A 56,202-nucleotide genomic window follows, 5' to 3' on the forward strand; every position below is an offset into this window, starting at 1 on the left:
CTGCGGCGGGCGCAGCTGATGCTCGACGCCGAGGAGACACGGCTGGAGATGGACGACTCCTCGTACTGAGACCGGCGACGGCTCGGGCTCGCGCCGGTGCCCGCGCGGCGGCTCCTAGACTGGAGCCATGCCGCGCAGCAATCGACCCCGCGGACGCGGGCGCGAGGACGACGACGAGCAGCGCGACCTCTCGCAGATGCTCGCCGGCTGGCGCCGCACCGAGACGCGCCGCGGCCGGGAGTGGACCGTCCAGCCCGTCTCCTCGTCGCGCGCCGTGAAGAACTACCTCTGCCCGGGCTGCGGTCAGACGATCGACATCGGCCTCGCGCACGTCGTCGTGTGGCGCGGCGACGGAGCACTCGGCGACGCCGCGGATCTCGCCGGCCGTCGCCACTGGCACACCCACTGCTGGCGGATCGAAGGAGCACGATGACGCACGAGATCCGCGGAGGCGTCGTCCTCCCCGCCCGGCGCGAGGACGTCGAGCTGCGCACCTCCGACGGGCTGACCCTCGTCGGCGAGCTGGCTCTGCCGCTCGACCGCGAGCCGGTCGCCACGCTGGTGACCCTGCACCCGCTGCCGACCCACGGCGGCTTCATGGACTCGCACATCCTGCGGAAGGCCGCTGCCCGGCTGCCCGCCCTGGCCGGCCTCGCCGTGCTGCGCTTCAACACCCGCGGCACGAGCTCGCCGCGGGGGACGAGCGAGGGCGCCTTCGACGGCGGTGCCGCCGAGCGGGCCGACGTCGCCGCGGCGATGGCGCTGGTGGCCGAGCGCGGGCTGCCGCACCCCTGGCTGGTCGGCTGGTCCTTCGGCACCGAGCTGGCGCTGAAGTGGGGGAGGGAGCACCCGGTCGACGGGGCGATCCTGCTCTCGCCGCCGCTGCACCGGGCCACGGACGACGAGGTCGCGGCCTGGGGCGAGGACGGCCGCCCGCTGGTCGCGCTGATCCCCGAGTTCGACGACTACCTGCGGCCGGAGGCGGCCGCCGAGCGGTTCGCGGCGGTCCCGCAGCTCGAGCTGGTCGCCGTCGAAGGCGGCAAGCACCTCTGGGTCGGCGAGGCGCAGACGCGCCGCGTGCTCGACGAGATCGTCCGGGTGGTGGCGCCGGAGTCGTCGCCGCTGCCGACGCAGTGGACGGGCGAGCTCGGCTGAGCCCGCCCGCGCCGGTCAGCGGCGCTTCGAGCCGCCGTCGTCCTTCGCGTCGTCGTCGTCCGAGTCGCCGGAGTCGTCCGACAGGCCGTCGATGTGCCCGATCAGGCCGCGCAGTCCGGTGACGTAGCCGGCGATCGCGTCGCGCTCGGTGCGGATCTCGTCGAGGCGGGACTCGGCCGTGTTCTGCAGCTCGCGGGTCCGGCGCTCGGCGTCGGCGATCATCTCGCGGGCGCGGTCGCGGGCGGAGTCGAGCAGCGCGTCCGACTCGTCCTGCGCCTCGCGGCGCAGACGCGTGACGTCGTCGAGGGCGTCGCTGCGGAGCGCGTCGGCCTCGAGCCGCTTGTCGTTCGCGCGGCGGATCGCGTCGGCGAGCTGGAGGTTCGACTCGTCGAGGTAGCGCTGCGTCTGCGCGACCGCCTCCTGGTGGCGGAGCAGGTAGTCGCGGTCCGCCTCCTCGCGGCGGGCGGCGAGCTCGACGACGAGGTCGATCCGGGCCTGCTCGACCTCGCGCGAGAGCGCGGCGGCCTCGTCGGACGCAGCGGAGCGCAGCGCGGCGAGCTCGGCGTCGAGGAGGGCGACGGCCTCCGCCCGGTCGCGGGCGAGCTCGGTGCGCAGATCGGCGAGCTCGCGGGCTCCCTCGGCGCGGCCGGTGGCGAGCTCCGCGGCCAGGTCGGCGCGGCCGGAGAGGATCTCGGCCTCGAGGTCGGCGCGGGCGGCCAGCACCTCGGCCTCGACGGCGGCGCGCGCCTCGGCGACCTCGGCGGTCACCGCGGCGCGCAGGCGGTCGACCTCGGAGGCGACCTCGGCGCGCAGCAGCTCGTTGCTCTGCGCCAGGCGGGCGGCCTCGGCGCGGGCGACCTCGACCTCGCGGGCGGCGACGGCGCGCATCTCCGCGGCCTCGCGGCCCGCCTCCGAGCGGATGGCGGCGGCCTCGCGCTTGGCGGTCGCGCGGGTCTCGGCGGCCTCGGTGGCGACGGTGCCGCGGATGGCGGCGGCCTCGCGGACGGCGTCCTGCGTCATCACATCGCGGTCGTCGGCGGCCTTGCCGAGCGTCGCGGCGGCCTGGGCCTCCGACTCCTCGCGGGTGCGGTCGGCGCGGCGGCGGGCCTCCGTGACGAGGCGCTCGGCCTCGTCGCGGGCGTCCTTCAGCAGTCCGTCGCGGTCGTCGCGGGTGGAGCGGCGCAGCGCGGAGGCGTCGTTCTCGGCCTGCGCGATGATGCGCTCCGACTGCTCCTCCGCCACGCGCAGGGTGTGCTCGAGCTTCGCGCCGAGGCCCGCGTAGGTGGGCGCGCCGACCTGCTGCAGCTCCTTCTCCAGCCCGTCGATGCGGGAGGCGAGGCGCTTGGACTCGCGACCGCTCTCGGCGGCCTGGGTGTTGGCGTGGATGAGCTCGCGGCGCAGACCCTGGATCGCCTTATCGACCTCGTCCCGGTCGTAACCACGGAACACCTGGGTGAATTCGGCCTCGTCGCTTGCCACGTCGTCTCCTCCGGAACACGGCCGCGGTGGGGTCGCGGCACTCCAGGGAGTTTAGTCAGCGGGTGCCTCCGGGCCCGGGCCGACACCCGCACCGCGCGCTCGGCGATCGGGGCTCTCGGCCGATCCCTGGGTTCGGCGGAAGCCATCCGCTAACCTGGACTGTCTTTGTCTGTTGCCGTCGCGCCCCGGTCCGGCCGTCACCGGAGCCGTCCCGGGCCGTCACCCCCGATCCGGCAACGCAGGAGGAGTTCTTTCGTGCGGTTCGTCTTCGCCATCATCGCCACCGTCATCGCCGCGGCGCTCATCGCGCTCGGCATCGGCCAGCGGACGGTGTGGGCTCCACCGGAGTCGCTCACCGCGCAGACCGCGCTCGAGTCCGACGCACCGTACGCCGTCATCGACGGCAGCACGCTCGGTGCCAACCCGGGTCGGCAGACGATCACCGTCGAGGGCGAGGGCGACCTCGTGATGGCGTACGCGCCGACGACCGACGTGATGGGCTGGGTCGGCGGCTCCGACTACGACCGCATCGACTACGCGACGAGCGAGGACGGCGCCGACTCCCTGCGCGCCGAGCAGGAGACCGGGACGGCGCCGGCCCTCGCGTCCGACGTCGCCGACGCGGACGCCGCCGTCGTCGATCCCCGCGGCTCCGACCTCTGGCTCGAGCAGTTCGAGGGCTCCGGCAGCATCACCGTCGCGCTCGACCTGCCCGAGGACGTCTCGCTCCTCGTCGCGACCGACGGGACCGCGCCGGCCGCGAGCGACATCCGCGTGAGCTGGCCGGTCGACACGGCCACGCCGTGGGCCGGGCCGCTGCTGGCCGGCGGCGCCCTCTTCCTCCTGATCGGCCTCGTCCTCTACATCTGGGCGTTCCTGCACCTGCGCCGCCAGCACGGCCCCCGGCGCAAGGGCCCGCAGGGCAAGGTCCCGCGCGGCGCCCGCCTGCCCCGGGCCCGCGCCGGCATCCAGTCCTCGATCGCCTCGGACCGGCCGTCGCGCCGACGCCGGCTCCTCGTGCTCCCGATCGCACTGGGCGTGACCCTGCTGCTCGCCGGCTGCAGCTCCGACTACTGGCCCGATCTCGCTGCGGGCGCGTCCGAGACGCCGACCGCCTCGGCCACCGCGACCGCGGGTGCCGAGCCCGTCGCGGCCGAGCCCACTCCGGTGGTGACCACGCAGCAGGCCGAGGCGATCGTGGCCTCGGTGTCCGAGGTCGCCGCCGCGGCCGACGCGGCCCGCGACGCGAACATCCTCGCCGAGCGCTTCCAGGGCGAGGCGCTCACCGAGCGCACCACCAATTACGAGGTCCTCACCAAGGGCGGCACGATCGACGCGCCCCAGGCGATCCCGGCGTCCCCGGTGAGCCTCGTGCTGCCGCAGGACACCGACAGCTGGCCGCGGCTGGTCACGGCCGTCGTGCAGAACACCGCCGACGCGACCCAGGCGCCGATCGCGCTGATGATGAGCCAGGCCAGCCCGCGCGTCGACTACAAGGTCGACTACGCGATCTCGCTCGAGGCCAACGCGCGGATCCCCGACGTCGCCCCGGTCACCGTCGGCACCTCGATCGTCGCCCCCGACTCGAAGCTGATGACCCTGGCGCCGGAGAACGTCGGCACGGCGTACGCCGACATCCTCGCGAACGGCGACGCCAGCCAGTACGCCGGCACCTTCTCGGGCGACGGCGACACCCTGCGCGGCCAGGTGGGCGTCGACAAGAAGAACGCGGATCGCGCGGCCCTGCCGGACACCGCGTCGATCGAGTTCACCAACGCGGCCGGCACCTCGCCCACCATCGCCCTCGCGACGAACGACTCGGGCGCGCTGGTCGCCGCGAGCATCGCCGAGACCGCGACGGTCCGCCCGACCGCCGAGGGCTCGACCGTCTCGACGTCCGGCGCCTCGCAGACCCTGCTCGGCATCGACAAGTCGACCACGGGCATCGCGACCACCTACGGTTATCAGTTGCTGTTCTACGTACCGCCCGTCGGATCGGAGGAGAAGATCGTCATGCTCGGATGGAGCCAAGGACTCGTCTCGGTGGTGCAGCTGCCGTGAGCACCCCCCTGCCCCCGCTGCCCGGAAACCTCCGCGGCGCCGTCGACCTGTCCACCCTCGTCAACCGGCGCACCCCGCCGTCAGCGCCCGCCGCAGCGGCCGGCGGTGCGGACGCACCCCAGGGGCCGCCCGTCACCAACCCGCTGCTGCTGTCGGCCGGCGACGCCGAGTTCGACCAGGTCGTCCAGCTGTCCTCGCGCGTCCCCGTGATCGTGGACCTGCGCGGCTCGTGGTCCGACCAGAGCCTGAGCATGACCGCTCTGCTCGAGAAGGTCGTCATCTCCTACGCGGGCGCGCTCGTGCTGGTCGGAGTCGACGTCGAGTCGAGCCCGCAGCTCGCGCAGGCCTTCCAGGTGCAGTCGGTCCCGACGATCGCCGCCGTCATCGCCGGCCGCCCGGTGCCGATGTTCAACGGCCTGATCACCGAGGAGCAGCTGCGCGACCTGCTCGAGCAGGTGCTGCAGCTCGCCGCGCAGCAGGGCGTCACCGGCACCGTCCCGGTCGACCCGGCCGCCGGTGCCGAGCCGGGCGCCGAGCCCGCGCCGGAGCCGCTGCCCCCGCACCACCAGGAGGCGTACGACGCGATCGACCGCGGCGACTACTCCGCCGCGATCACCGAGTACGAGACCGCCATCGCGCAGAACCCGCGCGACGACCTCGCCGTCGCCGGACTCGCCCAGGTCAGGCTGCTCCAGCGCCTGCAGGGGCGCACCCTCGACGACATCCGCTCGACCGCGGCCGCCGAGCCCGCGAACCTCGACGCGCAGCTCGCCGTCGCCGACCTCGACGTCTCCGGCGGACACGTGGAGGACGCCTTCGACCGCCTCCTCTCGATGTACCCGCGCCTCGAAGCCGACGGCAAGGCGAGCGTCCGCGCCCGCCTGCTCGAGCTCTTCGAGATCGTCGGCACGACCGACCCGCGCGTGAACAAGGCGCGGGCGCGCCTGACGGGGCTGCTGTACTGAAGTGCGGGAGGAGCGCGAGCGCTCCTCCCGCCGCGGTCGGCCGGTCGCAGGGTCGCGGACCGCAGAGCGTCCTGCGTCCGACTCGCGAGGAACGCCGGCACGCGGGTCTCGGTGATCGCCTTCGGGGACTCGGGTGGTTCGGAGGCGGTGGGCTCGGGAGTCGCTGTCCCTCGGCGCAACTGCTGGCATGCCGACTCGGGCCCGCTGCGACGTCGCGCCCCCTTGCTGGACGAGTGGCCCCGGAGAGGCGCATCGAGACCACCTCCTCTGTCCGGGCGAGGGCGATCGACTCGGCGAGACCCGGGGCTGAACGGGCCGCCGTGCGAGCTGCTCCACCCGCGAGGGGCTCCGCGTCGGAGGTCGCGTCCTGAGCTCTCTCGCTGGGCGGGTGCCCCGGAGGGGCGCTTCGAGATGCGCCTTCGATCGGGGTGGAGGCCGTCCTCTGCGGGGAACGGAGGGTCTAGACGGCCGCACCGCGGGTCTGTCCCGGCGCGGGGGACTCCGCGGCGAGCAGGGCGGAGAGGCGGGTCGCGTCGGGGGAGCCGGGGGCGGCGGAGTAGAGGACGAGGCGCAGGGTGGAGGCGGCGGGGCGGAGGACGTCGCCGTCGAGGGTCATCGTGCCGGCCGACGGGTGCTCGAGCCGCTTGGTGGCACCCCGGTACTCGACGGGACGGGCGGTCCGCCAGCGCTGCGCGAAATCGGTGCTGCGCGACAGGAGGTCCTGCACGAGCTCCTCGAGCTCGGCGTCCTCGCGATGCTCGACCGAGGCGACGCGCAGATCGCCGACGAGGGCGTCCCGGTACTGCTCGCGCTGCTCCGCATCCACCCACACCGGCGACGTGTCGCGGGTGAACTCGAACCAGACCTGATTGCTTCCGCGTCCGGGCAGCTCCATCGGATCGCCCATCAGCGCGGACCACGCGGAGTTCCACTCGAGCAGCCACCAGTCGGCGGCGTACACGGCGACGGGCAGCTGCGGCAGGCGGTCGACCAGCCGCTGGACCCTCGGCGGGACCGAGCGATCGACCGCTGACGCCGGCGCGGCCAGGCCGGCGGCGCGGTACAGGACGGCCGACTCGGAAGAGCCGAGCCGCAGGGCGCGCACGAGGGCGGCGACCACCGTGGGCGAGGGGCTCGAGGACCGGCCCTGCTCGAGCTGCACGAGGTAGTCGACGGAGATGCCCGCGAGGGCCGCCAGCTCCTCGCGGCGCAGACCCGGCGACCGGCGCGAGCGCTCGGCCGGCGCGCGGGCGCCGGGTGCGCTGCGGTCCCGCCACTCGCGCAGCAGCGCGGAGAAGCCCGCCGAGCGGTCCCGCTCCTGCTGCTCGATCGTCATGCTCCCAGTCAACCGCACGGGCGGAGTCCGCGAGGGTGGTGCCGGCGGTCCCAGGGTCGAGCGTCGCCTTCCTCGCTGCGTCGCGACGGAGGAGCGTGGACGGCATGACAGACATCACCCTCATCACCGGAGCGAACAAGGGCATCGGCCGCGAGACGGCCCGCCGACTGATCGACGCCGGCCACACCGTCCTCCTCGCCGCCCGCGATCCGGAGCGGGGCCGTGCCGCCGCCGGCGAGCTCGGCGGCGTCTTCGTCCCGCTCGACGTCACTGACCAGGTCAGCGTCGACGCCGCCGCGGATCTCGTCCGCTCCCAGTACGGGCGCCTCGACGTCCTGATCGACAACGCGGGAGTCACCGGCGCGTTCGCCCCGCTGGAGGAGGCCTCGCTCGGTGACGTCGAGGCGGTCTTCGCGACGAACGTGCTCGGCGTGATCCGGGTCACCAACGCCTTCGTGCCACTGCTGCGCCGGTCGGAGAACGCCCGCATCGTCACCGTCTCCTCCGGCGTCGGCTCGTTCCAGGACACGATCGAGCACGACTACTCCGACTGGCGGGTGGTGCCGCCGGTCTACGCGGTGTCGAAGACGGCTCTGACCATGCTGACGCTGAAGTACGCGGACGCGCTCCCCACGATGCGGGTGAACGCCGCCGACCCGGGCTACACCCGCACCGATCTCAACGGAGGAGCCGGCCAGCACGACGTCACGGCGGGGACCGACGCGATCGTCCGGCTGGCCACCCTGGCCGCGGACGGACCGACGGGCACCGTGAGCAACCGGGACGGCGTGCTGCGCTGGTAGCGCGACGAGCATCCGCGGGCCGGCAGCGGCGCCCGGCAGGTCGCCCTCAGCTGCAGGGGCACCCCTCGGAGCGGGGAGCGACGATGCTGCGCTGGTGGCCGAGCACCTCGCGGGCCACGGTCGGCAGGCCGAGACCGGACGCGTCCGCCTCGGCGCGCAGCGTGACGAAGGCGAGGTCGGCGGAGATCCGCAGGCTCGCGCTCAGGAAGCCGACGGCCTGGAGGACGGCCGCCTCCTCGTCCGTGACGTCGGGCAGGGACTCCACCCAGGCGACGAACACGCCGTCGACGGAATCCTCAGGCACCGAGTCCGCCGTTCTCGAGGGCTCCGGACGGCTCGTCGGGTGCGATCCGCCGACCGGCGGGTCGGCGGCGCCGGAGGGCGATCCCGTGAGGAGGGACGGTGCCGCTCGCCCAGCGGCGGCTCGTGGGGGTCGGGGGAGGTGGCTGCATCCCCTCCAGTGTCACCGAAGCGGTGACAGAAAGGGAAAGGGCTTGCCGGAAGCGGGTGCGCCGGGCCGGGGCGACGTGCCGGCGCGGCGTGCCGTGCAGCGGCGGGACGTCCCGGGGCTCGGCTGGAGGTGCGATCCGGCGAGCGGGGTCGATACGACGGTCCACGAGCACCCCCTCCGGCGCATCGATCCTCGTCGGAGCGGGCCGGTCGTGGAGGTGGCCCATGCTGGTCGTCCTGTCTGCCGGGGTCTGGGGCGTGGTCGGAGTGTCGTCTCGTCGCAGACACGGTAACTTTCTTGTCGGGATCCCCTTCCTGCTCGGGTGTCCGCTGAGCGCACACCTGAGCGCACACCTCGCGCACGGCGAGGCCGCTCCGGGCGGAGGACATCGCGGATCGGGACGGGCGGGGGGCGGCGGTGGCGGAGCAGCGCACGAGAGCGCGGCATGACGACTGATCCGGCGTCCGGCACGGCGCTCGAGGATCGGGGGAGCATCCGCATCGAGGCGGTCGGCGCCGACCTGGAGCGCGCCTCCGAGGTCCTCGGCGGCTTCTATGCGGGGACGGGCTGGACGGTGCAGTCCACGGAGCAGCCGTTCTCGTTCCGCTACGCGGCACTGGGGGACCCGGTGATGACGCTGCGCACCTCGCAGATGCGCGGGTCGACCACCGGCGAGGACCCGGCCGGCGGCGACTACGTCGTGCAGTGGCTGGTCGAGGGCAGGGCGACGGTCGACGTCCACCGCGACGCGATGCCGATGACCCGCGGGGTCCCGCTGCTGAATCCCGCCCACCGCCCGTTCGTCTTCTCCTACGCCGACTACGACCAGAAGCTCGTGCACCTGAGCCGACAGCACGTCGACCGCAGCGCACGGGAGCTCGGCTACCGCCGCACCGGCGGTCTCCGCTTCGACCACCTGCACCGCCACGGTGCGGCGGCGTCGGCCCAGTGGCACGCCGTGATCGGCGAGATCTCGACGGCCGTCCGCACCGGCCGCGTCACGCCGCTGCTCTGGGACCGGCTGACTCGTCGCTCGGCCACCGCGTTCCTCGAGCTGTACCCGCCCGAGGGGGCCGCTCTGCCGGAGGTGCTGCTCGCGCCCCGCAACGGGAGCGTCCGATCCGCGGTCGAGTTCGTGCACGAGAACGCTCATCTGCCGATCGGACCGATCGAGATCGCCGCGGCCGCGCACCTCAGCGTCCGCGGGCTACAGGTCGCGTTCCAGCGCCTGCTCGGCACGACGCCGCTGCAGTACGTCCGGGACGTCCGCCTCGACCGGGTGCACGCGGACCTGCGCCTCGGCGACCCGGCGCGCTCGAGCGTCGCCCTCACGGCGCGCCGCTGGGGCTTCGGGCATCTCGGCCGCTTCTCGGCCGCGTACGCCTCGCGCTTCGGCGAGTACCCGAGCAGCACGCTCGGCCGCTGAAGCGGCGCGCGGGGGACGGCGGCGCCGAGCAGCGCATCACTCGTCGCCGCCCGTCTCGGCGTGCGGGGCGCCGACCGCCTTCGACTCCGGGGAGCCGCGCTCGCGGAGGTAGACCGAGAGCGCCGCCATGCTGCCCACCGCGAGGAACTCGGACTGCCAGTTCTGCAGTGTGCGGCTCCAGAAGTCGGCGGAGGCGAGGTACTCGCCCCAGGAGACCGGCGCCGACAGGTCCAGGAGCTGCTGCTCGTCGTAGGCGACGTGCCCGGCGACCGACTGCGCGAGCCAGGAGCCGGCGAAGACCGCCCCCATCACGATCAGCAGGGAGTGCGCGTAGAGCCGGCGCCGGAGGCCGCCGGGGAGCTTCGCGGGCCGCGGGGAGGACTCCTCGGCCCACGGCCCCATGCGCTGCTCCTGCTCCGTGGCGCGGCCCGCCTCGCCGGGTGCCTTCGACTCCGAGGAGCCGCGCTGCACGAACCAGACCGTCGCCGCGATGTAGAGGAAGAACTGCAGGTACTCCGACTGCCAGTTCTCGGCGATGTCGGCGACGAAGGTCGACGACGTGAGGTAGCGCGCGTACGTCACCGGCTCGAGCCCGGCGACGCGGAGGTCGTCGAGGTAGACGAGGAACCCGGCGGCCGGCTGGCCGGCCAGCGACAGCACGAAGAGTCCGCCGAAGACGAGGGTCAGCGAGTTCTCGCGCAGGAAGCCACGACCGGCGCCGGCGTGCCGCTCGGAACCGAGCGCCCGGGTCACGGCGCTCATCGGTGCAGCAGCCCCGTCGCGAGGAAGAAGACGAGACCGGCGCCGAGGAGGGTCAGGCAGCCGAGGAAGACCCCGCGCATCATGAGCCGTCGATCGCGCAGTCGAAGGGGCGGTCCTCGCCGGTCGCCGTGCATCCCGCGGCGCGCACGCGCCAGCCGTCGCCGCTCGCCGCGAGGAAGACGGTGTCGCCGCCCAGCTCGACCACGGCGGCCTGGCCGAAGGCCTCGGCGCGGGGGGAGCCCGCGGCGGCCGGGTCGAGGTCGAGCGCGAGGATCGCGTCGGGGCACGCCGCCGAGGCCGCATCGGCCTCGACGACCGCCTCGGCCGCCCGCGGGGTCAGCACCGCGCATGCGGCGGAGCCGTCGCCCGCCGCCAGCGCCTCCTCGAACGCCGCCGCGGTGGCACCGGCCGCCGCCGTGTCCGGGTGCGAGGCCGGCGCATCCGGCCAAGGGCAGGACGAGCGCACCGACGAGTGCGCGGGTGCGTCTGCTCGACGCGGCGGGGGAGCGGGACATCGGACGACCTCCTCGACTGGCACGAGTCCGGCGTCGACGACGCTAGTCCGACGGAGCGGCCGCGATCGAGGATCTTGACAGCGGCGCTGCGCGCGCCCTCAGGGGCGGTAGAGCGCCCACTCGTCCCGGGGCAGCTCGCGCAGCTCGTCGACGACCCGCAGTCGCCAGGTCGCCGGAGTGTGCCCCTCCAGGCGCCCGTGCACGGTCTCGCTGGTCCAGCCGTCGCGGGTGCGGGTGTAGCGGATGAATCGGACGTGCCGGCCCTCGAGGGGTGCTCCGCTGGTCGCCATTCCTCGATCGTCCCCGATCGAGGCGGCGGTTATCCGATCTTGACAATCAGGCGGGGCGCCGGATCCCACGGCGGACCGCCCCGGCGTCGTCGCGCGCGAGGCGCCGACCCGCCGCCCGGTACCACTGCGCGCAGAAGACGACGACGACCACCGCCTCCAGCCAGCCGCCCGCTGTGGACATCAGCTCCGCGCCCGCCCGCACGTCGGCGGCGTCGAGGAACGCGGGCGGCCGGGCCCAGAGCTGCTTGGCGAGGATCGCGTGCGAGGCCGTCGCGAGGACGACCGCGACCACCTGCGTCGCGCGAGCGGGCGGATGGGGGCGGGGGTCGACGCCGATGATCGCGGCGGTGAAGAGGCAGCCGGCGAGGAGGAGGTGCGCGTGCACGAGGACGTGCAGCAGCGGCGCCGCGTGCATCGTCTCGAGGAGCGGAGTGCGGTACAGCAGCTGGAGCCCGCCCGCGCTGAGGAGGGTCGCGGTGATCGGGTGGGCGAGGACGCGGGCGGGCGCGCTGCGCAGCAGCCGGGTCAGGCGCCGGGCGGGGGTCGTGCTCAGCGTCCGCAGGGCCAGGGTGACGGGGGCGGCGAGGACGAGCAGCACCGGCGCGAGCATGCCGGCGAGCAGGTGGGCGGCCATGTGCGCGGTGAAGCTCGACTGCGCAGCGACGGCGAGAGGTCCGACGACGGCCGCGGCGGCGCAGGCGATCCCCGCCGTCCACAGCACGACGCGGTACACCGGCCAGGGTCGGCCCCGGCGGCGGGACACCGCGGCGGCGCCGGCGTAGGCGAGCACGCCCGAGACCGCGAGCAGGAGCAGGACCGGCTCGAGGGGGACGGCGTGGCCGTGGGCGTGGCCCGGTCCGTCGAGCGCGGACGGGATCACGACGCCTCGCGCCTCCGCGCGGCGGCCGTCCTCGCCCGCACGAGCAGCACGACCCCCGCGAGGATCAGCACTGCGGCGACGGTGTTCCACACCAGGTCGTAGGGCAGCAGGTCGTCGACGTACCGGATCTGATGCAGACCGAGCAGCTTGTGCTGAACGGTGCCGTCGTAGAGCTGGAACGCACCGGCGCCGAGGAGCACCGCTCCACTCCAGCGCAGCGGCTCCAGCGCCCCGCGCCGCCGCAGATCCGCGAAGAGGAACAGACCTCCGATCGCCGCGAACCAGCCCACGGCGTGGAAGATCCCGTCCGAGACGAGCCCGAGCTCCGACGTGCCGAGGTCGAAGAAGTGGTGCCAGTGCAGCAGCTGGTGGAACACGGTCTCGTCGACGAACGCCGCGAGGCCGAGGCCGAAGAGCGCGCCGGACCACACGTTCCGGGACACGCGCGATCCGTGGGCGCGCCCGGACCCGTCCGCCGTGCGGGAGGTGGGAGTGCTCGATGCCGTCATGGCTCGACGATCTCCCGCGCTCGCGACCGCCGACCAGGGGGTTGCCGGCGGCGGAGCGCGCCCGGAGCCGACCCACCGCCGTGTCCCCGTGCTCGCGCGCAATCCGCGACGATCGGATGTTGCACGATCGCCGCAGCCGGACATGTACCTGTGACTCCGCGAAAGGGGAACCATGAGCATCCGCTCCCGCGACGACTTCTCCGAGCTGTACCGAGCCCAGTACGACGACGTCCTCCGCTTCGTCCGCCGCCGCGCACCCGCCGCGACCGTGGACGACATCGTGGGCGAGACGTTCCTCGCCGCCTGGCGCCGGCGGCAGGAGCTGCCCGAGGACGCCCGCCCGTGGCTGTTCGGCACCGCCCGGAACGCGATCCTCAACGCGGCGCGCGGTGAGAACCGGCAGCAGGCGCTCGCCGTGCGGATCGGGACCCTCGCGCCCGAGGAGCGCGCCGATCCGTCGATCAACGACCGCCTCGACCTCGAGAGCGCCTGGAAGCGGCTGCCCCTCGGGGAGCAGGAGGCCCTCGCCCTGCACGTCTGGGAGGACCTCCCGCAGACCGACGCCGCCCAGGTCCTCGGCTGCAGCCGCGCCGCCTACGCGATGCGGCTCACCCGCGCGAAGCGGCGCCTGGCGGCGCTGCTCGCCGCCACCGAACCCTCCCTCCTCTCCGGCACGGCAGAACGGACCCTCTGATGACCGACCAGCTCCCCGACCTGCTCCGCTCGGCCGACGCCGAGCCTCGCACCGCCCTCAGCACCGCCGAGGTCTCCCGCCGGGAGGCCCTCCTCGCCGAGATCCTCGCCGACGAGGAGGCGCCCGCCCAGTCCTTCCGCCGGAAGGACTGGGCGGTCGCGGGCGCGGCGACCCTGCTCCTCGCTGCGGCCGCTGCCGCCGCCGTCATCGTCGTGGCCCCCGGGCTGATCCCGGGTGCGGGCTCCACCGGTCTGAACGGCGGGGTGCTCGCCTCCTGGACCGGCGTCCCCGAGCGGATCCTCCCTGACTCGCCGCTCGGCAGCGGGGCGACCCGGTGGTGCGAGTCGAGTCTCGACGGGGTGAACGCCGAGGCCGGCCCGATCGCGCTCTCGCACCTCGATGCTCGCGGCGAGGCCGCCTCGATGCTCTTCCGGCAGGGCGAGTCCGTCTACTACTGCCTCAGCGCGGGCTCCGGCGGAGGGTTCTGGGAGATGGCCGAGGCGACTCCCGCGGAACCGCTGCCGGTGGACGCCGTCCAGGTCGCCGGCTCGGGCAGCCACGGCAGCGGCGACGCCGCGGTGGCCTACGCGTTCGGCTTCGCCGGGGCGGGCGTCGCGTCCGTCGTCCTGCACGAGGACGGGGTCGCTCCGATCGTCGCCACCCTCGAGGACGGCTTCTGGACGGCCTGGTGGCCCGTCGCGGACGACCTGGGAGCCGGTCCGTCCGGAACCGTGACCGTGACGACCGGCGACGGCGCGAGCCGCGAGGTCGCGATCGAGTCGCTCTACCGCCAGTGAGAGACCCCGTCGGCGGCCTCCGGGCCGTCGGCGCGGGTCGGAGCCCCGGCCACCTCTGAACCCTCCCACCGCACCGCCGCCGACGCGGCGGTCCTCAGCGCGTCCGGATCCTCCGATCCGGGCCACTCCGACGCGCCCGCAGCTGCGGCAGCGGGCGCGCCCCGCACAGAAGGACACACCATGGACACCGCACTCAGCACGCTCAGCGCACTCAGCACCCTCGCCTCGCTCGAGAAGCTGCCCCTCGCCTGGGGCCGAGCACTGGACCGAGCGGACAGGAGCATCCTCGACGCGATCCTCGGCGACGACGTCGTCGTGGACATGACCCGGGCCACCGAGAGGATCGGCCTCGAGTTCCCCGTCCTGTCGGGGAAGCCGACGGTCCTGGACACGATGATCGCCGCGGTCGGGCCGCTCGACACGATGCACCTCGTCGGCAACGTGCTCGTCGAGGAGACGCGGAGTGGTGCGACGGTCGAGGCGTACGCGCTCGCGCAGCACTTCGCTCCCGGCGAGGGCGCCGATCCGGCGGCGACCCGACACGCCCTGATGGGCAACACCTGGAACTTCGAGCTGCGCTGGACGGGGGAGCGGTACTCGGTGGTCCGCTTCGAGATGGACTGCCTCTGGATGGAGGGCGATCCGCTGGTGCTGCTCGCCGCGATCTCGTGACGCCTCGCCGCGATCCCGGGCGGGGAGTCCCGGCGCCCGTCCGCCCCGGCGACCGCCTCCTCGTCGACACGCCGGTCACCGCGGTCCCCGGGCTCACCTGGACGATCGTGGAGATGGTCGAGCACCATCGCGATCCGGGGGACCTGCCGTGGAACCGCGGTCCGGGCTTCCCGTTCCGGGTCGGCTACCGGATCGGCGATCCAGTGCCCGGCGTCGGCGTCTCGCGCGGCGTGCTCTGGCTCGCCGCCGACGGCGCGGACCCGTCGGGTGCGGTCCGCGCCGTCGATCGGCCGGGCGGCGCGGCGGGGAGCGAGCGGCACGGCGCCCGCCGACCCCTAGGGTGAGCGGATGAGCACCGTCGCCCTGTCTCCGCGCGCCCGATTCCACCAGCGCTTCCTCGTCGAGCAGCGGGAGATGACGGAGCCCGCCCGGCGCCGCCTGATGCGCGCGGGAGGCGGGTCGGTCGCCGTCGGACTCGTGCTCTTCGCCGCGCTGATCGTGCAGGTGGCGACGGGCACGGGACTGGCCGCGCTCGACCCCGCGGTCTCGGAGTGGTTCCGGGCGAAGCGCTTCGCCGAGGGGACCGTCGTGATGGACACGCTGGCCACGGTCTTCGGCCCGGTCTTCCTGCCGATCATCATCCTCGGCGTGCTCGTGCTGTGGATCGCGCTCGCCCGGCACCTCTGGCGGCCGCTCCTGCTCGCCGGCGGGATGATCACGGGGATGCTCAGCGTCCAGCTCGCCGCGCACCTGGTGCAGCGGATGCGGCCGCCCGTCGAGTACATGCTCCTCGGGGCGGACGGCACCTTCTCCTTCCCGTCCGGGCACGTCACCGGCGTCTGCGACTTCTTCCTGATCACGACGTTCCTGCTGGCGTCGCGCCGCTCCTCGCCGGTCTGGGCGATCGGCGGCTTCGCGCTCTCGCTCGGGATGATCGCCGGCCAGGTCGTCGCCCGCCTCTACCTCGGCTACCACTGGCTCACCGACACCCTCGCCTCGGTGGCGCTCGCCCTGGTGATGCTCGGCTCGGTCGTGCTGATCGACACCTGGCGCACCGCGGTCGTGCGCCGGGACGAGGCCTGAGCGGCGTCCGCCGCCCGAGCCCGCCGACGACGACGCCCCCGGGCCGCGAGGGCTCGGGGGCGTCGTCGTTCGCAGCGGAGCGTCAACCGCCGACGGCCTGGCGTGCGCTGTCGAGTCCGGAGGAGAAGGCGTCCTCGGAGGTCACGTTCCCGGACTCCAGCTCGACCAGCGCGCCGGAGAGCGCCGCGCCGATCACGCCGGTGTCGGGTCCGTTGACGAAGGACGGGAACTGCTCGACGGACGTGGCGATGACGTCGCCGATCTTCGAGTCGCCGAAGAACGGGTCCGTGTAGGCACGGACGCTCTCGCTCTCGAGGGCCTCCGTCGCCGCCGGGAAGGTGCCCGACGTGGCGAAGTGGTCCTCCTGGCCCTCGGCCGACATCATCGTCTCGATGTACTGCCAGGCCGCCTCGGGGTGCTCGGCGCGAGCGGGGATCGCGATGACGCTGCCGCCCCAGTTGCCGCCGACACCGGGGACGGTGGTGACCCGCCAGTTCCCGGCGGTGTCGGGGGCGTCTGTCTTGATGCCCTGCAGGATCCACGAGGGAGCGACGGTCACCGCGAAGGCGCCGTTCGCGCGCCCGGGGCCCCAGCCCGACGAGAACGCGGCGATGCCGGCGCTGATGCCGGCGTCGTGCGCCTGCACGGCGGTGTCGAAGGCGTCCTCGACCTGCGGGTTGGTGTCGTAGACGAGCTCGCCGTCGGAGGAGTAGTACTTCTCGGTCACCTGGTTGATGGTGGAGTAGAAGACGCTGGTCTCCACGTTGTCGACGAAGGGCTTGCCGGTCGCGGCGGTGTACTTCTCGCCGGTCGCGAGGAAGCCGTCCCAGTCGCTCCAGAGCGCGGCGACCTCGGCGGGATCGGTCGGCAGCCCGGCCTGCTCGAACAGATCGGCGCGGTAGGCGAAGCTCAGGCCGCCGACGTCGGTCGGGATGCCGACGACCGAGCCGTCCTGGGCGGTGCCCGCGTCGGCGGCCCAGCCCAGGTAGGAGGCGTCGAGGTCGTCGCCGCCGAGGGTGCGCAGGTCGAGGAAGTTGGCGCTGTTCTCGACGAAGCGCGGCAGGTCGTCGCCCTGGATCATGACGAGGTCGGGCACCTTGCCGCCCGCGAGCGCGGCGGTCAGGGCGGTGGCGGTCTCCTGCGAGGAGCCGACCTCGGTCAGCTTGACCTTCGCGTCGGGCTTCTTGGCCAGGTACTCGCTGACGTTGTCCTTCGCCTGGATGCCGGTGAAGGACCAGAACTGGACCTCGGCGTTCGGATCGTCGGACGCGCCGCCGCCGCCGCTCGAGGAGCAGCCGGTCAGGGCGAGGGCGACGGTGGCGACCGCGGCGGCCGCGGTCAGGATTCTTCTTCTCACGGGGGAGTCCTCTTCATCGGGGAGTCGCGTGGTGCCCCGCGGGCGAGCGGGAGAACGATCTCTAGTTCGACGCTAGCCCGTGCTCTCCGTCCTGTGCAACACTTGTCGGCCTCGCGAGAGTTCGATCTCCCGCTGGGGACCCCCGAGCCGCCGTGGATCTCGGCGTCGGTGTCGAGCAGCTCCTCCTGACGGGCGGCTGCCGGGCCGGGCGTCGATTCCGCGCCACGCCCGTGAGCGCCGATCCGGTGCTCAGTACTGTGCTGCCGTGCCTCTGCTCCCAGCCCTGATCCGACGCCGCCCCGAAGCGACCACCTACTCTCGATCCTCCGTCAGGAGCCGTGGCGCGATGCTCCTTCCGAGCGTCGTCGTCGCGGCGCTCGTCGGCTTCAGCGCGCTCTTCACCGCGAGCGGTGCTGCGGCGATGCCCGGCGGTGACCTGCTGCGGCCGTCCTCGTTCATGCTCGTGAAGGATCCGATCACCGGCTCCGTCTACGAGTCCTGGGAGGTGGCACCCGGAATCGCGGTCGCCGCCCGGCCTCCCGAGGGCGGACAGACGGAGTCGCCGCAGGCGGGACTGCGCACCTACTGGCTCGTGCGGTCGATGATCGACCAGCTGCGGTCGACGGAGCCCGCGAGGAGTCTCGTGGAGGCCGTCCCGGATCTGCTGGGGGCGAAGAAGGCGAACGGCAATCGGTTCCTGGACAGCGACGGCAACCTGTCCAGCGTGCGGGTCCTGATCGCGCCGGCCGCCCGGTGGGTATCGGTGGCGCTGAACAGGGACGAGGCCGTCGGCGGCGGGGGCTCCGACAGCGTCCTGCACTTCGACCCCGACCGCGCCCTGTCCTACTTCGACTCCCAGACGGGCGAGATCCGCCTGTTCTCGCCGACGGTCGTCTTCGCCCACGAGCTCTACCACTCCGTGCAGTCCCTCGCCGGCGCGAACATCGACCGCAGCACCGAGGCGGTCGTCGCCACACCGCTGCGATCCGGAGACCTGCGCTCGCCGGGAACGACGGAAGCCGAGCGGGACCTCTCGATCAGGGTCTCGGAGCTGGTGACGACCGGTGGCGCTCGGGGCCTCGAGGCGGTGAAGCACGCCGGCCTCGCAGGCGGCGAGGGCAGCGACGGGGAGTTCGAGGCGTCGGACTTCGAGCGCGTGGCCAATCCCTACCTGGCGGGGGCACTCGACCGTGCAGAGTTCGATGAGTGGACTGCGAAGGACGCTCCGCCTCACGAGCAGGAGGCTCTGGCTCGCCGCAAGCAGGCCATCGACCGGCTGGTGACGCAGCATCCCACCGAGGTCAGGGTGGCTGCGGCACTGAACCTCCCCACACGCAGCGAGTACACCGCGATGAGGCGAGTGATCGGTACCGGCGCGGCGATCAGCTCGGTCGGAGTGTTCGAGGTGCGCGGGCCACTCGGGACGGAGGATCTTCTCCATCCCCTCGAGTCGGCGAACCTCCGCCTCGAGCGGTCCCTCGAGGACGTCTGGGCGGGGAAGAGCATTCCCCTCGCGGGACCTCCCGCCGCGACCTCCTCTGCCCAGGAGTGCGTCCTCTGCGAGGTGACCGCGAAGGAGGAGAACCGGAACACTGTTCCGGCCGCGGGCCGTGCAGAGGGCGAGAAGGCTCCGGTCGCCGTCGAGGGACCGAGCTCGAGCAGGGATCCGGCTGCAGGCGTCGCTCCGGAGGCCGAGAAGCCACCGGTCGTCGCTCCGGAGGCCGAGAAGCCACCGGTCGCCGGTGAGGGGTCGAGCGCCGGGAAGGCTCATCCGGCGGCCCCCTCGCAGGAACGAGCGCCGATGCGACCTCAGCCCTCCCGACCGCACGCGCCGACGCACCACGGTCGCCACTGAGTGGCTGCGCGAGGCTCGGCAAGTCCGGCGACGCGGGCGCGGGCTGCCGGGTGAACGACGACGGGCGGGTCGGACGCGCGAGCGTCCGCTCCGCCCGCCGTCGTGCGGGTCGGGCTGCGGTCAGCCGATGTGGCGCAGGAAGAGCGCTCCGAGCGGGGGCAGGATCAGCTCGGCCGAGGCGGGGCGCCCCGCCCACGGCTCGTCGCGGGCCTCGACGGCACCGAAGTTGCCGACGCCCGAGCCGCCGTAGATCTCGGCGTCCGTGTTGAGCAGCTCCTCCCAGCGGCCGGCCTCGGGGAGGCCGACGCGGTAGCCGTGCACCGGCGAGCCCGAGAAGTTGACGATCACCGCGACGGAGCGGCCCGCCTTGTCCTTGCGGAGGAACGAGATGACGTTCGGCGCCGCGGCGCCCCCGTCGATCCACTCGAAGCCGGCCTGGTCGTTGTCGAGCTCGTTCAGCGAGGGGACCTCGCGGTAGAGCCGGTTCAGCTCGCCGACGAGGCTCCACAGCCCGCGGTGGCTGGGCTGGTCGAGGATCCACCAGTCGAGGCCGCGCTCCTCGGACCACTCCGAGTACTGCCCGAACTCCTGGCCCATGAAGAGCAGCTGCTTGCCGGGGTGCGCCCACATGAACGCCAGGTAGGCGCGGACGTTCGCCAGCTGCTGCCAGTGGTCGCCCGGCATCTTCTGGATCAGCGAGCCCTTGCCGTGCACGACCTCGTCGTGGCTGATCGGCAGGACGAACTGCTCGCTGAACGCGTAGACGAAGGAGAAGGTGATCTCGCCCAGGTGGTACTGGCGCCAGAGCGGGTCGTTCGCCATGTAGCGCAGCGAGTCGTTCATCCAGCCCATGTTCCACTTGAGCCCGAAGCCCAGCCCGCCGGAGACGGTGGGCTGGGTGACGCCGGGCCAGCTGGTGGACTCCTCGGCGATCATCATGATGCCGGGGTAGAGCTTGTAGGCGGTGGCGTTCACCTCCTGGAGGAAGCTGATCGCCTCGAGGTTCTCCCGGCCGCCGTGCTCGTTCGGCAGCCACTCGCCCTCCTTGCGGGAGTAGTCGAGGTAGAGCATCGAGGCCACGGCGTCGACCCGGAGGCCGTCGACGTGGAACTCCTCGAGCCAGAACAGCGCGTTGGCCACGAGGAAGTTGCGGACCTGGGTGTGCCCGAAGTCGAAGACGTAGGTCCCCCAGTCCATCTGCTCGCCGCGGCGCCAGTCGGGGTGCTCGTAGAGGGGCTCGCCGTCGAAGCGGGCGAGGGCGAAGTCGTCCTTCGGGAAGTGCCCGGGCACCCAGTCGACGAGCACGCCGATCCCGGCCTGGTGCAGCCGGTCGATCAGGTACTTGAGGTCGTCGGCGGTGCCGAAGCGGCTGGACGCGGCGTAGTAGCCGGTGACCTGGTAGCCCCAGGAGCCGCCGAACGGGTGCTCCGCGAGCGGCATGAACTCGACGTGGGTGAAGCCGAGCGTGGTGACGTACTCGATCAGCGGATCCGCGAGGTCGCGGTAGCCGAGACCGGGCTTCCAGGAGCCGAGGTGCATCTCGTAGACGCTGATCGGCTGGGTGTGCGGGTCGACGCTCGCGCGCTGCTCCATCCAGTCGGCGTCGCTCCACTCGTGGTGCGAGACGGGGACGCGCGAGGCGGTCGCCGGCGGCACCTCCGTCGCACGGGCCATCGGGTCGGCCTTGCGGACCCATCGTCCGTCGCGCGAGAGCAGGTCGAACTTGTAGGGCGCGCCGGGCTCGATGCCGGGCACGAAGATCTCCCAGACGCCGTTGACGCCGAGGTTGCGCAGGGCGTGGCCCTCGCCGCTCCAGTCGTTGAAGTCGCCGACGACGCGGACGGCCTGGGCGTGCGGTGCCCAGACGGCGAAGGAGGTGCCCCAGACGCCCTCGTGCTCGCGGTGCCGCGCGCCGAGCGCCTCCCAGAGCCGCTCGTGCCGGCCCTCGCCGATCAGGTAGAGGTCGAAGTCGCCGACCGTCTTCGAGAACCGGTACGGGTCCTCGGCGGTCCAGGTGGAGCCGTCGCCGTAGTGCGCCTCGACGGTGTAGGCCTGCGGGTCCTCGTCGTGGACGCCCTGCCAGATCCCGTCGTGCAGGTGCTCGAGCTCGACCCGGACACCGCCGGCCAGGACGGCCGTGACGGCGTCGGCGAGCGGGCGGCGGATGCGCACCACCTCGCCGCCCCCGGGCAGCGGGTGCTGGCCCAGGACGTCGTGCGGGAGCGCGTTGCTGCCGGTCGCGAGCTGCTGGAGGACCCACTCCGGGAACGCGGGCAGCGCGTCGACGTCGGAGTCCGGCGCTGCGGCGGCGGGGGAGTCGTCGGCCGGAACGGTCGGCTCCGGCGGAGTGAGCGGCTCGGGGCCGGCGGGCGCTGCGATCGGCTCCGGCGGCGTGAGCGGCTCGGGGATCGCGGACGCCGTGGTGGGCTCGGGCGGCAGGAGCGGCTCCGGCGGTGCGACGGGCTCGGGCGGGGTGAGCCGCTCGGGCGCGGCGGACGTCTCCTCGGCCGCGGGCTGCGCGACGTGCGCGCCGGTGGTCGTCGCCGAGCTCGTGCCCGTGGTGAGGACCGTCTCCGTGCGCGGCTCGATGTCCGCCGCCTCGGCCGGGCTGCCGGCCTCCGCGGGGACGGCGCCCTGCGCGGGACCCGTCGTGTCCGTGCTCTCGGCCGGGTTCGTGCCGTCGTTCTCGGGAACCGTCATCGTCCGTCCGCCTTCACGCTCAGGATGTGCACGGGCTCGACGAAGGAGTCGAGCCGCACGTAGTTGTCGCTGCCCCAGGTCCAGACGGCACCGGTGATCAGGTCCTCGACCTCGTAGGTCGAGCTCCAGTCCAGGCCGAGGGACGGCAGGTCGATGTGCACCGTGGTCTCGCGCGCCGAGTGCGGGTCGGTGTTGACGACGACCAGGAGGGTGTCGTCCGCACCGGTGCCGGTGAAGGCGCGGTCCAGGTGCTTGGAGTAGACGAGGATCGCGTCGTCGTCGCTGCCGTGCACCTGCAGGTTGCGGCGCTGGGCGAGCGCGGGGTGCGCCCGGCGGATCTCGTTGAGCCGGGCGATGTACGGCGCGATCGTGGTCCCGTCGGCGTCGGCCGCGGCCCAGTCGCGCGTCTTGTACTCGAACTTCTCGTTGTCGATGTTCTCCTCGGCGCCCGGGCGCGCGACGTTCTCGATCAGCTCGTAGCCGGCGTAGACGCCCCACAGCGGCGAGGCCGTCGCGGCGAGTGCGGCGCGGACCTTGTAGGCCGAGCGCCCGCCGTACTGGAGGTACTCGGTGAGGATGTCCGGCGTGTTCACGAAGAGGTTCGGCCGCATGTAGTCGGCCGTCTCGTGCGAGATGCTCGTGAAGAACTCCTCGAGCTCCTCCTTGGTGTTGCGCCAGGTGAAGTACGAGTACGACTGCTGGAAGCCGACCTTGCCGAGCGCCCGCATGATCGCCGGACGGGTGAACGCCTCCGCGAGGAAGACGACCTCGGGGTTCTCGGCGTTGACCTCGTGGATGATCCACTCCCAGAAGTCGAGCGGCTTGGTGTGCGGGTTGTCGACGCGGAAGATCTTCACGCCGAGCGAGATCCAGTACCGCAGGACGCGGAGCGCCTCCTGGCGGATGCCCTGCGGGTCGTTGTCGAAGTTGATCGGATAGATGTCCTGGTACTTCTTCGGCGGGTTCTCGGCGTAGGCGATCGAGCCGTCGGGGAGCGTCGTGAACCACTCCGGGTGGCTCGTCACCCAGGGGTGGTCGGGCGAGGCCTGCAGCGCGAAGTCGAGCGCGAGCTCGAGGCCGGCCGCGGTGACCGCGTCGTGGAACGCGGTGAAGTCCTCGACCGTGCCGAGGTCCGGGTGGATCGCGTCGTGCCCGCCCTCGGGGGCGCCGATCGCCCACGGCGAGCCGGGGTCGTCCGGGCCGGCGTCGAGCGTGTTGTTCGGGCCCTTGCGGAAGTTCCGGCCGATCGGGTGGATCGGCGGCAGGTAGAGCACGTCGAAGCCCATCGCCGCGACGGCGGGGAGGCGGTCGATCGCGGTGCGGAAGGAGCCGGAGGTGACGCTGCCGTCCTCGTGCCGCACGGCGCCCTCGGAGCGCGGGAAGAACTCGTACCAGGCGCCGACGCCGGCGCGGGTGCGCTCGACGTGCACGGTGCGCGGGTCCGAGACGCTCGCGAGGCTCATCACGGGGCGCGCGGTGAAGGCGCCGTGCACGGCGGCGTCCTCGGCGGCGGCGAGGCGCGCCTCGGGGGAGAGCGACTCGTCCGCCACGGTGGCGGCGGCGTCGGAGAGGAGGGAGCGCTCGGCCTCGGAGCGGGCGTCGTCCCCGGCCGCGGTGCGGAGGAGGCCCTCGCCGATCGCGAAGGTGACGTCGATGTCGAGGCCGGCCGGGATCTTGACCTCGGCGGTGTGCAGCCAGGTCGCCCAGTCGTCGGCGAACGCGCGGATGCGGTACGTCCAGTCGCCCTCGTCGTCGAGGAGGACGAGGCGCCCGTAGCGGTCGGTGCCGGTCGCGATCAGCGCCATCCGGTGCTCGGACTCGGCGCCCGCGGGTGAGGTGAGCAGCAGGTCGACCCCGATCAGGTCGTGCCCCTCGCGGAACGCCGTCGCGGCGAACGGGACGACCTCGCCGACGAAGGCCTTCGCGGGCCAGCGGTCGTCCTCGAGCCGCGGCTGCGGGTCGATGATCGGGATGCGCTCGGCGCGCACCCGGTAGCCGGAGCCGCGCGGGGCGGTCTGCTCGGCGGTCTCGGCCGCGGTCTCGGGAGACGTGGCCGCGTCGGCCGTCCCCGGTGCCACGGGCGCCTGCGCCGCCGAGGCCGGAGCGGCCTCGAGTCGATCCTCCGCGACAGGTGCTGCCGAGTCCGCTGCCGGGGGAGTCGGCGCCGCGGGAGTCTCCTCCCCGGCGGCACCTCCCCGAGCCGCTCGTCGTGCGTCCTTGCCGTGCGGAGCCTTGCCGAAAGGTGTCTGAGCCACGTCACGACAGTAGCGACCGGCGGTGCCTTTGGCACGCCGGTTGCGAAGGCCCGCGCCGCTGTGCAAAAGGGCCCGCGCCACGGCCGACGGCGCCCGCGGGCACTCCGCTACAGTGTGCGAGCGCGAGCGCCGCGGCTGTCCGCAGGGGGTGCTCGCCGGGGTCCGCCGGCGCCGGAATCCGCCGCTCGCCGGGGTCCGCCGGTCGTCGTCTCCACCGGTCGTCGCATGAGCAGAGAGTCGAGGAGTGCCGTGAAGGCCATCCGCCGCTTCACCGTCCGATCCGTCCTGCCGCCCGAGCTGTCCGCGCTCGGCGAGCTGGCGGGCAATCTGCGCTGGGCCTGGCACGAGCCGACCCGGCGCCTGTTCGAGCGGGCCGATCCGGAGCTGTGGCGCAGCGGCACCGGGGACCCGACCGCCCTCCTCGGCGCGATCGCCCCCGAGCGCCTCGCCGAGCTCGCCCGCGACCAGGGCTTCGTCGACGACGCCTGGCGCCTGCGCGACGAGCTCGAGCGCTACCGCACGGAGCCGCGCTGGTACCAGTCGCTGCCGGAGTCGGCACCGCGCTCGATCGCCTACTTCTCGCCGGAGTTCGGCATCGCCGCCGCGCTCCCGCAGTACTCCGGCGGCCTGGGCATCCTCGCGGGCGACCACCTCAAGGCCTCCTCGGACCTCGGCGTCCCGCTGACCGGCGTCGGCCTCTTCTACCGCTCGGGCTACTTCGCCCAGGGCCTCTCCGCCGACGGCTGGCAGCTCGAGTCCTACCCCTCGCTCGACCCGGACGGGCTGCCGCTGCGGATGGTGCGGATGGCCGACGGCTCCGCGGCGCGGATCGTGCTGGCCCTGCCCGACGGGCGCGCGCTGTACGCCCGGGTGTGGCGGGCCGAAGTGGGCCGGGTGACCCTGCTGCTGCTCGACACGGACGTCCGCGAGAACGAGGACGCCCTGCGCACCGTCACCGACCGGCTCTACGGCGGCGGCGGCGAGCACCGCCTCCTGCAGGAGCTGCTCCTGGGCATCGGCGGCGTGCGCGCGCTGGAGCTGTGGGCCGAGGTCTCGGGCACGCCGCTGCCGGAGGTGTTCCACACCAACGAGGGGCACGCCGGCTTCCAGGGGCTCGAGCGCATCTCCGGTCTGATCGGCTCCGGTCTCGACTTCGACCAGGCGCTGCAGGTCGTGCGCGCGAGCACCGTCTTCACCACGCACACGCCGGTGCCGGCGGGGATCGACCGCTTCGACCGCGGCATGATCGAGCAGTACTTCACCACCGAGCTGCTGCCGGGCGTGCAGATCGAGGACGTGCTGGCGCTGGGCTCCGAGTCGCCGACGGGCGGTGCGAGCGACGTCTTCAACATGGCGTTCATGGGCCTCCGGCTCGCGCAGCGCTCGAACGGCGTCTCGAAGCTGCACGGCGAGGTGAGCCGCTCGATGTTCTCCGGTCTCTGGCCGGGCTTCGACACGGCGGAGGTGCCGATCGGCTCGGTGACCAACGGCGTGCACGCGGCGACGTGGACCGATCCGATCCTCCGCGACCTGGCCCGCGACCGGCTCGGCACCGACGACACCACCCGCGCCGACTGGGCCTCGGGCGCCCTGAGCGACGGCGAGCTCTGGCAGGCGCGGCGGTCGATGCGGGAGCAGCTGGTCCGCGACGCCCGCACCCGCGCGGCGCGCTCCTGGCGGGAGCAGAACCCGGGCGGCCTCACCCCGGCGTGGCTGGACGAGTTGCTCGATCCGGACGTGCTCACGATCGGCTTCGCCCGGCGGGTCCCCACCTACAAGCGGCTGACGCTGATGCTGCACGACCCGGAGCGGCTGCGCGCGCTGCTGACGCACCCCGAGCACCCGATCCAGATCGTGATCGCCGGCAAGTCGCACCCCGCCGACGAGGAGGGGAAGCGGCTGATCCAGAAGCTGGTCCGCTTCGCGCAGGAGCCCGACGTGCGCCGCCGGATCGTCTTCCTGCCCGACTACGACATCGCGATGGCGCAGCTGCTCTACCCGGGCACCGACGTCTGGCTGAACAACCCGCTGCGCCCGCTCGAGGCCTGCGGCACCTCCGGGATGAAGGCGGCGCTGAACGGCTCGCTGAACCTGTCGATCCTCGACGGCTGGTGGAACGAGTACTTCGACGGCGAGAACGGCTGGGCGATCCCGTCCTCCGACCGCGACCTCGACCCGGAGTCGCGCGACACGCTCGAGGCCGACGCGCTCTACGAGCTGCTCGAGAGCGAGGTCGTGCCGCGCTACTACGAGCGCGACCACGACGGAGTGCCGCGCCGCTGGGTGCGCTCGATCCGGCACACGCTCGCCACGCTCTCGCCCGAGCTGTCGGCCGAGCGGATGGTGCGCCAGTACGTCGAGGCGCTCTACCACCCCGCCGCCGAGGCCGGGCGCGAGATCGCGGCCGATCACTTCGAGCCGGCCAAGGAGCTGTCGGCCTGGAAGCAGCGGGTCCGCGCGGGCTGGCCGGGCGTGGCCGTCGCCTCCGTGGAGTCGGGCGGCATCGACGCGGTGCCCCAGCGCGGCGACCGGCTCGCCCTGCGCGCGGGCGTCCGGCTCGGCGAGCTCTCGCCCGAGGACGTCACCGTGCAGGTCGTCTCCGGCACCACCGCCGCGGACGGCTCGCTCGTCGACGTGCGCCTGCACGAGCTCGAGGTGGCGGAGGAATCGGGTGCGGTCGTGCCCGCCGACGCGGTCGGCCGCGTGCCCTACGCGGGCGAGATCGTCCTCGACCGCAGCGGCTCCTTCGGCTACACCGTGCGCGTCGTGCCGCGGCACCCGCTGCTCGCCCGCTCGGCCGAGCTCGGCCTGGTCGCGGCCGCCGGCTGACGCGCCCCCCTTGCTGGTCGAGTAGCCGCGCAGCGTCCGTTCGGATTCATGCTGGTCGAGTAGCCGCGCAGCGGCGTATCGAGACCCGGCCTCCGGATGACGGTGGATCTCGATACGCCCGCTCCGCGGGCTACTCGATCAGCATGGAAGCCCTCTGCGGGCGCTGCACGATCAACAGGGAAGCCCTCTGCGAGGGCTGCGCGATCAGCGAGAAGAGCGGCCCCGTTCCTGCTGGTGCAGCGGCCGCGGAGCGTCGTCTCGGATGCATGCTGGTCGAGTAGCGCGCAGCGCGTATCGAGACCCGCCCCGCTCAGCGCGCGATGTCCGCCAGGGTCGCGTCCGTCGCGGCGACGAGATCCGCCGGGGCGAGCTCGATGTCGAACCCGCGCCGCCCGCCCGAGACCAGCACGGTGTCGTACAGCTCCGCCGTCTCGTCGAGCACCGTCCGGTGCCGCGTCTTCTGCCCGATCGGCGAGATGCCGCCGAGCACGTAGCCGGTGCGCCGCTGCGCGAGCGCGGGGTCGGCCATCGCCGCCCGCTTGCCGCCGACCGCCGCCGCGAGCTCCTTGAGCCCCAGCGACCCGGTCACCGGCACGATCCCGACGACCAGCTCGCCGTCGACGTCGACCAGCAGCGTCTTGAACACCCGCTCCGGCTCGACCCCGAGCGCCTCGGCCGCCTCGGTGCCGTAGCTCGCCGCCCCGGGGTCGTGCCGGTACTCGCGGGGAACGAAGGCGATCCCCGCCGCGGTGAGCGCGAGCGTCGCCGGAGTCCCCGGTCCGCCCTTCATCGGCTCGCGGCGGCCGGACGCGGGCCGTGCGCGGCGAACAGCTGCATCGAGGTCCCGGCGACGCGGACGACCTGACCCGGCTCGAACGACTCGCCGTGCTCGAGTGGCACCGACTCCTCGCTGCTCCACAGCCGGGTGTAGCCGGTGACGCCCTCGCTCTCGGCGAGGACGACGGAGGTGTCCGCCTCGACGCCGTGCACGATCAGCAGGACGCGGTCGAACTCCTCCGTCTCGGGGGTGGACGCCGCGAGGTACTGCAGCGTGCGGTTCTCCGCGGAGGTCCAGTCGTGCTCGGACATCGTCCGCCCGTGCGCGTCGAACCACTGCATGCTCGTGGCGCCCGGCGTGACCGCTCCGCCGCGCCCGTAGTGCGAGGGCCGGAGCGCCGGGTGCTCGCGGCGCAGCCGGATCAGCGTCCGCGCGTGCTCGCGGAGCTCGAGCTGCCAGTCGCTGCGACCGTCCCAGCGCAGCCAGGTGAGGTCCGAGTCCTGGCAGTAGGCGTTGTTGTTGCCGCGCTGACTGCGGCCGAACTCGTCGCCGGCCGTGATCATCGGGATGCCGGCCGAGAGCAGCAGCGTCCCGAGCAGGTTCCGCATCGCCTTCCGTCGGCCCTGGTTGACGCCGTCGTCGGTGGTCGGGCCCTCGAAGCCGTGGTTGAAGGAGCGGTTGGTGTCGGCGCCGTCGCGGTTCGACTCGCCGTTGCCGATGTTGTGCTTGACGTTGTACGAGACCAGGTCGGCCAGAGTGAAGCCGTCGTGCGCCGTGACGAAGTTGACGGACGCGAGCGGCCCGCGCTCGGCCGAGAAGGTGTTCGACGAGCCGGAGAGCCGCGTCGCGAAGCCGCCGATGCCCACCGGCGCCGTCCCCGCGCGGCGGGCGTAGTCGATGTCCGAGAGCCAGAAGTTGCGCGCGCGGTCGCGGTAGCGGTCGTTCCACTCCGACCAGCCGTCCGGGAAGTTGCCGGTCTGCCAGCCGCCCATGCCGACGTCCCAGGGCTCCGCGATCATCTTGACGTCGGCGAGAGCCGGGTCCTCGACGGCCGCGCGCAGCAGCGGGTGGTCGCGCTGGAAGTGCGCGATCTCGTCCCGCCCGAGGGTGGCGGCCAGGTCGAGGCGGAAGCCGTCGACCCCGACCTCCTCGGACCAGTAGCGGAGCGAGTCGAGCACCAGGCGCTGCGCGACGGGACGGCCGAAGTCGATCGTGTTCCCGCAGCCGGTGACGTCGATGTAGTGGCCCTCGCCGGTCTGGCGGTAGTAGGACGCGTCGTCGATCCCGCGCAGGCTCGAGCGCGGACCCTGCGGCCCCTCCTCGGCGGTGTGGTTGTAGACCACGTCGAGGATCACCTCGAGCCCGGCCTCGTGCAGCAGCTTGACCATGCCCTTGAACTCGCGCAGCACCGCGGTCGGGCCCCCGCGCTGAGCGGCGGGCGAGGCGTAGGCGGCATGGGGGCTGAAGAAGTTGAGGGTGTTGTAGCCCCAGTAGTTGGTGAGCCCCTGGCGCAGCAGGCGCTGCTCCGAGACGAAGGCGTGCACGGGGAGGAGCTCGACGGCGGTCACGCCGAGATCGAGGAGCGACTGGACGGTCGACTCGTGCGCGAGACCGGCGTAGCTGCCGCGCAGCTCGACGGGCAGCGCCGGGTTGAGCTTGGTGAGGCCCTTCACGTGCGCCTCGTAGAGCACGGTGCGGTCCAGCGGCGTGCGCGGCTTCGCGGAGGAGCCCCAGTCGAAGGCGCCGTCCACGACGACCGAGCGCCACTCGTTCTCGGCGACCCGGTGCAGTCCGCGGGAGTACGGCTCGAGCAGGGGGACCCGGGGGTCGAAGCGGCCGGGGACGCCCGAGGGCCCGTCGACCTTGATCGCGTAGCGGCGGCCGACGGTCAGCTGCGCCGCCCGGGCGGACCAGACGAGGTCGTCGCCGCGCGTCAGCGGGACGGTGCGGGTGACCCAGCTCGAGTCCTTCTCGTCGTAGAGCAGCAGGTCGATCGCGGTGGCGTGCTCCGACCAGACCCGCAGCTCGCCGCCCTCCGCGTCCACGACGACTCCGAGGCGGGCCAGGGAGTCGCGTGTCTGCATGCGACCTACAGTAGTGAGGGGCCGGAGACCTCCTCCGCACCCCGGACGCGGGACGGAGGACGCCATGATCTATCTCGACCACGCCGCGACCACCCCGCTCCGGGCCTCGGCGCTCGCCGCCTTCGCCGAGGCGTCCGCGCAGCCCGGCAACCCGTCCTCGGTGCACGGCTCCGGCCAGGAGGCGCGGCGCCGGCTCGAGGACGCCCGCTCTGCCGTCGCGCTCGCGCTCGGCTGCGAGCCGATCGAGGTGATCCTCACCGCGGGGGGAACCGAGGCGATCAACCTGGCGCTGAAGGGCCTCTACTGGCAGCGCGCCGCGGAGTCCCCGGCGCGCACGCGCATCCTGGTGCCGGGAGGCGAGCACCACGCGACCATCGACAGCGTCGAGTGGCTGGCCGCCCACGAGGGTGCCCGGATCGAGTGGCTCGAGCTCGACGCCGAGGGGACCCTGCGGCCCGAGACGCTCGAGGCGGCGCTCGCCGCGGACCCCGGCTCGGTCGCCCTCGTCAGCGCGCTCTGGGTGAACAACGAGATCGGCACCATCGCCCCGGTCGCCGAGCTGGCCGCGGCCTGCGCCCGCGCCGGCGTCCCGCTGCATCTCGACGCCGTCGCGGCGCTCGGTCACGTCCCGCTCGAGATCGCGGCGGTGCGGCGCACCTCCGACTCCCGCGACGGCGCGGGCCTCGTCGCCGTCAGCGTCTCCGGGCACAAGGTGGGCGCGCCGATCGCGACCGGCGCGCTCGTCCTGGCCCGCGACGCCCGGGTGGTGCCGGTCCTGCACGGCGGCGGCCAGCAGCGCGGGGTGCGCTCCGGGACGCAGGACGTCCCCGGTGCGGCGGCGTTCGCGGCGGCCGTGACGGAGGCGGTCGCGGAGCTGCCCGGGGAGGCGCTCCGGCTCGCGGCCCTGCGCGACCGCCTCGTCGCGGGGATCCTGGCGGCGGTCCCCGGCGCCACGCTCACGGGTCCCGCCGTCGACTCCGGCCGGCGGGTGGCGACCAACGCGCACCTCGCCTTCCCCGGCGCGCAGGGCGACTCGCTCCTCTTCCTCCTCGACATGGCCGGCGTCTCGGTGTCGACGGGCTCCGCCTGCACGGCGGGGATCCCCGAGCCCTCGCACGTGGTGCTGGCGCTCGGCCGCAGCGAGGACGAGGCGCGCGGGGTGCTCCGGATGACGCTCGGCTGGACCACGACGGACGCCGACGTCGACGCGCTGCTGGCGGCGCTGCCGGACGCGTACGCGCGCGCCGCCCGGGCCGGCCTGTCCAGCCGCGTCGTGCTGCCCGGCTGACGCCGCGTTGGCGCGATGCCGGCGCCTGTCCGTTGTGCGGGCCCTGGTCCGTTCTGCAGGTGCCGGTCCGTTCTGCAGGCGTCCGGCGCGAGTCGCCCGATCCTCCGTGCAGGTCCGCGCCGAACGCGCCCGATCGCCTGCAGACCGGACGCGACCGGGGACGGACCGCCGCGAATCGCGCACACCGCGCGCCCGCCGCCCGCTCGTAGACTCGGACGGTGAAGGTTCTTGCGGCGATGAGCGGTGGAGTGGACTCGGCGGTGGCCGCGGCCCGCGCGGTGGAGGCGGGGCACGAGGTGGTGGGCGTGCATCTCGCGCTGAGCAGGATGCCCGGCACACTGCGCACCGGCAGCCGCGGCTGCTGCACGATCGAGGACTCGATGGACGCCCAGCGCGCAGCGAACGTCCTCGGCATCCCCTACTACGTGTGGGACTTCTCCGAGCGGTTCAAGCTCGACGTCGTCGACGACTTCGTGGCCGAGTACGCCGCCGGCCGCACCCCCAACCCCTGCATGCGCTGCAACGAGCGGATCAAGTTCGCCGCGCTGCTGGAGAAGGCGCTCGACCTCGGCTTCGACGCCGTCTGCAGCGGCCACTACGCCTCCCTCGAGACCGCGGCCGACGGCAGCCCCGAGCTGCACCGCGCGAGCGACGAGGCGAAGGACCAGTCCTACGTCCTCGGGGTGCTCACCACCGCGCAGCTCGAGCACTCGATGTTCCCGCTCGGCTCGACGCCGTCGAAGGCGGTCGTCCGGGCGGAGGCGGCCCGTCGCGGCTTGAGCGTCGCCAACAAGCCGGACAGCTACGACATCTGCTTCATCCCCGACGGCGACACCCGCGGCTGGCTCTCGGAGCGCGTCGCACCGGAGACCGGCGCGATCGTCGACCGCGACGGCGCCGTGGTCGGGGCGCACGAGGGAGCGCACGGCTACACCGTCGGCCAGCGCCGGGGCCTGCACCTCGGCGTGCCGGCGCCGGACGGCCGACCGCGGTTCGTCCTCGAGGTGCGGCCGAAGACCAACGAGGTCGTCGTCGGCCCGCGGGAGGCGCTGCGCATCGGCGAGATCGCCGGCTCGCGGTTCACCTGGGCCGGTGCGGCGCCCGAGGACGCGACGACGCCGTTCCGCTGCGACGTGCAGATCCGCGCGCACGCCGACCCGGTCCCGGCGACCGCCGTGGTGTCGGAGGTCGATGGAAAGGTGGAGCTCGTGATCACTCCCGACTCGCCGCTCGACGGCGTCGCCCCCGGCCAGACGGCCGTCGTCTACCTCGGCACCCGCGTGCTCGGCCAGTGCACCATCGACCGCACGGTCGCGGCCGACCTCGTCGGCGCCTCCGCGAGCGGGGCGGTGCTCTGATGGCCCCGACGCCCGAGGCCGGCGCGACTCCGGCGGCGGACCTCGATCCGGCGCAGCGCGTCGACGAGCTGCGCGCGCGGATCCGCTCCGCGAGCGAGGACTACTACGCGGCCGACGCCTCGCCGCTGTCGGACGCCGAGTACGACGCCCTGGTCCGCGAGCTCGCCGAGCTCGAGACGGCGCACCCCGAGCTGGCCAGTGAGGACTCGCCGACGCAGACCGTCGGGGGAGTGGTCGCCGCCGGTCTCGACCCGATCGACCACGCCGAGCGGATGCTCTCGCTCGACAACGTGTTCTCGGCCGAGGAGCTGCGCGAGTGGTGCGACAAGACCGTCGCCTCCGCCGCCCGCCCGGTCGCCTGGCTGACCGAGCTCAAGATCGACGGCCTGGCGATCTCGCTGCACTACGAGAACGGCCGCCTCGTCACGGCCGCGACCCGCGGCGACGGGCGCACCGGCGAGGACGTCACCGTCAACGCCCTGCGCGTGGCCGGCATCCCGCAGCAGCTGGCGGGCGAGGGCCACCCCGCGCTGGTCGAGGTCCGCGGCGAGGTCTTCATCCCCGTCGCCGAGTTCGCGGCGCTGAACGCCCTGCAGGAGACCCTGCGGGACGAGGCCGTCGAGGAGGCGCGCGAGCGCTGGTCGGCCCGGCCGAGCGCCACCCGCAAGCCCTTCGACGAGGAGCGGGTCCGCGACAGCGCCCTGCGCCGCTTCCCCACCTTCGCCAACCCCCGCAACGCGGCGAGCGGCGGGCTCCGCCAGCAGCTCGACAAGAAGTCCGGTCTCGACCTGCGCGCCGGCGAGGCGCGGGTCGGCTCGCTCGCGCTCTACGTGCACGGCATCGGCGCCTGGCCCGACCCGCCGGTGCAGAGCCAGTCCGAGGTCTACGGACTCCTCGCCTCGTGGGGGCTGCCGGTCAGCGCGCACAACCGGGTGTCGGAGTCGGTCGACGACGTCCTCGCCTTCGTCGAGAAGTACGGGCGCGAGCGCCACTCGGTCGAGCACGAGATCGACGGCGTCGTCGTCAAGGTCGACGAGCTGGAGCTGCACGACGAGCTCGGCGCCACCAGCCGCGCCCCGCGCTGGGCGATCGCCTACAAGTACCCGCCCGAGGAGGTGCACACCAAGCTCCTCGACATCGTCGTCAGCGTCGGCCGCACCGGCCGCGCCACGCCGTTCGCGCAGATGGAGAAGGTCAAGGTCGCCGGCTCCGAGGTGCGCCAGGCGACGCTGCACAACGCCGACGTGGTCAAGGCCAAGGGCGTGCTCATCGGCGACACCGTCGTGCTGCGCAAGGCCGGCGACGTCATCCCCGAGGTGCTCGGCCCCGTGGTCGAGCTGCGGGACGGCAGCGAGCGCGAGTTCGTGATGCCGACGCAGTGCCCCGAGTGCGGCACGACCCTCGCCCCCGCCAAGGAGGGCGACGTCGATCTGCGCTGCCCGAACGCCCGCTCCTGCCCCGCGCAGGTGCGCGGTCGCGTGGAGCACATCGGCAGCCGCGGCGCGCTCGACATCGAGGTGCTCGGCGAGGTGACCGCCGCGGCGCTGACCCAGCCGTTCGTGCCCGCGGAGCCGCCGCTCGACACCGAGGCGGGCCTCTTCGAGCTGCGGATCGAGGACGTCTTCCCGATCGAGGTCGTCGTCCGCGACAGCGAGACTGGCCTGCAGAAGCTCGACGACCGCGGCGAGGCGAAGGTCGTCGGCCCGTTCAAGCGCAAGCGGCAGAAGCGCGACGGACCGTTCGACCCGGGGGCGGAGGTCTTCGGCGGTGACGCCGAGTACGTGCCCTCGACGACAGGTCTCGCGCTGATAGCCAACATCGAGAAGGCGAAGACCTCGCCGCTCTGGCGCTTCCTGGTCTCGCTCAGCATCCGGCACGTCGGTCCCGTCGCCGCCCGCGCCCTGGCCGGGCACTTCGGCTCGCTCGACGCCATCCGCGCGGCCAGCCGCGAGGAGCTCGCCGCGGTCGACGGCGTCGGCGGCATCATCGGCGACGCGGTGCTCGCCTGGTTCGAGGTCGACTGGCACGCCGAGATCGTGGACCGCTGGGCGAAGGCCGGTGTGCAGTTCGCCACTCCCGGCCACCCCGGGCCCGGTGCGGCCGACGCGGCGGGCGGCGTGCTCGCCGGCCTCACGGTCGTCGCGACCGGCTCGCTCGAGGGCTACAGCCGCGAGGGGGCGCAGGAGGCGATCCTCGCCGCGGGCGGCAAGGCCGGCTCGAGCGTCTCGAAGAAGACGCACTACGTCGCCGCCGGTCCCGGCGCGGGCAGCAAGCTCGGCAAGGCGGAGGCGCTCGGCGTCCGGATCATCACCGCCGCGGAGTTCCACCTGCTCGTGACCGAGGGACCCGAGGCGATCGCGCTGCCCGAGGACGCGGCCACCGACGAGGCAGCTGCCGACGCGCCGGCCGCCGAGGTCACCGACGTGCCCGCCGCCGAGGAGACCCCCGACGCGGATGCCTGACCGCCCCGGCGAGGAGCGGCGGGCGTTCCTCCGCCGCTCCCTCGCCGAGGCCGCCTCGACCGCGCTCGACGCCGCGGCTCGGACGGCGCCGCTGAGCGCACGGGAGCGGGCCGCCGCCGCCGCGCTCGCCCGGATCGACCACCTCGTCGTCCTCTCCTTCGCCGGCCGTCCGCGCCGTCAGATCCTCGGCTCCGTCGACGGCGAGGCGGGCGCCGGCTTCTCCGGCGGCACCGAGTTCTCCGGCAGTACCGACGAGGTGATGACCGCCCCCGGTCCCGGCACTCCGGGCGACCGCTTCGACCCCGCGATGCTCCCCGTGCACACCCTGCTCGCGCGCTCGTTCGCGCGCGCCGACCACTGGCGCGCGGACGGCCGCGATCCGCTGCGCGCACTGCTCCACTCGGCTCGGGACGCGGGCACCCCGTGGTCGCTGGTCGTCGACGACCGCCAGGGCGTCTCGAGCACCCTCCTCGCCGATCCCGACTGGCCGCACCGCGACCCCTCGGCGGTCGCGGACGCAGGAGGGGCGCTCCTCGCGCTCTCCGGTCTCACCGAGGCGGCTGCCGCCGGCTCCCTCTCCCCGGTCGTCCTGGTCGAGCCGCGCTCGCTCGTCGACCCCGCCGACTTCGCCGCCGCGGACGACCCGAGCGCCGCGCGGTCCGCGGACGCGCGCACCGCCGAGCGGCTGCTGCACGAGACCGTCGACGCGGTCCGGGCCGGGAGTCGGCCGGCCGCCGGGTGCTGCTGCTCGTCATCGCGCGTGGGCGGGCCGATCGCCCCGGGGACGTCCCGGCCCTCCTCGTCGCCTCGAGCGCGCGGCCGGGCGACCGCCTGAGCGCCGCACTCGGTCCGGCGACCCCGCCCTCCTGCACCGCGCCCGCTTCGCCGGGGACCGCCGGGCTCTGGCGGACGACGGCGTGCTCGCCGTCGCCGAGTCGCTGTCCGGAGCCGCCCGGCCGCTGTCGCGCTTCCCGCGCACCGCGCCGGCGTTCGCACCGGAGAACCGGGACCGCTCGATCGGTCCGGCTCTCGCCTCCGCCCTCGCTGCGGCGGGCGTCCCCGCGGAGCCCGGCGACGCTGATCACGCCCTCACCCTGCTCCGAGCGGCCGTCCCGGGCGCGTCGCTACACTCCCCGCAGGCACGGATCCGCGACACGCGGGAAGGGCGGAGCGCATGAGCGGCACCGACGGCGGCACCACCACCGGCACCGACGGCACCTCCCCGGACCGCGGCCCCCGCTCCCGCTCCCGCCGCCGCTTCCTCGCCGGCAGCGCCGTCGCCGGCACCGTCGCCGCGGCCGGCCTCACCGGAGGAGCGATCGGCGCCGCCGTCGCCTCCGGTCGCGACCCCGAGGCCGAGTCGCCCCTGCCCGAGCGCAGCGAGCCGGGCTTCGACCACGTCGTCGTCGTGATGTTCGAGAACCGCTCCTTCGACAACATCCTCGGGCAGCTCTACGCGACCGACGGCCCTCCGGCGGGTGAGACCTTCGAGGGCCTGCAGACCGGTGAGCACTCCAACACGACCGCCGCCGGCGACACCGTCGCCGCGCACGTCTACGAGGGCGCGACCGACACGGTGATGCGCCAGCCCGATCCCGACCCGGGCGAGGAGTACCCGCACGTCAACACCCAGCTCTTCGGCACGATCGACCCGCCGTCCAACGCCGGGGCGTCCGTCGGCGCGATGACGGCTCCCTTCAACGCGCCCGCCGACACCTCCGAGCCGACGATGAGCGGGTTCCTCGAGGACTACGTGCAGAACCTCCGCCACCTGAAGAAAGGCGAGGACCCCACCCGCGAGGAGTACGGCACGATCATGGGCGGCTTCTCAGCCGGCATGCTCCCCGTCTTCTCGACCCTGGCCCGCGAGTTCGCCGTCTTCGACCACTGGTTCTGCGCCGTCCCCTCGCAGACCTTCTGCAACCGCTCGTTCTTCCACGCCTCGACCTCGCACGGCTTCGTCACCAACAAGCACGGCGGCGGCTACGAGAAGTGGCTGGCCGACGACCTCGCCGATGCGCCGACGGTCTTCAACCGCCTCGAGGACGCCGGGAAGAGCTGGCGGGTCTACTTCGACGCGCTCCAGGTCGTCTCCTACACCGGCTTCCTGCACGCCCCGGTGCTCGAGAAGTACTGGAGGACCAACTTCGCGCCGATGGAGCAGTTCTACGCGGACGTCGAGAACGGCGAGCTGCCGGACTACGCCTTCGTCGAGCCGCGCCTCGTCTTCGACCACAACGACATGCACCCGCCGACCGGCGTCCTGCACGAGGACGAGGTCGACGGGCAGCCGCTGTACGACAGCGCGCTCTCGGACGTCCGCGCGGGGGAGCTGCTGCTGCACCAGGTCTACTCGGCGATCCGCGAGAGCGCGTCGACGACCGGCTCGAACGCGATCAACACGCTGCTGCTGGCGACCTTCGACGAGCACGGCGGGCTCTACGACCACGTGCCGCCGCCCGCCGCGACCCCGCCCGGCGACGGCCGCGAGGGCGAGATGGGCTTCGGCTTCGACCGCCTCGGCTGCCGCGTGCCGGCGATCGCGATCTCCGCTTACACCCGCGCGGGCACGATCCTGCACGACGAGATGCACCACGGCGCGGTGATCCGCACGCTCAGCCGCCTGCACGGGCTCGAGCCGCTCACCGCGCGCGACGCGGACGCGCCCGACCTCTTCGGCGTCGTCACGCTCGACACCCCGCGGCAGATCGACGACTGGCCGACCACCGTGCCCCAGTACCTGCCGCCGAATCCGGAGGCGACCCCGCCGCACCCCGCGAACGCGAACAGGGACAAGCCGCTCAGCCCGCCCGCCGTCGGCCTGATGGGCCTGCTCCTCGCCCGCTACGGCGAGCCCGGCGACGACCTGCCGACCACCTACCAGGGCGCCTACGAGGCGCTGCTGAAGCACGGCACGAGCCTCTTCGGCACCGGCACGGCCGCCGCGTCGCCCACTCCGCCGCCCGGAGCCTGAGCGGAGGGAGCGCCGGCGCCGCTGGCTAGACTGGACGCCGATTCCCACGAACCACCCGACGGAGACGCATGTCCGAGATCACGGCCGACACGGTCGCCCATCTGGCCTCGCTGGCCAGGATCGACCTCACCGCAGAGGAGATCGAGAACCTCACCCGGGAGCTCGGTCAGATCGTCGACTCGGTGACGGCGATCCAGGCCGTCGCCACCCCCGACGTCCCGGCCACGAGCCACCCCATCCCGCTCGAGAACGTCTTCCGCCCCGACGTCGTGGGCGAGACGCTGACCCAGGAGCAGGCGCTCTCCGGTGCTCCCGAGCACGACGGCAGCCGCTTCCAGGTCTCCGCGATCCTGGGGGAGGAGCAGTGAGCGCGCACGGCGACGAGCTCGTCCGCCTCAGCGCCTCCGCCCTCTCCGAGCGCCTCGCCGACGGCTCGGTGTCCTCCCGCGAGGCGACGCAGGCGCACCTCGACCGCATCGCCGCGGTCGACGGCGCGGTGCACGCCTTCCTGCACGTCGCGGGCGACGCCGCCACCGCCACGGCCGAGGCGATCGACCGCCGCCGCGCCGAGGGCGAGTCGCTGCACCCGCTCGCCGGCGTCCCGCTCGCGGTCAAGGACGTCATCGTCACGAACGACATGCCCACCACCGCGGGCTCGCGCATCCTCGAGGGCTGGCGCCCGCCGTACGACGCGACCGTGATGCAGAAGGTCCGCGCGGCCGGCCTCGTGCCGATCGGCAAGACCAACATGGACGAGTTCGCGATGGGCTCGACCACCGAGCGCTCCGCCTACGGCCCCACCCACAACCCGTGGGACCTCGACCGCATCCCCGGCGGCTCCGGCGGCGGCTCGGCCGCGGCCGTCGCGAGCTACGAGGCGCCGCTGGCCCTGGGCTCCGACACCGGCGGCTCCATCCGCCAGCCCGCGCACGTCACGGGCACCGTCGGCGTGAAGCCGACCTACGGCGGCGTCTCGCGCTACGGCGCCGTCGCGCTGGCCTCGAGCCTCGACCAGATCGGCCCGGTCTCGCGCACGGTCCTCGACTCGGCGCTGCTGCACGACGTCATCGCCGGGCACGACCCGCGCGACTCCACCTCGCTCCGCGACGAGTGGCCCTCCTTCGCCGACGCGGTCCGCCGCGCGGACGTGAAGGGCCTGCGCATCGGCGTGCTCAAGGAGCTCGACGGGGGAGAGGGCTTCCAGCCCGGTGTCCTCGCCCGCTTCCACGAGGCCCTCGCGGTGCTCGAGAAAGCCGGCGCCGAGATCGTCGAGGTCAGCGCGCCGAGCGTCGAGCACGCCGTCGCCGCGTACTACCTGATCCTCCCCGCGGAGGCCTCGAGCAACCTCGCGAAGTTCGACTCCGTCCGCTTCGGCCTGCGGGTCACCCCGCAGGGCGGCGGCACCGTCGAGCAGGTCATGGCCGCGACCCGCGAGCAGGGCTTCGGCCCCGAGGTCAAGCGCCGCGTCATCCTCGGCACCTACGCGCTCTCCGCCGGCTACTACGACGCCTACTACGGCAGCGCGCAGAAGGTGCGGACCCTCGTCCAGCGCGACTTCGACGCGGCGTTCGCCTCGGTCGACGTGATCGCCTCGCCGACCGCGCCGACCACCGCCTACCGGCTCGGCGAGAAGCTCGACGACCCGCTGGCGATGTACCGCGGCGACATCGCCACGATCCCGGCGAACCTGGCCGGGATCCCCGGCATCTCGGTCCCCGCCGGTCTCGCCGACGAGGACGGCCTGCCCGTGGGCGTCCAGTTCCTGGCACCCGCCCGCCAGGACGTCCGCCTCTACACGGTCGGCGGCGCGCTCGAGGCGCTCCTGGAGGAGCAGTGGGGCCGCCCGCTGCTCTCGCAGGCGCCCGACCTCGCCCCCGCCCAGCTCTCCGCCCCCCAGGAAGGTGCCGTCTGATGGCCTCCGCGCACGCGTCCGCCCCCGAGCTGATGGACTACGACGAGGTCTTCGAGCGCTTCGAGCCGGTCCTCGGCTTCGAGGTGCACATCGAGCTCAACACGAAGACGAAGATGTTCTCGGACGCCCCGAACATCGCCGGCTCCGAGCCGAACACCAACACGACGCCGGTCTGCCTGGGCCTGCCCGGCTCGCTGCCGGTCGTCAACGAGCAGGCCGTCCGGTACTCGATCAGCCTCGGCCTCGCGCTGGGCTGCTCGATCGCGCCGTCCAGCCGCTTCGCCCGGAAGAACTACTTCTACCCGGACATGGCGAAGAACTACCAGATCTCGCAGTTCGACGAGCCGATCGCCTTCGAGGGCTCTGTCGAGGTCGAGCTCGCCGACGGCAGCGTCGTGCACATCCCGATCGAGCGCGCGCACATGGAGGAGGACGCGGGCAAGCTGACCCACGTCGGCGGCTCCACCGGCCGCATCCAGGGCGCGGAGTACTCGCTGGTCGACTACAACCGCGCCGGCGTCCCGCTGGTCGAGATCGTCACGAAGCCGATCCACGGCGCGGGGAAGAGCGCTCCGGAGTACGCCAAGGCCTACGTCGCCACCATCAGGGACATCGTCCTCGCGCTCGGCATCTCCGACGCGAAGATGGAGCGCGGCAACCTCCGCTGCGACGCGAACGTCTCGCTCAAGCCGATCGGCCAGGAGAAGCTCGGCACCCGCACCGAGACCAAGAACGTCAACTCGCTCCGCTCGGTCGAGCGCGCCGTGCGCTACGAGATCCAGCGCCAGGGCGCGATCCTCGCCGCCGGTGGCACGATCACGCAGGAGACGCGGCACTGGCACGAGGACACCGGCCGCACCTCGGCCGGCCGCCCGAAGAGCGACGCCGACGACTACCGCTACTTCCCGGAGCCCGACCTGCTGCCCGTGGTGCCGAGCCCCGAGCTGATCGAGGAGCTGCGCGCCGCGCTGCCCGAGAAGCCCGCCGCCCGCCGCCGCCGGCTGAAGGCCGACTGGGGCTTCACGGACCTCGAGTTCCAGGACGTCGCGAACAGCGGTCTCCTGGTCGAGATCAGCGAGACCGTCGCCGCCGGCGCCTCACCGCAGGCCGCCCGCAAGTGGTGGACCGGTGAGGTCGCCCGCCTCGCCAACGCCGCAGGGCAGGACCCGGCCGAGCTGGTCTCGCCCGGGCAGGTCGCCGAGCTCGCGACGCTGATCGACGCGGGCACCCTCACCGACCGGCTCGCCCGCGAGGTGCTCCAGGGCGTCATCGCCGGCGAGGGCACCCCGCAGCAGGTCGTCGACGCCCGCGGGCTCGCGGTCGTCTCGGACGACGGCGCCCTCATCGAGGCGATCGATGCGGCCCTGGCCTCGCAACCCGACGTGCTCGCGAAGATCCGCGACGGCAAGGTCCAGGCCGCGGGCGCGGTCATCGGCGCCGTGATGAAGGCGATGAAGGGCCAGGCCGACGCGGCCCGCGTCCGCGAGCTCGTCCTCGAGCGCGCGGCCGGCTGAGGTCGGCGCGCGGGGAACGGACGGCGGTGTGAGCACTCTTCCCGGCGACGCCTCCGTCCCCGCACGCCTCGATCTGCCGGGCGGGGCCTTCCTCCGTCCGCTCGTGACGAGCGACGCGGATCTGCTGCACCCGGCGATCGGGCAGCACCGCGGCTGGCTCGCCGCTCTGCTGCCCGAGGGCGACCCGAGCGGACTGCCGTCCGCCTCGCCGGGCGACGATCTGCGCGCACTCCGGCTGCTCGAGACCGCGGCGCGCGAGCGCACTCTCTTCGCGTACCTCCTGGTCGGCGCGGACTGGACCGAGGTCCTCGGCGGGCTGAGCGTCCGCCCCACCGGCGACGACACCGCGGAGGCCTCCTGGTGGGTCGTGCCGGGCCTCGCCGGCTCGCGCCTCGAGGAGGAGCTGGACGCCTACGCCCGGCGCTGGCTGCTGCTGCGCTGGCCGTTCGAGCAGGTCGAGACGCCGGACAACCACCCTGAGGAGCCGGCCGCACTGGCGGGCGCGAACCTGCTCCCGCTGCTGCCCGACGTGCCGGAGCGCACTCCGCTGCCCGAGCCGGACCGCGCCGCGGCGGAGGAGCTGTGGGCCGCGTACCGCGCCCAGGCGCCGGGCGTCCCCGCGGAGCTGCCCCTCGTGGAGTCGTTCGGCGACTCGGTCGAGCAGGCCGACGAGCTGCTGGCCCTGGTCCGCCGCGGCGTGAAGACCGCGACGGCCTCGCTGATCGGCGACGAGCCCGTGCCCGAGGTCGGCGACCACTGGATCGCCTGCGACGGGGCAGGTGTCGCCCGCGTCGTGCTGCGGACCCTCGAGATCCGCCTGGGCGCGCTCGACAGCGTCGACGACGCCTTCGCGTGGGACGAGGGCGAGAAGGACCGCTCGCGGGCGTCCTGGCTGGCGGGGCACCGCCGCTACTTCGAGCGCGTGTCGCCCGGCGGAGTCGGGACCGTCGTGTTCGAGCGCTTCCGGCTGGTCTGGCCGGAGGAGGACGCGGCCGTCGCCGCGGGCTTCTCGCGGCGGATCGCCTCCGAGCGGCCGGGCGGTACCCCCTAGTCGGCTTCGGGGGGTTCCCCTGATGCTCCACTCAGCAGCCCTGCGCCAGAGTGGAGGCATGGCTACTCTCGTGCGCCCCCGTCGGGGCAAGATCATCGCCGGCGTCTGCGCCGGCCTCGCGAACCGCTTCGGCTGGAGCCCCTTCGTGGTCCGGCTGCTGTTCGTGCTCTCCTGCCTGCTTCCCGGGCCGCAGATCATCGCGTACCTCGTGATGTGGGTGGTCGTCCCGAAGCAGAGGTGACCCCGGCGCTCCTCCGCTCGTCCGGCTCCTTCAGGAGCGGCGGCGGGGGAGCGTCCTCGTTCGCGTGGTGAACGTTCACGGTCGCGTTCCGCGCCACGCTTGACGCAGCCCCGTCGACCGCTCTAGCGTCGTGCGTGAACGTTCACGTCGACGACGCCGCGAAAGGGCCACGCATGACCGACTCCACCCCGAACACGACCACCGCACCCGGCTGGGCCGTGCTCGGCCCCGGCAGCATCGCGCGCCGGTTCCTCTCCCAGCTCCCCGCGAGCAGCCGCGGCGCCCGACTGGTGGCCGCCGGCAGCTCCGACCCGGGCCGCGCCACCGCCTTCGCCGCCGAGGCCGTCGAGCACGGCTTCCCGGACGCGACGGCCGGCGACTACGCCGCGGTCCTCGCCGATCCCGCCGTCGACGCCGTCTACATCTCCACGGTGCACACCGGTCACGCCGCCCTCGTCCTCCAGGCGCTCGAGGCCGGCAAGGCCGTGCTCTGCGAGAAGCCGCTCGCCGTCAACCACGGAACGGCGATGGCCTTGGTCGACGCCGCCCGCAGCGCGGGTCTGCCGCTCGTCGAGGCGTACATGTACCGCTTCCACCCGCAGACGGCCGCACTGCTCGACCTCGTCCGCGACGGCGTGATCGGCGACGTCGTGCACATCGACGCCTCCTTCTCCTTCCGCACCGGCGCCCGCGAGGGCCGGCTCTACGACGTCGCGACGGCGGGCGGCGGGATCCTCGATGTCGGCGGCTACACCGTCACGGCCGCGGCGGCGATCGTCCAGGCCGCGACCGGCGTCGCCGTCGCCGAGCCCGTCGAGTTCGACGCGCAGGGCACCCTCGGCCCGACCGGCGTCGACGAGTGGAGCGTCGCCCGCGCGACCTACCGCGGCGGCATCACCGCGACCCTCCGCACCGGAGTGGCGCTCGACGACGTCAACGCGCTGACCGTCCACGGCACCCGCGGCCGCCTGCACGTGGCCGACCCGTGGTTCGGCGCCGCGGAGACGGGCATCGAGATCAGCGTGGCGGGCGAGGAGCCCCGCATCGTCGCCTTCGAGGGCGAGAGCCCTTACGCGATCGAGGCGGACGCGACGACCGACGCGCTCGCCGCCGGAGCCGTCGAGGCCGCGCAGATGACCCTCGACGAGACGCTCGCGACCGCCCGCACGCTCGACCGCTGGCGCGCCGCCGTCGGCCTGCGCTTCCCGTTCGAGGCCGAGACCGCGGACGTCCCGACCGTCTCCGGCCGGCCGCTGCGCGTGGTCGCGGACGCCCCGATGCTCTCCGGCGAGATCCCGGGAGTCGGCAAGCGGATGTCGCGGCTCGTGATGGGCGTCGACAACCAGCCCGATCTGGCGCACGCCTCGGCGATCTTCGACGCCTTCGTCGAGCAGGGCGGCACCGCCTTCGACACCGGCTACATCTACGGCGGCGGCGTGCTCGAGGGCCGCCTCGGCCAGTGGATCCGCAACCGCGGGATCCGCGAGGACGTCGTCGTCATCACCAAGGGCGCGCACACGCCGTACTGCGACCCGGAGTCGCTCACCCGCCAGCTGCTCGAGAGCCTCGAGCGCCAGGGCACCGACTACGCCGACATCTACCTGATGCACCGCGACAACCTCGAGGTGCCGGTGGGGGAGTTCGTCGACGTGATGGACGAGCACCAGCGCGCCGGGCGGATCCGCGCCTACGGCGTCTCGAACTGGACGCCGGCGCGCTTCGACGAGGCGCAGGAGTACGCCCGGGCGAACGGCCGCGCCGGCTTCCAGGCGCTGAGCGACCACTTCGGCCTGGCCGAGGCGTACGACGTCCCGTGGGAGGGCTGCGTGCACGTGACCGACCGCGCCTCGAAGGAGTGGCTGGTCGAGCGGCAGATCCCGCTGCTGCCGTGGTCCTCGCAGGCCCGCGGCTTCTTCACCGGCCGTGCCCGCCCGGACGACACCAGCGACGCCGAGCTGGTGCGCTGCTACTACGGGCCGGACAACTTCGAGCGGCTGCGCCGGGCCGAGCAGCTGGCGGCCGAGCACGGCGTCGGAGCGACGGCGATCGCGCTCGCCTACGTGCTCGCGCAGCCGTTCCCGACCTTCCCGCTCTTCGGACCGCGCACGATCACCGAGCTCCGCTCGTCGATGCGCGGCCTGTCGATCGAGCTGACTCCGGAGCAGACGGCGTGGCTCGACCTCCGCGCCTGACCGGAGCCGCGGCGGGCGGCCGCGCGACGATCCACGACGTCGCGGCCGCCGCCGGGGTCTCCCGCCAGACCGTCACCCGGGCGATGAACGGCATGCCGGGGATCAGCGAGGAGACGAAGCAGCGGGTCCTCGACGCCGCGGAGCAGCTGTCCTACCGGCCGTCGCGGTTCGGCCGCGGGCTGGTGACGGGCGGGGAGCACCAGCTCGGACTCGTCGTCGACGATCTGCGGAACCCGTGGTCGCCCGAGCTCGCCTCGGCGGTGGTCCGGGTCGCCGCGGCGCGCGGCTGGAACGTCTCGCTCGCCGACGTCGGGCTCGCCGCCGACTCCGACCGGATGATCCAGGCGCTCGGCGCGCAGACCGACGCCGTCATCGGCACCTTCGGCGACCGGGCGGCCGAGTGGATCGAGCGGCTCGGCTCCGTGCCGGTCGTCGAGCTCGATCCCACCGGCGACCCGCTGCGGGGGGCGGTGCTGCTCGACCACTCCGACGCCGTCGACGCGCTGGCGGAGCATCTCGCCGGAGGGGGCGTGCGGCGTCCGGTGATCGTGGACGTCTCGGGCGACTCCCGGCCGAGCAGGCGTGCGGAGCTGCTGGTCCGCGCGTTCGCCGCGCACGGGCTCGAGCCCTCCGTCGTGCGCGCTGCGGGTCCGACCGCCCAGGCCGCCGCGGATGCGACCGAGCGGATCGTCGCCCGGCCGCGGACGGCGGATGCGATCGTCGCCTTCAACGACCTCTGCGCCCTCGGCGTGCTCTCGGCCTGCCGCCGTGCCGGAGTCGACGTCCCCGGCGACGTCCGGGTGGTCGGGATCGACGGCCTGTCGATCGGACGGCTGCTCGCCCCGACGCTGACGACCCTCGCCGTCGACCTCGACGAGCTCGCCCGGCACGCCCTCGACCTCGCCGTCGCCATGATCGCCGGCGAGCTGCCCAAGGGCGGCCCGTCGGTGCACCGCACCGTCCGCCACCAGCTCGTCCTCCGCGAGTCCGCCTGACCCGCCGGGGCGTATCGAGACCCGCGCTCGCCCGCGACCGTCGACGCCGGGCTCGCTCTGAGTGAACCCTCAGCGATCGCCGCGGAGAGAGGCATAGCGTTGCGCTGTGCGTGCGCATCCTGCCGCGCCGAGGAGGAGATCATGGGATTCCTGGACCGACTGCTGGGCCGCGAAGAGCGACCCGAGGAGCGCCGCCCCGCCACCGGCTACCCGGCCCCTGCGGCCGCGGAGCGCCGCGCCGACGCGCCGTCCTACGGCACCCCGCCCGCGCAGTCCGCGCGCAGCAAGGACGAGATCGCGATCGAGCGCTACCGCTACCTCCTGCGCACCGCCCCGCCCGAGGCGATCGAGCAGGTGCACCGCGAGGCGTTCGAGCAGCTCACGCCCGAGCAGCGCCAGCAGGTCTTCCGCGAGCTCAGCGAGGGCGCCCCCGCGGGCGACGCGCCCCGCTCGGACGACGCGCGGTCGCTCGCCCAGTCGGCGACGCGCAGCGAGCTCCGCCAGCCCGGCTTCATGGAGCGCCGCTTCTCCGGCGGCGGCGCAGGCGGCATGGGCTTCGGCGGCGTGCTCGCCTCGTCGATGCTCGGCACCATCGCCGGCTTCGTGATCGGCTCCGCCATCGCCGACGCGTTCATCCCCGACGGGGTCGGCGAGTCCGTCGAGGCCGAGGGCGCTGACGGCGCCGAGGGCGCAGACGCGGGAGCGGACGGCGGCGACGCCAGTGCCGGTGATGCGGGCGGCGACTACGGCGGAGGCGACTACGGCGGAGGCGACTACGGCGGCGGCGACTTCGGCGGCGGCGACTTCGGTGGCGGCGGCGACATCGGCGGCGGCGACTTCGGCGGAGGCTTCGACTTCTGACCCCCGCGAGTCCTGAGGCCCGGCGCGAGGCCGCCCTGCCTCAGGACCCGTCGAGCAGCAGCGCCTTCACCTCGCGGCGGAGCACCTTGCCGATCATGCTGCGCGGCAGCTCGTCGACGACGACGATCCGCTTCGGCACCTTGTAGGGCGTGAGCGCCTCGCGCACGGTGCGGCGCGCCTCCTCCTGATCGAGGTGGGCGCCCGGCTCGAGGACGACCGCGGCGGCGACCTGCTCGCCGCTGCGGGCGTCCGGCAGCCCGACCACGGCGACGTCGCGGACGGCCGGCAGCCGGCGGAGCACCTCCTCGACCTCGGACGGTGAGACGTTGAAGCCGCCGGTAATGATCAGCTCCTTGATCCGGTCGACGATGGTGACGAAGCCGTCCTCGTCGATGGTGGCGATGTCTCCGGTGCGGAACCAGCCCTCGGCGGTGAACACGGCCGCGGTCTCGTCGGGCTTGCGGTGGTAGCCGCGGAACACCTGCGGACCGCGCACGACGAGCTCGCCCTGCCCGCCGGCCTCGACCTCGGTCTCCGGGTCCTCCGGATCGACGATGCGCACGTCCGTGCCGGGCAGCGGCAATCCGACGGTGCCCGCGCGGCGCGCCGTGCTGACCGGGTTCGCCATCAGCACGGGGGAGGTCTCGGACAGCCCGTAGCCCTCGACGAGCGTGCCGCCGGTCAGCGCCTCGAACGACTCGACCAGATCCGGGTCGAGCGGCATCGCGCCCGAGATCGCGATCTCGATGCCCTGCAGCGAGACGCCCTTCTCCTTCGCGCGCAGGGCGAGCCGCTCGGCGATCGGCGGCACCGCCGGCAGGAAGGTCGCCGGGTGCTTGCGGACGACCTTGAGGACGAGGTCCGGGTCGAACTTCGGGAACAGCACGAGGCGCGCGCCCATGCTCATGGCGAAGGTCAGGCAGAGCGTGAGCCCGTAGGCGTGGAACATGGGCAGGACCGCGTAGACCACGCAGTCGCCGCGGCGCACCGTGGGCACCCAGGCGCGCGACTGCGCGGCGTTCGCCGTGAGATTGAGGTGCGTCAGCTCGGCACCCTTCGGGGCTCCCGTCGTGCCGCTGGTGTACTGGATGACGGCGAGGTCGTCCGCCGTCGGACGCGGGTGCGCCGGGTCGAGCCGTCGGCGCAGCAGCGAGTCCCACTCGATCGCGCCGTGGACCTTCCCGGTCAGGGCGGCGCGCGACTCGCGGGCCTTCCGGATCGGCAGGCGGAGCGCGGCGCGCATCGGAGCCGGCATCGCCCGCGTGAGGTCGACCGAGACGATCGTGCCCACGCCGAGGTCCTCGGGCAGGTCCTGCACGGTCGGGACCACGCGGTCCCAGGCGATCGCGACCCGCGCGCCGTGGTCCTCGAACTGGTGCCGCAGCTCGCGCGGCGTGTAGAGCGGATTGTGCTCGACGACGACGGCGCCGAGGCGCAGCACCGCGTAGAAGGCGACGACGTGCTGCGGGCAGTTCGGCAGGATCAGGGCGACGGGGTCGCCGGCGCGGACCCCGAGTCGCCGCAGTCCCTCCGCGGCGCGCTCCACGTCATCGGCGAGCTGGGCGTAGCTGGTCGATCGGCCGAAGAACTCGAGCGCGACCTCGTGCGGATAGCGCTCGGCCGATTCGGCGACGATGTCGACGAGCGAGCCGGTCGGGAGCTCCAGCTCCTCCGGCACTCCGTCTGCGTAGCTGCGGATCCAGGGGCGGGGCGGGTGAGTGCTCACCCGCCCCACTCTAGGCGCAGGGCTCCGGGCGTCCGACGACTCCGGGAGACGGCGCTCAGGCGCCCTGGGAGACGGCGTCCTCGATGGCGACGTCGCCCGAGACGATCTCCCAGGTGCTGCCGATCGACGAGGGGTCGGCCAGCACCGCGATCACGGTCGCGGCGACGTCCTCGCGCGGGATGCTGCCCTTCTCGACGCTCTCGCCGAGCTCGATGCGGCCGGTGCCCTCGTCGTTGGTGAGGCCGCCGGGACGGAGGATCGTCCAGTCCAGGTCGGTGCCGCGCAGCGCCGTGTCGGCGTCGCGCTTGGCCTCGACGTACGCGCGCCAGCCCTCCTCGGTGTCGTCGGCGAGCGGCGCGTCGACGCCGATCGCGCTGATCTGCACGAAGCGGCGGATGCCGGCGATCGCGGCCGCCTCCTGGCTGAGCACGGAGGCGCCGAGGTCGACCGTGCGCTTGCGCTCGGGGCCGGAGTCGGGTCCGGCGCCGGCGGTGAAGACGAGGGCGTCGACGCCCTCCAGCCTCCCGGCGAAGTCCTCGGCGGTGGAGTGCTCGAGGTCGTGGACCAGCGGCTCTCCGCCGAGGCGGACGATGTCCTCCGAGTGGTCGGGGTTGCGGACGACTCCGACCGCCTCGTGTCCGGCGTCGTAGAGCAGATGGAGGATCTGCTGGCCGACCTTGCCGTGTGCTCCGATGACGGCGACGCGTGTCATGGACTGTCCTCTCTTCGTCGGGGCGGTGCGCCCCGGTTCTCGTCCGCGCGGCGGGCGCGGACCTCCCCATCCTGCCGTCGGCAGCCTGGGGCCGTTCTCAGGTGCTGCAGCTCAGGTGCCGCGGCTCAGGCGGCGAGGCGGTCGTCGCGACCGGTGACCGCCAGCAGCCGGCTCTGCAGCGGCGCGGTCGTATCGATCGGGACCGGAGCGGCGAACAGCCCGCTCGCGCGCAGCGTCTCCTCCTGCGGCGCGAAGAGCTCCCAGACGGCGGCGACGAGGCCCTCCTCCATCGCCTCCTCGCTCCCGGTGGCGCGCGCGAGGTCCCAGGTGTGCACCGTGATGTCGGCGACCTGCTCCTGCAGCAGCTCCAGCGCGGTGACGGTGTCGCGGCCCAGGCGCAGCTCGGCCCGGGGGTCGACCTCGCGCGACACCGCGCGCAGCACAGTCGTCACCCGGGTCCACTCGCTGCGGAGGTCCGCGGCCACCGGCTCGAGGCGGATCGGCGATTCGTCGCCGCCGGAGAGCAGCGTGTGCGCCCGCTGCTGCTCGCGGACCACGTGCAGCACGAGCGCGCGGGTGTCCCACTCGGTGTCGGGGGTCGGCGCGGCCCAGTCCACCACCGCATCGAGGCGGATCTCGAACGCGGCGTGCGCGCGGGCCTGCAGGTCGAGCCAGAGGCTCAGGTCGGAGTCGGGGGAGTCGGGCTCGTGCTCGTGCGTCATGTCTTCTCCGGGAGTCGTCGGGGTGCTCGGGTCAACCTCGGCGGCGGCGCCGCCATTCCCGCCGGGAGAGGTCGTCGCCGGTGCGGGCTCGCGCCCGGCACCGGTGTCGGTGGTGCGTGCGACCATGATCCTCGGAAGCACCGCCGTCATGGGGAGCGGTGCGCCACTCGAGCAGGGCGGAACGTGAGCAAGCAGGACGGCACGGGGCGGCAGGTCACGACCGAGCCCTTCGACGACCCGCGCGCGAGCATCCTGCACGTCGACATGGACGCGTTCTTCGCCTCCGTCGAGCTGCTCGAGCACCCGGAGCTGCGCGGCAAGCCGGTCGTCGTCGGGCACATCGGCTCGCGCTCGGTGGTGACGGCCGCGACCTACGAGGCACGCAAGTACGGCATCAACTCGGCGATGCCGATGGCCGTGGCGCTCCGCCGCTGCCCGCACGCGATCATCCTCGAGCCGCACATGGACCGCTACCGCGAGGCCTCGCGCCGGGTGATGGCGATCTTCGACTCCTTCACCCCGCTCGTCGAGCGGCTCAGCATCGACGAGGCCTTCCTCGATGTCGCCGGTGCCCGGCGGATCTCCGGCTCGCCCTGGGCCATCGGCACCGAGATCCGCCGGCGCGTGCACGCCGAGCTCGGTCTCACCTGCTCCGTCGGCATCGCCAGCACCAAGTTCGTCGCGAAGCTCGCCTCCGGCCGCTCCAAGCCCGACGGCCTGCTCGTCGTGCCGTCCGACGGCGTGCAGGCGTTCCTCGACCCGCTGCCGGTGAGCGCCCTCTGGGGCGTCGGGGCGAGCACCGAGGAGGCGCTGGTGCGGCGGGGCCTGCGCACCGTGGCCGATGTCGCGACCACTCCGCTCGCCTCCCTCGTCTCGGCGCTCGGCGAGGCCACCGGGCGCCGCCTGCACGCCCTGTCCAACGGCGTCGATCCGCGCCCGGTCGACACCCGGCAGATCGAGAAGAGCGCCGGCCACGAGATCACCTTCGCGGACGACGTCGCCGACCCGGAGCTCGTCCGCCGCGAGCTGCTGCGCCTGTGCGACAAGGTCGCCGTGCGGATGCGCCGCTCCGGCGTCCGCTGCCGCACCGTGGCCGTCAAGGTCCGCTTCGGCGACTTCAGCACGCTGACCCGCTCGCGCACCCTCCCCGAGGCGACCGACGTGGCGCGGGTGCTCTACGACGCGTCCTCGGCACTGCTGGAGGCGGCGAACCCGCTGCGCCGGCCGGTCCGGCTGATCGGCGTCCGCGGCGAGCAGCTCGTCGAGGGCGATGACGTCGCGTTCTCGCTCTGGAGCGACTCCGACGACTGGCGCGACGCCGAGCTCGCGGTCGACGGCGTCTCCGCCCGCTTCGGCACCGGCGCCGTGCGGCCGGCGTCGCTGCTCTCGCGTTCCGCCCCGGAGTCGGCCAAGGGCATCGACATCAGCGACACCCTCGCTACGCGGAACCGATCGTCAGACTGATCGGCCGGTGGTCCGAGCCGTTCCGCGGCAGGACCTCGAGGGTCGCGGCGGGCACGCCGTCGGCCAGCGCGTGATCGAGGGAGACCAGCGGGAGCAGCGCCGGCCAGGTCGCCGGGAAGCCGATGCCGGACGTGCGGACCAGGCGGGCCTCGTTCAGCACGGGCGCCAGCAGGTGGTCGTCCGTCGCGGTGTTGAAGTCGCCGACGACGAGCCGGCGCGCTGAGCCGTCGTCCGCGAGGGCGGAGGCGAGCCCGCCCAGCATCGTGTCGCGCTCGGCGTGATCGCCGAGGCGGAACGAGGCGAGGTGCACCACGAAGAGGCGCGTCGCCCCGAGTGGCGTGTCCACGTCCACGGCGAGAGCACGATTCCAGTCGAGGCCCAGATCGAGCGGCTCGCCGTTCGAGAGCTGGGTGCGGCTCCACAGCCCGACGGTGCCGACCACGTAGGAGTGCGGGTACTCGTCGGAGAGCTCGGCGTCGACCGCCTCCCGCGCGTCGCCGTCGAGCTCCTGGAAGGCGAGCACGTCGGGCTCCCGGCTCGCCAGCTCGGCGGCGAGGGCGCCGGCGTCGTCGCGGGTGCCGAGATTCTGGCTGACGACGGTGAAGGAGCCCGAGCGGACGGCGGGAGCGGGCAGCGCCACGGGGAGCACGAGCACGCCGTAGACCGTCACCAGCACGGTGACCGCGGCTCCGGCACCCCTCGAGCGCAGGGCGATCGCGGCCGAGAGGAGGAGCAGCACGGCCAGGCCGGACCAGGGGATCGCCGTCTCGACGACCGACAGCCAGCCCGCGGCGTCCCAGAGTCCGCGGTGGAAGGCGAGGAACGCCGCCAGCAGCAGACTCGCGACCGCGACGGACGCGGCGCGTCCTGGTCGGCGGCGGCGCGGGCGGGACGGCATCCGACGATCATCGCAGCAGACCTCCGGGAGGAGGTGGGGGAGTCCTGTGCGCGCCGGTGCGCCGCTTGTCGCCCGTTCGGCCCGCGGAGTAGCGTCGGGCCATGCTCAACATCGCTGTCTCCCTGGCCGACAAAGTGACCTCCGCGGGTGCCGCGACGAGCTACGGAGACCCGATCGAGGTCGACGGCGTCTCGCTCGTCCCCGTCTCGCTCCGCTGGTTCGGCTTCGGCGGCGGCAGCGGCTCCGAGGACGGCCAGGAGGGCGGCGGAGGAGGCGGCGGCGGCGCCGTGGTCCCGATCGGCGCCTACATCAAGGACGACCTCGGCCTGCGCTTCCAGCCGAACATCGTCTCGGTCCTCGCCGTCGGCGTCCCGCTCGTGTGGGTCTCCGGCAAGGCGCTCGCGCGGATCATCCGCGCGCTCAAGAAGTAGCGGATCCGGCGCGGCCTCAGCGCTGGGGCCGCGCCGTGAACCAGGTCTTCTTCGTCCGGCCGAAGCCGACGAGCAGCCGCTCGGCGTCGTTCGGACGGCGCGGGTCGTAGATCACCGCGACCGGCTCGCCCGCCATCCAGGCGTCGCCGCGCTTCCACGGAGTCTTGACCGCGTGCCGCTCCTCGCCGTCGACGAGACGGTAGGCGACCAGCAGTCGCCCCAGATCCCGGGCCGCCGAGGCGTCGCCTCTGCTCGGGTCGTGGGCGACCACGCGACCGGGCACCCGGGTGCCGTAGCTGAGCAGCTCGCGGCGGATCCGGAACCGGCGCCGCCAGAGCAGCACCTGCAGGAGCACCACGAGGACCGCGGCGAGGACGAGCACCACCGACCACGACATGCTGTCTATGATTGCTGACGAACACGGGAGTCCGGTGCACCGGGCTGAGAGGAAGGCAGCAGCCTTCGACCGTCGAACCTGATCTGGGTCATGCCAGCGAAGGAACGTTTCGATCTCCTCTTCTTCCACCCGTGCCCCGTTTCGCTTCCACGAAAGGGCACGTCAGTGCAGAACAAAGCAGCGCAGAACACAGCAGCGCAGAACACCGCGGCGCAGAGCACCACCGGTACCGGACGGACCTCCTCCGGCGGCCGTCCCCGCGATCTCCGCTGGCGGGTCGTCGACATCGTCGTGGCGAGCGTCGTCGCCGTGGCCGCGGGCATCGTCTTCTGGGCGTGGGGACTCGCGACCAATGTCCTCGGCGTCGCCTTCGAGTTCCTCCCCGGTCTCGGCGGCCTCCTCGGCGGCGGCTGGCTCTTCGCCGGCGTGCTCGGCGGCCTCATCATCCGCAAGCCCGGTGCGGCGCTCTACACCGAGCTCCTCGCCGCGGTCGTCTCCGCCCTGATCGGCACCCAGTGGGGCTTCGCCGTCCTGCTCTCCGGACTCGTCCAGGGCCTGGGCGCCGAGATCGTGCTCGCCCTCTTCCTCTACCGCAGCGGTCGCCCGCTCGTCGCGATGCTGGCCGGGGCCGGTGCCGGTCTCGCCCTCGCCGTCAACGACCTGCTGGTCTACTACCCCGCCGTCGACGACCTGTTCCGCACGGTCTACGTCGTGTCGTCCCTCGTGTCGGGCGCGGTGCTGGCCGGGCTCCTGCCCTGGTTCGCGGTGCGCGGGCTCGCCGCCTCCGGAGCGCTGGACCGCTTCGTCTCGGGCCGGGAGGGCCGCGTGGTCGAGGGGGCGGGCGCGAGCGCTCGATGAGCGGTGCGTCGATCCGGGCCCAGGGCTGGAGCTGGCGGCACGCGGGCCGGTCGAGCGCGGCCGTCACGGGGCTCGATCTCGACGTGCGGCCGGGGGAGCGCGTCCTTCTCCTCGGCCCGTCCGGCGCGGGCAAGAGCACGCTGCTGCACGCGCTGGCCGGTGTCCTCGGCGGCGAGGAGGACGGCGCCGACGAGGGCGAGCTGAGCATCGACGGCGGGTCGCCGGGCGAGCGCCGCGGCGTCGCCGGTCTCGTGCTCCAGGACCCCGACACCCAGGCCGTGCTCGCGCGGGTCGGGGACGACGTCGGCTTCGCCTGCGAGAACCTCGGCGTTCCGCGCGCGGAGATCCCGGCCCGGGTCCGGCGCGCGCTCGACGACGTCGGTCTCGACGTCGCTCTCGGCCGGTCGACCTCCGCGCTGTCCGGCGGCCAGAAGCAGCGGCTCGCCCTCGCCTGCGTCCTCGCGATGCAGCCTCGGCTCCTGCTGCTCGACGAGCCGACCGCGAACCTCGACCCCCGCGGCGTCCAGGAGGTCCGCTCGGCGGTCGAGCGGACCACGGCGCGCACCGGCGCCACCCTGATCGTCGTCGAGCACCGCGTCGACGTCTGGATCGACCTGGTCGACCGGATCGTCGTGCTCGGCGCCGACGGCACCGTCGTGGCCGACGGCGAACCGCGTCCGGTGATCGAGCGCGCCCGCGGCGTCCTCGAGGCCGCGGGAGTCTGGCTCCCGGGCGAGCACCCCGAGCGGCGCGTCGAGGCGACCGGACCGGCGCCGATCGCCCTGAGCGCGACGGCGCTCGGTCTCGCCCGACCGGTCTTCGGGCGCCGCACCCCGCCCCTGATCGCCGAAGGCCTCGACCTCTCTCTCGCTGCCGGCCGGGTGACCGCCGTCCTCGGTCCGAACGGCGCCGGCAAGTCGACGCTCGCGCTGACGCTGGCCGGCCTGCTCCCGCCGGCCCGGGGCGAGATCGTCGCGTCGCCGACGGTGCGCGACGGAGCCTCTCCGCACCCGCACCGCTGGAGCTCGCGGCAGCTCAGCGACCGGGTCGCCATGGTCTTCCAGGAGCCGGAGCACCAGTTCCTCACGGCGCGGGTGCGCCAGGAGCTGCACCTCGGCGTCCGCGACGAGGCGGAGCGGCGCCGCGCCGACGAGCTGCTCGAGCGGCTCGGACTCGCGCACCTCGCCGACGCGAACCCCTTCACCCTCTCCGGCGGCGAGAAGCGGCGGCTCACCGTCGCCTCGGCGCTGGTCCGGCGCCCCGCCGTCGTCGTGCTCGACGAGCCGACCTTCGGCCAGGACCGGCGGACCTGGGACGTGGTCGTCGACCTCCTCGCCGAGCTGCGCGCGGACGGACGCGCCGTGCTCGCCGTCACGCACGACGAGCACCTGGTGACGGCCCTCGCCGACGCCGTGGTCCGCCTCGGCGAGCCGACGGTGGTGCCCGGATGACGCTCCTGGACGCGGTCCCGGCCCGCGGGCGCATCGCCCGGGCGAACCCCGTCGCGAAGCTCCTCGCGAGCCTCGTCATCGCCGTCGTCCTGATCCTGACGGTCGACGTCGTCTCGGCGGCGACCGCGCTCGCGCTCGAGCTGCTCGTGCTGCCCTTCGTCGGGCTCCGCCCCGGCGACCTGGTGCGCCGCACGGCTCCGGTCTGGATCGCGGCGCCGCTCGCGGGCATCACGACCGTGCTCTACGGACGGGACAGCGGCGCTGTGCTGGGGCAGTTCCTCTTCGTCTCCGTCACGGAGGGCTCGGTCGCCCTCGGCGGCGCGATCGCTCTGCGCGTGCTCGCCATCGGCCTGCCCAGCGTGGTGCTGATCGCGACGACCGACCCCACCGATCTCGCGGACGGCCTGGCCCAGATCCTCCGGCTGCCGGCGCGCTTCGTCCTCGGCGGCCTCGCGGGCATGCGGCTCGTCGGCCTGCTCAGCGACGACTGGCGCACTCTCGCGATGGCCCGCCGGGCGCGGGGAGTGGCCGACGGACGCGGACCGATCGCGGCGGTGAAGAGCCTCGGCGCCCGCAGCTTCTCGCTGCTGGTGCTGGCGATCCGACGGGGCAGCAGGCTCGCCACGGCGATGGAGGCGAAGGGCTTCGGCGCGGACACCCCGCGGACCTGGGCGCGGGTGTCCCGCCTGGGCCCGTTCGACGTGCTGCTGGTGCTGGGCGGCGCGGCGATCGCGGCTCTCGCGATCATCGCGGCCGTGCTCACCGGCGCCTGGAGCTTCGTGCTGAATGGCTGACCCGCGGCACCTCACCGGCGCGACGGCACGCGTCCTCGCTCGTCGGCTCGTCGCCCGCCGGGCGCGCACGGTGCTGCTCGACGGGCCGAGCGGCTCGGGGAAGTCGACCTTCGCGCTGGCGCTGCTGGTGGAGCTGCGGCGGACCGCCCGCGCTCCCGCGGCTGC

51 protein-coding genes and 1 riboswitch (2 of these 52 running past the window's edge) are annotated in these 56,202 nt (G+C 73.7%); of the genes, 33 read left to right on the forward strand and 18 right to left on the reverse strand.

Features of this window, described 5'->3' with window-relative positions; translation table 11 throughout:
* The 3 genes in view from GTU73_RS09570 to GTU73_RS09580 are tightly spaced (at most 58 nt apart) and all read left to right on the forward strand, a layout consistent with a single transcriptional unit that may run on beyond the window.
* Nucleotides 1-69: the 3' portion of a sodium:proton antiporter gene (locus GTU73_RS09570; protein WP_160088941.1), read on the forward strand. 1,677 nt of this gene lie to the left of the window's left edge; the window shows 69 of its 1,746 coding nt (coding positions 1,678-1,746); its start codon lies off the left edge, out of view; it ends in the stop codon at nt 67-69.
* Between the two features lie 58 nt (nt 70-127).
* Nucleotides 128-433, forward strand: a complete 306-nt coding sequence (locus GTU73_RS09575; RefSeq protein ID WP_160088943.1) for a hypothetical protein — start codon at nt 128-130, stop codon at nt 431-433.
* On the forward strand, nt 430-1,155 hold the full coding sequence (locus GTU73_RS09580) for an alpha/beta fold hydrolase (protein WP_160088945.1): 726 nt from the start codon (nt 430-432) through the stop codon (nt 1,153-1,155). The genes GTU73_RS09575 and GTU73_RS09580 overlap by 4 nt, the downstream gene beginning before the upstream one ends.
* Nucleotides 1,156-1,170: 15 nt before the next feature.
* On the opposite strand, the gene GTU73_RS09585 is transcribed toward GTU73_RS09580, so the two are convergent.
* Nucleotides 1,171-2,634: a DivIVA domain-containing protein gene (locus GTU73_RS09585; protein WP_160088947.1), complete on the reverse strand. Its 1,464-nt coding sequence runs from the start codon at nt 2,632-2,634 to the stop codon at nt 1,171-1,173.
* Between the two features lie 255 nt (nt 2,635-2,889).
* Here GTU73_RS09585 and GTU73_RS09590 point away from each other — a divergent pair, with 255 nt between their 5' ends.
* Together GTU73_RS09590 and GTU73_RS09595 are read left to right on the forward strand one after the other, a co-directional pair.
* Nucleotides 2,890-4,695: a hypothetical protein gene (locus tag GTU73_RS09590; protein ID WP_160088949.1), complete on the forward strand. Its 1,806-nt coding sequence runs from the start codon at nt 2,890-2,892 to the stop codon at nt 4,693-4,695.
* Nucleotides 4,692-5,660, forward strand: coding sequence for a tetratricopeptide repeat protein (locus GTU73_RS09595; protein ID WP_244231836.1), 969 nt, complete (start codon nt 4,692-4,694; stop codon nt 5,658-5,660). The genes GTU73_RS09590 and GTU73_RS09595 overlap by 4 nt, the downstream gene beginning before the upstream one ends.
* 460 nt (nt 5,661-6,120) lie before the next feature.
* Here the strand turns inward: GTU73_RS09595 and GTU73_RS09600 are convergent, their stop codons facing one another.
* Complete coding sequence (locus GTU73_RS09600) at nt 6,121-6,996, reverse strand: helix-turn-helix transcriptional regulator (RefSeq protein WP_160088953.1); 876 nt, start codon at nt 6,994-6,996, stop codon at nt 6,121-6,123.
* A 104-nt stretch (nt 6,997-7,100) separates the two neighbouring features.
* On the opposite strand from GTU73_RS09600, the gene GTU73_RS09605 reads away from it, so the two are divergent.
* Nucleotides 7,101-7,799 carry an SDR family NAD(P)-dependent oxidoreductase gene (locus tag GTU73_RS09605; protein ID WP_160088955.1) on the forward strand — a complete coding sequence of 233 codons (699 nt, stop codon included), beginning with the start codon at nt 7,101-7,103 and terminating at the stop codon, nt 7,797-7,799.
* A 46-nt stretch (nt 7,800-7,845) separates the two neighbouring features.
* Here GTU73_RS09605 and GTU73_RS09610 read toward each other — a convergent pair whose 3' ends face one another.
* A complete protein-coding gene (locus GTU73_RS09610) occupies nt 7,846-8,103 on the reverse strand; it encodes an ANTAR domain-containing protein (protein ID WP_160088957.1) in 258 nt (85 codons plus the stop codon).
* A gap of 592 nt (nt 8,104-8,695) precedes the next feature.
* Here GTU73_RS09610 and GTU73_RS09615 point away from each other — a divergent pair.
* The gene (locus GTU73_RS09615; protein WP_160088959.1) at nt 8,696-9,676 is read left to right on the forward strand and encodes a helix-turn-helix transcriptional regulator; all 981 of its coding nucleotides are present in this window, start codon (nt 8,696-8,698) and stop codon (nt 9,674-9,676) included.
* Between the two features lie 36 nt (nt 9,677-9,712).
* Here GTU73_RS09615 and GTU73_RS09620 read toward each other — a convergent pair whose 3' ends face one another.
* From GTU73_RS09620 to GTU73_RS09640, 5 genes are all read right to left on the reverse strand, one after another.
* A complete protein-coding gene (locus tag GTU73_RS09620; protein ID WP_160088961.1) occupies nt 9,713-10,438 on the reverse strand; it encodes a DUF6766 family protein in 726 nt (241 codons plus the stop codon).
* Nucleotides 10,439-10,517: 79 nt separating this feature from the next.
* Nucleotides 10,518-10,904, reverse strand: coding sequence for a hypothetical protein (locus GTU73_RS09625; protein ID WP_160088963.1), 387 nt, complete (start codon nt 10,902-10,904; stop codon nt 10,518-10,520).
* A 147-nt stretch (nt 10,905-11,051) separates the two neighbouring features.
* Nucleotides 11,052-11,243, reverse strand: coding sequence for a hypothetical protein (locus tag GTU73_RS09630; protein WP_160088965.1), 192 nt, complete (start codon nt 11,241-11,243; stop codon nt 11,052-11,054).
* A gap of 46 nt (nt 11,244-11,289) precedes the next feature.
* A complete protein-coding gene (locus tag GTU73_RS09635; RefSeq protein WP_160088967.1) occupies nt 11,290-12,123 on the reverse strand; it encodes a cytochrome c oxidase assembly protein in 834 nt (277 codons plus the stop codon).
* Nucleotides 12,120-12,566 carry a DUF2243 domain-containing protein gene (locus tag GTU73_RS09640; RefSeq protein WP_347877755.1) on the reverse strand — a complete coding sequence of 149 codons (447 nt, stop codon included), beginning with the start codon at nt 12,564-12,566 and terminating at the stop codon, nt 12,120-12,122. The genes GTU73_RS09635 and GTU73_RS09640 overlap by 4 nt, the downstream gene beginning before the upstream one ends.
* A gap of 238 nt (nt 12,567-12,804) precedes the next feature.
* On the opposite strand from GTU73_RS09640, the gene GTU73_RS09645 reads away from it, so the two are divergent.
* The 5 genes from GTU73_RS09645 (at nt 12,805) to GTU73_RS09665 (ending at nt 15,878) form a co-directional block, all read left to right on the forward strand.
* The gene (locus GTU73_RS09645) at nt 12,805-13,326 is read left to right on the forward strand and encodes an RNA polymerase sigma factor (RefSeq protein ID WP_160088971.1); all 522 of its coding nucleotides are present in this window, start codon (nt 12,805-12,807) and stop codon (nt 13,324-13,326) included.
* Nucleotides 13,326-14,123: a hypothetical protein gene (locus GTU73_RS09650; RefSeq protein ID WP_160088973.1), complete on the forward strand. Its 798-nt coding sequence runs from the start codon at nt 13,326-13,328 to the stop codon at nt 14,121-14,123. The genes GTU73_RS09645 and GTU73_RS09650 overlap by 1 nt, the downstream gene beginning before the upstream one ends.
* 180 nt (nt 14,124-14,303) lie before the next feature.
* Entirely contained in the window at nt 14,304-14,795 is a 492-nt protein-coding gene (locus GTU73_RS09655) for a nuclear transport factor 2 family protein (protein ID WP_160088975.1), read from the forward strand.
* Complete coding sequence (locus tag GTU73_RS09660) at nt 14,792-15,139, forward strand: hypothetical protein (protein WP_160088977.1); 348 nt, start codon at nt 14,792-14,794, stop codon at nt 15,137-15,139. Before GTU73_RS09655 ends, GTU73_RS09660 begins: the two co-directional genes overlap by 4 nt.
* A gap of 4 nt (nt 15,140-15,143) precedes the next feature.
* Nucleotides 15,144-15,878, forward strand: a complete 735-nt coding sequence (locus tag GTU73_RS09665) for a phosphatase PAP2 family protein (RefSeq protein WP_160088979.1) — start codon at nt 15,144-15,146, stop codon at nt 15,876-15,878.
* Nucleotides 15,879-15,960: 82 nt separating this feature from the next.
* Here GTU73_RS09665 and GTU73_RS09670 read toward each other — a convergent pair whose 3' ends face one another.
* Nucleotides 15,961-17,235, reverse strand: coding sequence for an extracellular solute-binding protein (locus tag GTU73_RS09670; protein ID WP_160088981.1), 1,275 nt, complete (start codon nt 17,233-17,235; stop codon nt 15,961-15,963).
* A 346-nt stretch (nt 17,236-17,581) separates the two neighbouring features.
* Here GTU73_RS09670 and GTU73_RS09675 point away from each other — a divergent pair, with 346 nt between their 5' ends.
* Complete coding sequence (locus GTU73_RS09675) at nt 17,582-19,090, forward strand: hypothetical protein (RefSeq protein WP_160088983.1); 1,509 nt, start codon at nt 17,582-17,584, stop codon at nt 19,088-19,090.
* A 120-nt stretch (nt 19,091-19,210) separates the two neighbouring features.
* Here GTU73_RS09675 and glgB read toward each other — a convergent pair whose 3' ends face one another.
* Both glgB and GTU73_RS09685 read right to left on the reverse strand, forming a co-directional pair.
* A complete protein-coding gene (gene glgB, locus GTU73_RS09680; protein WP_208543759.1) occupies nt 19,211-21,790 on the reverse strand; it encodes a 1,4-alpha-glucan branching protein GlgB in 2,580 nt (859 codons plus the stop codon).
* Entirely contained in the window at nt 21,787-23,757 is a 1,971-nt protein-coding gene (locus GTU73_RS09685) for an alpha-1,4-glucan--maltose-1-phosphate maltosyltransferase (RefSeq protein ID WP_244231839.1), read from the reverse strand. The genes glgB and GTU73_RS09685 overlap by 4 nt, the downstream gene beginning before the upstream one ends.
* Nucleotides 23,758-24,294: 537 nt before the next feature.
* On the opposite strand from GTU73_RS09685, the gene glgP reads away from it, so the two are divergent.
* The gene (gene glgP, locus GTU73_RS09690) at nt 24,295-26,874 is read left to right on the forward strand and encodes an alpha-glucan family phosphorylase (protein WP_160088987.1); all 2,580 of its coding nucleotides are present in this window, start codon (nt 24,295-24,297) and stop codon (nt 26,872-26,874) included.
* 310 nt (nt 26,875-27,184) lie between these two features.
* Here glgP and ybaK read toward each other — a convergent pair whose 3' ends face one another.
* On the reverse strand, nt 27,185-27,664 hold the full coding sequence (gene ybaK, locus GTU73_RS09695) for a Cys-tRNA(Pro) deacylase (protein ID WP_160088989.1): 480 nt from the start codon (nt 27,662-27,664) through the stop codon (nt 27,185-27,187).
* A complete protein-coding gene (glgX, locus tag GTU73_RS09700) occupies nt 27,661-29,736 on the reverse strand; it encodes a glycogen debranching protein GlgX (protein ID WP_160088991.1) in 2,076 nt (691 codons plus the stop codon). Before glgX ends, ybaK begins: the two co-directional genes overlap by 4 nt.
* A 64-nt stretch (nt 29,737-29,800) precedes the next feature.
* On the opposite strand from glgX, the gene GTU73_RS09705 reads away from it, so the two are divergent.
* The 13 genes from GTU73_RS09705 (at nt 29,801) to GTU73_RS09765 (ending at nt 46,584) form a co-directional block, all read left to right on the forward strand.
* Nucleotides 29,801-31,024 (forward strand): cysteine desulfurase family protein, encoded by a 1,224-nt coding sequence (locus tag GTU73_RS09705; protein WP_160088994.1) that lies wholly within the window; start codon nt 29,801-29,803, stop codon nt 31,022-31,024.
* Nucleotides 31,025-31,242: 218 nt separating this feature from the next.
* Nucleotides 31,243-32,382: a tRNA 2-thiouridine(34) synthase MnmA gene (mnmA, locus tag GTU73_RS09710; RefSeq protein WP_208543652.1), complete on the forward strand. Its 1,140-nt coding sequence runs from the start codon at nt 31,243-31,245 to the stop codon at nt 32,380-32,382.
* Nucleotides 32,382-34,844 carry an NAD-dependent DNA ligase LigA gene (ligA, locus tag GTU73_RS09715; RefSeq protein ID WP_160088996.1) on the forward strand — a complete coding sequence of 821 codons (2,463 nt, stop codon included), beginning with the start codon at nt 32,382-32,384 and terminating at the stop codon, nt 34,842-34,844. The genes mnmA and ligA overlap by 1 nt, the downstream gene beginning before the upstream one ends.
* A complete protein-coding gene (locus tag GTU73_RS09720) occupies nt 34,837-35,679 on the forward strand; it encodes a hypothetical protein (protein WP_160088998.1) in 843 nt (280 codons plus the stop codon). The genes ligA and GTU73_RS09720 overlap by 8 nt, the downstream gene beginning before the upstream one ends.
* Nucleotides 35,680-36,018: 339 nt before the next feature.
* On the forward strand, nt 36,019-37,818 hold the full coding sequence (locus GTU73_RS09725) for an alkaline phosphatase family protein (RefSeq protein ID WP_160089000.1): 1,800 nt from the start codon (nt 36,019-36,021) through the stop codon (nt 37,816-37,818).
* 68 nt (nt 37,819-37,886) lie between these two features.
* Nucleotides 37,887-38,186: an Asp-tRNA(Asn)/Glu-tRNA(Gln) amidotransferase subunit GatC gene (gene gatC / locus GTU73_RS09730; RefSeq protein ID WP_160089002.1), complete on the forward strand. Its 300-nt coding sequence runs from the start codon at nt 37,887-37,889 to the stop codon at nt 38,184-38,186.
* Entirely contained in the window at nt 38,183-39,730 is a 1,548-nt protein-coding gene (gene gatA, locus GTU73_RS09735) for an Asp-tRNA(Asn)/Glu-tRNA(Gln) amidotransferase subunit GatA (RefSeq protein WP_160089004.1), read from the forward strand. Before gatC ends, gatA begins: the two co-directional genes overlap by 4 nt.
* Nucleotides 39,730-41,244: an Asp-tRNA(Asn)/Glu-tRNA(Gln) amidotransferase subunit GatB gene (gene gatB, locus GTU73_RS09740; RefSeq protein WP_160089006.1), complete on the forward strand. Its 1,515-nt coding sequence runs from the start codon at nt 39,730-39,732 to the stop codon at nt 41,242-41,244. The genes gatA and gatB overlap by 1 nt, the downstream gene beginning before the upstream one ends.
* A gap of 28 nt (nt 41,245-41,272) precedes the next feature.
* On the forward strand, nt 41,273-42,295 hold the full coding sequence (locus GTU73_RS19285; RefSeq protein ID WP_244231586.1) for an ASCH domain-containing protein: 1,023 nt from the start codon (nt 41,273-41,275) through the stop codon (nt 42,293-42,295).
* 58 nt (nt 42,296-42,353) lie between these two features.
* The gene (locus GTU73_RS09750; protein ID WP_160089008.1) at nt 42,354-42,536 is read left to right on the forward strand and encodes a PspC domain-containing protein; all 183 of its coding nucleotides are present in this window, start codon (nt 42,354-42,356) and stop codon (nt 42,534-42,536) included.
* Between the two features lie 173 nt (nt 42,537-42,709).
* Complete coding sequence (locus GTU73_RS09755) at nt 42,710-44,728, forward strand: aldo/keto reductase (protein WP_160089010.1); 2,019 nt, start codon at nt 42,710-42,712, stop codon at nt 44,726-44,728.
* On the forward strand, nt 44,707-45,723 hold the full coding sequence (locus GTU73_RS09760; RefSeq protein ID WP_160089012.1) for a LacI family DNA-binding transcriptional regulator: 1,017 nt from the start codon (nt 44,707-44,709) through the stop codon (nt 45,721-45,723). The genes GTU73_RS09755 and GTU73_RS09760 overlap by 22 nt, the downstream gene beginning before the upstream one ends.
* Before the next feature lie 141 nt (nt 45,724-45,864).
* Nucleotides 45,865-46,584 (forward strand): hypothetical protein, encoded by a 720-nt coding sequence (locus GTU73_RS09765; protein WP_160089014.1) that lies wholly within the window; start codon nt 45,865-45,867, stop codon nt 46,582-46,584.
* A gap of 40 nt (nt 46,585-46,624) precedes the next feature.
* On the opposite strand, the gene GTU73_RS09770 is transcribed toward GTU73_RS09765, so the two are convergent.
* From GTU73_RS09770 to GTU73_RS09780, 3 genes are all read right to left on the reverse strand, one after another.
* Nucleotides 46,625-48,310 (reverse strand): long-chain-fatty-acid--CoA ligase, encoded by a 1,686-nt coding sequence (locus GTU73_RS09770; RefSeq protein WP_160089016.1) that lies wholly within the window; start codon nt 48,308-48,310, stop codon nt 46,625-46,627.
* 55 nt (nt 48,311-48,365) lie between these two features.
* Complete coding sequence (locus GTU73_RS09775) at nt 48,366-49,022, reverse strand: SDR family oxidoreductase (RefSeq protein WP_160089018.1); 657 nt, start codon at nt 49,020-49,022, stop codon at nt 48,366-48,368.
* Between the two features lie 125 nt (nt 49,023-49,147).
* Nucleotides 49,148-49,870 (reverse strand): TIGR03086 family metal-binding protein, encoded by a 723-nt coding sequence (locus GTU73_RS09780; protein ID WP_244231587.1) that lies wholly within the window; start codon nt 49,868-49,870, stop codon nt 49,148-49,150.
* A gap of 57 nt (nt 49,871-49,927) precedes the next feature.
* Between GTU73_RS09780 and dinB the strand changes: the two genes are divergently transcribed.
* Complete coding sequence (dinB, locus tag GTU73_RS09785) at nt 49,928-51,208, forward strand: DNA polymerase IV (protein ID WP_160089027.1); 1,281 nt, start codon at nt 49,928-49,930, stop codon at nt 51,206-51,208.
* Here the strand turns inward: dinB and GTU73_RS09790 are convergent.
* The gene (locus tag GTU73_RS09790) at nt 51,183-52,106 is read right to left on the reverse strand and encodes an endonuclease/exonuclease/phosphatase family protein (RefSeq protein WP_160089029.1); all 924 of its coding nucleotides are present in this window, start codon (nt 52,104-52,106) and stop codon (nt 51,183-51,185) included. The genes dinB and GTU73_RS09790 overlap by 26 nt on opposite strands.
* Before the next feature lie 101 nt (nt 52,107-52,207).
* On the opposite strand from GTU73_RS09790, the gene GTU73_RS09795 reads away from it, so the two are divergent.
* Complete coding sequence (locus tag GTU73_RS09795; RefSeq protein WP_160089031.1) at nt 52,208-52,537, forward strand: hypothetical protein; 330 nt, start codon at nt 52,208-52,210, stop codon at nt 52,535-52,537.
* 16 nt (nt 52,538-52,553) lie between these two features.
* On the opposite strand, the gene GTU73_RS09800 is transcribed toward GTU73_RS09795, so the two are convergent.
* Nucleotides 52,554-52,934, reverse strand: a complete 381-nt coding sequence (locus tag GTU73_RS09800; RefSeq protein ID WP_160089033.1) for a DUF3592 domain-containing protein — start codon at nt 52,932-52,934, stop codon at nt 52,554-52,556.
* A 14-nt stretch (nt 52,935-52,948) separates the two neighbouring features.
* Nucleotides 52,949-53,056, forward strand: a riboswitch (TPP riboswitch).
* Nucleotides 53,057-53,099: 43 nt separating this feature from the next.
* Here GTU73_RS09800 and GTU73_RS09805 point away from each other — a divergent pair.
* The 4 genes in view from GTU73_RS09805 to GTU73_RS09820 are tightly spaced (each overlapping or abutting the next) and all read left to right on the forward strand, a layout consistent with a single transcriptional unit that may run on beyond the window.
* Nucleotides 53,100-53,792, forward strand: coding sequence for an ECF transporter S component (locus GTU73_RS09805; protein WP_244231588.1), 693 nt, complete (start codon nt 53,100-53,102; stop codon nt 53,790-53,792).
* Nucleotides 53,789-55,243 (forward strand): ATP-binding cassette domain-containing protein, encoded by a 1,455-nt coding sequence (locus GTU73_RS09810; RefSeq protein WP_160089037.1) that lies wholly within the window; start codon nt 53,789-53,791, stop codon nt 55,241-55,243. Before GTU73_RS09805 ends, GTU73_RS09810 begins: the two co-directional genes overlap by 4 nt.
* Nucleotides 55,240-56,037 (forward strand): energy-coupling factor transporter transmembrane component T, encoded by a 798-nt coding sequence (locus GTU73_RS09815; protein WP_160089039.1) that lies wholly within the window; start codon nt 55,240-55,242, stop codon nt 56,035-56,037. The genes GTU73_RS09810 and GTU73_RS09815 overlap by 4 nt, the downstream gene beginning before the upstream one ends.
* Nucleotides 56,030-56,202, forward strand: partial view of an ATP-binding protein gene (locus tag GTU73_RS09820; protein WP_160089041.1) — the 5' portion only. Its footprint extends 418 nt past the window's final position; 173 of the gene's 591 nt are visible here — the first part of the coding sequence; it begins with the start codon at nt 56,030-56,032; its stop codon lies beyond the right edge, outside the window. The genes GTU73_RS09815 and GTU73_RS09820 overlap by 8 nt, the downstream gene beginning before the upstream one ends.

The sequence above is a fragment of the Rathayibacter sp. VKM Ac-2804 genome (genome assembly GCF_009866655.1).
Lineage (GTDB): Bacteria > Actinomycetota > Actinomycetes > Actinomycetales > Microbacteriaceae > Rathayibacter.

Excerpts from the sequence above, each read along its gene's own strand:
- GTU73_RS09575 (WP_160088943.1), top strand. The coding sequence starts at position 128 with ATGCCGCGCAGCAATCGACCCCGCGGACGCGGGCGCGAGGACGACGAC.
- GTU73_RS09580 (WP_160088945.1), top strand. The coding sequence starts at position 430 with ATGACGCACGAGATCCGCGGAGGCGTCGTCCTCCCCGCCCGGCGCGAG.
- GTU73_RS09600 (WP_160088953.1), bottom strand. The coding sequence starts at position 6,996 with ATGACGATCGAGCAGCAGGAGCGGGACCGCTCGGCGGGCTTCTCCGCG.
- GTU73_RS09605 (WP_160088955.1), top strand. The coding sequence starts at position 7,101 with ATGACAGACATCACCCTCATCACCGGAGCGAACAAGGGCATCGGCCGC.
- GTU73_RS09615 (WP_160088959.1), top strand. The coding sequence starts at position 8,696 with ATGACGACTGATCCGGCGTCCGGCACGGCGCTCGAGGATCGGGGGAGC.
- GTU73_RS09620 (WP_160088961.1), bottom strand. The coding sequence starts at position 10,438 with ATGAGCGCCGTGACCCGGGCGCTCGGTTCCGAGCGGCACGCCGGCGCC.
- GTU73_RS09630 (WP_160088965.1), bottom strand. The coding sequence starts at position 11,243 with ATGGCGACCAGCGGAGCACCCCTCGAGGGCCGGCACGTCCGATTCATC.
- GTU73_RS09645 (WP_160088971.1), top strand. The coding sequence starts at position 12,805 with ATGAGCATCCGCTCCCGCGACGACTTCTCCGAGCTGTACCGAGCCCAG.
- GTU73_RS09650 (WP_160088973.1), top strand. The coding sequence starts at position 13,326 with ATGACCGACCAGCTCCCCGACCTGCTCCGCTCGGCCGACGCCGAGCCT.
- GTU73_RS09655 (WP_160088975.1), top strand. The coding sequence starts at position 14,304 with ATGGACACCGCACTCAGCACGCTCAGCGCACTCAGCACCCTCGCCTCG.
- GTU73_RS09665 (WP_160088979.1), top strand. The coding sequence starts at position 15,144 with ATGAGCACCGTCGCCCTGTCTCCGCGCGCCCGATTCCACCAGCGCTTC.
- GTU73_RS09675 (WP_160088983.1), top strand. The coding sequence starts at position 17,582 with ATGCTCCTTCCGAGCGTCGTCGTCGCGGCGCTCGTCGGCTTCAGCGCG.
- glgB (WP_208543759.1), bottom strand. The coding sequence starts at position 21,790 with ATGACGGTTCCCGAGAACGACGGCACGAACCCGGCCGAGAGCACGGAC.
- ybaK (WP_160088989.1), bottom strand. The coding sequence starts at position 27,664 with ATGAAGGGCGGACCGGGGACTCCGGCGACGCTCGCGCTCACCGCGGCG.
- glgX (WP_160088991.1), bottom strand. The coding sequence starts at position 29,736 with ATGCAGACACGCGACTCCCTGGCCCGCCTCGGAGTCGTCGTGGACGCG.
- GTU73_RS09705 (WP_160088994.1), top strand. The coding sequence starts at position 29,801 with ATGATCTATCTCGACCACGCCGCGACCACCCCGCTCCGGGCCTCGGCG.
- ligA (WP_160088996.1), top strand. The coding sequence starts at position 32,382 with ATGGCCCCGACGCCCGAGGCCGGCGCGACTCCGGCGGCGGACCTCGAT.
- GTU73_RS09720 (WP_160088998.1), top strand. The coding sequence starts at position 34,837 with ATGCCTGACCGCCCCGGCGAGGAGCGGCGGGCGTTCCTCCGCCGCTCC.
- GTU73_RS09725 (WP_160089000.1), top strand. The coding sequence starts at position 36,019 with ATGAGCGGCACCGACGGCGGCACCACCACCGGCACCGACGGCACCTCC.
- gatC (WP_160089002.1), top strand. The coding sequence starts at position 37,887 with ATGTCCGAGATCACGGCCGACACGGTCGCCCATCTGGCCTCGCTGGCC.
- gatB (WP_160089006.1), top strand. The coding sequence starts at position 39,730 with ATGGCCTCCGCGCACGCGTCCGCCCCCGAGCTGATGGACTACGACGAG.
- GTU73_RS09750 (WP_160089008.1), top strand. The coding sequence starts at position 42,354 with ATGGCTACTCTCGTGCGCCCCCGTCGGGGCAAGATCATCGCCGGCGTC.
- GTU73_RS09755 (WP_160089010.1), top strand. The coding sequence starts at position 42,710 with ATGACCGACTCCACCCCGAACACGACCACCGCACCCGGCTGGGCCGTG.
- GTU73_RS09765 (WP_160089014.1), top strand. The coding sequence starts at position 45,865 with ATGGGATTCCTGGACCGACTGCTGGGCCGCGAAGAGCGACCCGAGGAG.
- GTU73_RS09775 (WP_160089018.1), bottom strand. The coding sequence starts at position 49,022 with ATGACACGCGTCGCCGTCATCGGAGCACACGGCAAGGTCGGCCAGCAG.
- GTU73_RS09780 (WP_244231587.1), bottom strand. The coding sequence starts at position 49,870 with ATGGTCGCACGCACCACCGACACCGGTGCCGGGCGCGAGCCCGCACCG.
- GTU73_RS09790 (WP_160089029.1), bottom strand. The coding sequence starts at position 52,106 with ATGCCGTCCCGCCCGCGCCGCCGCCGACCAGGACGCGCCGCGTCCGTC.
- GTU73_RS09795 (WP_160089031.1), top strand. The coding sequence starts at position 52,208 with ATGCTCAACATCGCTGTCTCCCTGGCCGACAAAGTGACCTCCGCGGGT.
- GTU73_RS09800 (WP_160089033.1), bottom strand. The coding sequence starts at position 52,934 with ATGTCGTGGTCGGTGGTGCTCGTCCTCGCCGCGGTCCTCGTGGTGCTC.
- GTU73_RS09810 (WP_160089037.1), top strand. The coding sequence starts at position 53,789 with ATGAGCGGTGCGTCGATCCGGGCCCAGGGCTGGAGCTGGCGGCACGCG.
- GTU73_RS09815 (WP_160089039.1), top strand. The coding sequence starts at position 55,240 with ATGACGCTCCTGGACGCGGTCCCGGCCCGCGGGCGCATCGCCCGGGCG.